General features: G+C 36.3%; 49 protein-coding genes, 1 tRNA gene and 1 pseudogene (1 of these 51 cut by a window edge). 35 read left to right on the top strand and 16 right to left on the bottom strand.

Features of this window, described 5'->3' with window-relative positions; genetic code table 11:
• The 4 genes from RICGR_RS06465 to panC all read left to right on the top strand — a co-directional run.
• Positions 1-665, top strand: partial view of an LbtU family siderophore porin gene (locus RICGR_RS06465; RefSeq protein ID WP_006035924.1) — the 3' portion only. It extends 847 nt beyond the left edge of the window; 665 of the gene's 1,512 nt are visible here — the last part of the coding sequence; the start codon falls outside the window, past its left edge; the stop codon is at positions 663-665.
• 62 nt (positions 666-727) lie between these two features.
• Positions 728-1,939: a bifunctional phosphopantothenoylcysteine decarboxylase/phosphopantothenate--cysteine ligase CoaBC gene (gene coaBC, locus RICGR_RS06460; protein ID WP_040615243.1), complete on the top strand. Its 1,212-nt coding sequence runs from the start codon at positions 728-730 to the stop codon at positions 1,937-1,939.
• A 174-nt stretch (positions 1,940-2,113) separates the two neighbouring features.
• The gene (panB, locus tag RICGR_RS06455; protein WP_006035707.1) at positions 2,114-2,899 is read left to right on the top strand and encodes a 3-methyl-2-oxobutanoate hydroxymethyltransferase; all 786 of its coding nucleotides are present in this window, start codon (positions 2,114-2,116) and stop codon (positions 2,897-2,899) included.
• Positions 2,883-3,641, top strand: a complete 759-nt coding sequence (gene panC / locus RICGR_RS06450; RefSeq protein ID WP_040615242.1) for a pantoate--beta-alanine ligase — start codon at positions 2,883-2,885, stop codon at positions 3,639-3,641. The genes panB and panC overlap by 17 nt, the downstream gene beginning before the upstream one ends.
• A 24-nt stretch (positions 3,642-3,665) precedes the next feature.
• Here panC and RICGR_RS06445 read toward each other — a convergent pair whose 3' ends face one another.
• The 7 genes from RICGR_RS06445 to lpxL form a co-directional block, all read right to left on the bottom strand.
• Positions 3,666-5,783, bottom strand: coding sequence for a RelA/SpoT family protein (locus tag RICGR_RS06445; protein ID WP_040615240.1), 2,118 nt, complete (start codon positions 5,781-5,783; stop codon positions 3,666-3,668).
• Positions 5,784-5,801: 18 nt separating this feature from the next.
• Positions 5,802-6,038 carry a DNA-directed RNA polymerase subunit omega gene (rpoZ, locus tag RICGR_RS06440; RefSeq protein WP_006035668.1) on the bottom strand — a complete coding sequence of 79 codons (237 nt, stop codon included), beginning with the start codon at positions 6,036-6,038 and terminating at the stop codon, positions 5,802-5,804.
• A gap of 132 nt (positions 6,039-6,170) precedes the next feature.
• Entirely contained in the window at positions 6,171-7,187 is a 1,017-nt protein-coding gene (gap, locus tag RICGR_RS06435; RefSeq protein ID WP_006035966.1) for a type I glyceraldehyde-3-phosphate dehydrogenase, read from the bottom strand.
• Between the two features lie 9 nt (positions 7,188-7,196).
• Positions 7,197-9,203 (bottom strand): transketolase, encoded by a 2,007-nt coding sequence (gene tkt, locus RICGR_RS06430; protein ID WP_006035495.1) that lies wholly within the window; start codon positions 9,201-9,203, stop codon positions 7,197-7,199.
• 56 nt (positions 9,204-9,259) lie between these two features.
• Positions 9,260-10,444 (bottom strand): amino acid permease, encoded by a 1,185-nt coding sequence (locus tag RICGR_RS06425; RefSeq protein WP_006035332.1) that lies wholly within the window; start codon positions 10,442-10,444, stop codon positions 9,260-9,262.
• A gap of 7 nt (positions 10,445-10,451) precedes the next feature.
• Positions 10,452-11,654 carry an amino acid permease gene (locus tag RICGR_RS06420; RefSeq protein WP_006035743.1) on the bottom strand — a complete coding sequence of 401 codons (1,203 nt, stop codon included), beginning with the start codon at positions 11,652-11,654 and terminating at the stop codon, positions 10,452-10,454.
• Between the two features lie 7 nt (positions 11,655-11,661).
• On the bottom strand, positions 11,662-12,567 hold the full coding sequence (lpxL, locus tag RICGR_RS06415) for an LpxL/LpxP family Kdo(2)-lipid IV(A) lauroyl/palmitoleoyl acyltransferase (RefSeq protein ID WP_006035368.1): 906 nt from the start codon (positions 12,565-12,567) through the stop codon (positions 11,662-11,664).
• Between the two features lie 191 nt (positions 12,568-12,758).
• Here lpxL and RICGR_RS06410 point away from each other — a divergent pair, with 191 nt between their 5' ends.
• From RICGR_RS06410 to RICGR_RS06400, 3 genes are all read left to right on the top strand, one after another.
• Positions 12,759-13,214, top strand: a complete 456-nt coding sequence (locus tag RICGR_RS06410; protein WP_006035935.1) for an Hsp20/alpha crystallin family protein — start codon at positions 12,759-12,761, stop codon at positions 13,212-13,214.
• Positions 13,215-13,626: 412 nt separating this feature from the next.
• On the top strand, positions 13,627-13,896 hold the full coding sequence (locus tag RICGR_RS06405; RefSeq protein WP_040615238.1) for a prevent-host-death protein: 270 nt from the start codon (positions 13,627-13,629) through the stop codon (positions 13,894-13,896).
• Positions 13,896-14,345, top strand: coding sequence for a PIN domain-containing protein (locus tag RICGR_RS06400; protein ID WP_006035360.1), 450 nt, complete (start codon positions 13,896-13,898; stop codon positions 14,343-14,345). The genes RICGR_RS06405 and RICGR_RS06400 overlap by 1 nt, the downstream gene beginning before the upstream one ends.
• A 177-nt stretch (positions 14,346-14,522) precedes the next feature.
• Here the strand turns inward: RICGR_RS06400 and RICGR_RS06395 are convergent, their stop codons facing one another.
• Positions 14,523-15,110 (bottom strand): uracil-DNA glycosylase family protein, encoded by a 588-nt coding sequence (locus RICGR_RS06395; RefSeq protein WP_006035136.1) that lies wholly within the window; start codon positions 15,108-15,110, stop codon positions 14,523-14,525.
• A gap of 90 nt (positions 15,111-15,200) precedes the next feature.
• On the opposite strand from RICGR_RS06395, the gene RICGR_RS06390 reads away from it, so the two are divergent.
• From RICGR_RS06390 to tilS, 4 genes are read left to right on the top strand one after another with little or no spacing between them, the layout of a single operon-like run.
• Positions 15,201-15,497 carry a PA3496 family putative envelope integrity protein gene (locus tag RICGR_RS06390; protein WP_006035203.1) on the top strand — a complete coding sequence of 99 codons (297 nt, stop codon included), beginning with the start codon at positions 15,201-15,203 and terminating at the stop codon, positions 15,495-15,497.
• 2 nt (positions 15,498-15,499) lie between these two features.
• Complete coding sequence (locus RICGR_RS06385; RefSeq protein ID WP_006035607.1) at positions 15,500-16,453, top strand: acetyl-CoA carboxylase carboxyltransferase subunit alpha; 954 nt, start codon at positions 15,500-15,502, stop codon at positions 16,451-16,453.
• 30 nt (positions 16,454-16,483) lie between these two features.
• Positions 16,484-17,071, top strand: a complete 588-nt coding sequence (gene pnuC / locus RICGR_RS06380) for a nicotinamide riboside transporter PnuC (protein ID WP_006035306.1) — start codon at positions 16,484-16,486, stop codon at positions 17,069-17,071.
• Between the two features lie 15 nt (positions 17,072-17,086).
• A complete protein-coding gene (gene tilS / locus RICGR_RS06375) occupies positions 17,087-18,523 on the top strand; it encodes a tRNA lysidine(34) synthetase TilS (protein ID WP_050764040.1) in 1,437 nt (478 codons plus the stop codon).
• Here the strand turns inward: tilS and RICGR_RS06370 are convergent.
• On the bottom strand, positions 18,485-19,834 hold the full coding sequence (locus tag RICGR_RS06370; protein WP_040615236.1) for a trypsin-like peptidase domain-containing protein: 1,350 nt from the start codon (positions 19,832-19,834) through the stop codon (positions 18,485-18,487). The genes tilS and RICGR_RS06370 overlap by 39 nt on opposite strands.
• A 95-nt stretch (positions 19,835-19,929) precedes the next feature.
• On the opposite strand from RICGR_RS06370, the gene coq7 reads away from it, so the two are divergent.
• From coq7 to RICGR_RS06355, 3 genes are read left to right on the top strand one after another with little or no spacing between them, the layout of a single operon-like run.
• Positions 19,930-20,574, top strand: coding sequence for a 2-polyprenyl-3-methyl-6-methoxy-1,4-benzoquinone monooxygenase (gene coq7 / locus RICGR_RS06365; protein WP_006035220.1), 645 nt, complete (start codon positions 19,930-19,932; stop codon positions 20,572-20,574).
• The gene (locus RICGR_RS06360) at positions 20,531-21,709 is read left to right on the top strand and encodes a mechanosensitive ion channel family protein (protein ID WP_006035442.1); all 1,179 of its coding nucleotides are present in this window, start codon (positions 20,531-20,533) and stop codon (positions 21,707-21,709) included. The genes coq7 and RICGR_RS06360 overlap by 44 nt, the downstream gene beginning before the upstream one ends.
• A gap of 12 nt (positions 21,710-21,721) precedes the next feature.
• On the top strand, positions 21,722-22,576 hold the full coding sequence (locus RICGR_RS06355) for a Rossmann-like and DUF2520 domain-containing protein (RefSeq protein ID WP_006034713.1): 855 nt from the start codon (positions 21,722-21,724) through the stop codon (positions 22,574-22,576).
• 9 nt (positions 22,577-22,585) lie between these two features.
• Here the strand turns inward: RICGR_RS06355 and rpsT are convergent, their stop codons facing one another.
• The gene (gene rpsT / locus RICGR_RS06350; protein WP_040615234.1) at positions 22,586-22,864 is read right to left on the bottom strand and encodes a 30S ribosomal protein S20; all 279 of its coding nucleotides are present in this window, start codon (positions 22,862-22,864) and stop codon (positions 22,586-22,588) included.
• 129 nt (positions 22,865-22,993) lie between these two features.
• Positions 22,994-25,018 (bottom strand): penicillin-binding protein 2, encoded by a 2,025-nt coding sequence (gene mrdA / locus RICGR_RS06345; RefSeq protein ID WP_006034968.1) that lies wholly within the window; start codon positions 25,016-25,018, stop codon positions 22,994-22,996.
• Positions 25,019-25,296: 278 nt separating this feature from the next.
• Here mrdA and hemL point away from each other — a divergent pair, with 278 nt between their 5' ends.
• Positions 25,297-26,598 carry a glutamate-1-semialdehyde 2,1-aminomutase gene (gene hemL / locus RICGR_RS06340; RefSeq protein ID WP_006034978.1) on the top strand — a complete coding sequence of 434 codons (1,302 nt, stop codon included), beginning with the start codon at positions 25,297-25,299 and terminating at the stop codon, positions 26,596-26,598.
• 101 nt (positions 26,599-26,699) lie between these two features.
• The gene (locus tag RICGR_RS06335; RefSeq protein WP_006035452.1) at positions 26,700-30,377 is read left to right on the top strand and encodes a hypothetical protein; all 3,678 of its coding nucleotides are present in this window, start codon (positions 26,700-26,702) and stop codon (positions 30,375-30,377) included.
• 39 nt (positions 30,378-30,416) lie between these two features.
• Here the strand turns inward: RICGR_RS06335 and RICGR_RS06330 are convergent, their stop codons facing one another.
• Both RICGR_RS06330 and RICGR_RS06325 read right to left on the bottom strand, forming a co-directional pair.
• Complete coding sequence (locus RICGR_RS06330) at positions 30,417-31,736, bottom strand: M16 family metallopeptidase (protein ID WP_006034675.1); 1,320 nt, start codon at positions 31,734-31,736, stop codon at positions 30,417-30,419.
• 9 nt (positions 31,737-31,745) lie between these two features.
• The gene (locus RICGR_RS06325) at positions 31,746-33,098 is read right to left on the bottom strand and encodes a M16 family metallopeptidase (RefSeq protein WP_006035654.1); all 1,353 of its coding nucleotides are present in this window, start codon (positions 33,096-33,098) and stop codon (positions 31,746-31,748) included.
• A 149-nt stretch (positions 33,099-33,247) separates the two neighbouring features.
• Here RICGR_RS06325 and RICGR_RS06320 point away from each other — a divergent pair, with 149 nt between their 5' ends.
• From RICGR_RS06320 to RICGR_RS06235, 18 genes are all read left to right on the top strand, one after another.
• Positions 33,248-33,508 (top strand): exodeoxyribonuclease VII small subunit, encoded by a 261-nt coding sequence (locus tag RICGR_RS06320; RefSeq protein WP_006034849.1) that lies wholly within the window; start codon positions 33,248-33,250, stop codon positions 33,506-33,508.
• A gap of 2 nt (positions 33,509-33,510) precedes the next feature.
• On the top strand, positions 33,511-34,395 hold the full coding sequence (locus RICGR_RS06315) for a polyprenyl synthetase family protein (RefSeq protein ID WP_006035111.1): 885 nt from the start codon (positions 33,511-33,513) through the stop codon (positions 34,393-34,395).
• Between the two features lie 148 nt (positions 34,396-34,543).
• Positions 34,544-35,092, top strand: coding sequence for a peroxiredoxin (locus RICGR_RS06310; protein WP_040615656.1), 549 nt, complete (start codon positions 34,544-34,546; stop codon positions 35,090-35,092).
• A 124-nt stretch (positions 35,093-35,216) separates the two neighbouring features.
• Positions 35,217-36,098, top strand: coding sequence for a bifunctional methionine sulfoxide reductase B/A protein (locus RICGR_RS06305; protein ID WP_006035232.1), 882 nt, complete (start codon positions 35,217-35,219; stop codon positions 36,096-36,098).
• 327 nt (positions 36,099-36,425) lie between these two features.
• Positions 36,426-37,166: a hypothetical protein gene (locus RICGR_RS06300; RefSeq protein WP_006035725.1), complete on the top strand. Its 741-nt coding sequence runs from the start codon at positions 36,426-36,428 to the stop codon at positions 37,164-37,166.
• 36 nt (positions 37,167-37,202) lie between these two features.
• Complete coding sequence (locus tag RICGR_RS06295) at positions 37,203-37,799, top strand: response regulator (RefSeq protein WP_006035218.1); 597 nt, start codon at positions 37,203-37,205, stop codon at positions 37,797-37,799.
• Positions 37,800-37,926: 127 nt separating this feature from the next.
• Entirely contained in the window at positions 37,927-38,778 is an 852-nt protein-coding gene (locus RICGR_RS06290) for a hypothetical protein (RefSeq protein WP_006034794.1), read from the top strand.
• A 62-nt stretch (positions 38,779-38,840) separates the two neighbouring features.
• The gene (locus RICGR_RS06285) at positions 38,841-39,950 is read left to right on the top strand and encodes a PAS domain-containing sensor histidine kinase (protein WP_006035404.1); all 1,110 of its coding nucleotides are present in this window, start codon (positions 38,841-38,843) and stop codon (positions 39,948-39,950) included.
• A 188-nt stretch (positions 39,951-40,138) separates the two neighbouring features.
• Positions 40,139-40,663, top strand: a complete 525-nt coding sequence (locus RICGR_RS06280) for a gamma carbonic anhydrase family protein (protein ID WP_006035085.1) — start codon at positions 40,139-40,141, stop codon at positions 40,661-40,663.
• A gap of 28 nt (positions 40,664-40,691) precedes the next feature.
• Entirely contained in the window at positions 40,692-41,375 is a 684-nt protein-coding gene (locus tag RICGR_RS06275) for a response regulator transcription factor (protein ID WP_006034851.1), read from the top strand.
• A gap of 585 nt (positions 41,376-41,960) precedes the next feature.
• Complete coding sequence (locus tag RICGR_RS06270; protein WP_040615232.1) at positions 41,961-42,725, top strand: hypothetical protein; 765 nt, start codon at positions 41,961-41,963, stop codon at positions 42,723-42,725.
• Positions 42,694-43,821, top strand: coding sequence for a sensor histidine kinase (locus RICGR_RS07560; RefSeq protein WP_050764038.1), 1,128 nt, complete (start codon positions 42,694-42,696; stop codon positions 43,819-43,821). Before RICGR_RS06270 ends, RICGR_RS07560 begins: the two co-directional genes overlap by 32 nt.
• 2 nt (positions 43,822-43,823) lie before the next feature.
• Positions 43,824-44,753 (top strand): GNAT family N-acetyltransferase, encoded by a 930-nt coding sequence (locus RICGR_RS06260; RefSeq protein WP_006035554.1) that lies wholly within the window; start codon positions 43,824-43,826, stop codon positions 44,751-44,753.
• Between the two features lie 34 nt (positions 44,754-44,787).
• Complete coding sequence (locus RICGR_RS06255) at positions 44,788-46,578, top strand: amino acid adenylation domain-containing protein (protein ID WP_006035395.1); 1,791 nt, start codon at positions 44,788-44,790, stop codon at positions 46,576-46,578.
• An 84-nt stretch (positions 46,579-46,662) separates the two neighbouring features.
• A complete protein-coding gene (locus RICGR_RS06250) occupies positions 46,663-48,354 on the top strand; it encodes a PAS domain-containing hybrid sensor histidine kinase/response regulator (protein ID WP_006034760.1) in 1,692 nt (563 codons plus the stop codon).
• 168 nt (positions 48,355-48,522) lie between these two features.
• Entirely contained in the window at positions 48,523-48,834 is a 312-nt protein-coding gene (locus RICGR_RS06245) for a hypothetical protein (RefSeq protein ID WP_006035485.1), read from the top strand.
• 212 nt (positions 48,835-49,046) lie between these two features.
• On the top strand, positions 49,047-51,356 hold the full coding sequence (locus tag RICGR_RS06240) for a hypothetical protein (RefSeq protein ID WP_240992242.1): 2,310 nt from the start codon (positions 49,047-49,049) through the stop codon (positions 51,354-51,356).
• Between the two features lie 12 nt (positions 51,357-51,368).
• Complete coding sequence (locus RICGR_RS06235; protein ID WP_240992241.1) at positions 51,369-52,937, top strand: hypothetical protein; 1,569 nt, start codon at positions 51,369-51,371, stop codon at positions 52,935-52,937.
• Positions 52,938-53,062: 125 nt separating this feature from the next.
• Here RICGR_RS06235 and RICGR_RS06230 read toward each other — a convergent pair.
• Together RICGR_RS06230 and RICGR_RS06225 are read right to left on the bottom strand one after the other, a co-directional pair.
• Positions 53,063-54,287, bottom strand: a pseudogene (locus RICGR_RS06230) (IS256 family transposase).
• A 67-nt stretch (positions 54,288-54,354) separates the two neighbouring features.
• On the bottom strand, positions 54,355-56,868 hold the full coding sequence (locus RICGR_RS06225) for a hypothetical protein (protein ID WP_240992240.1): 2,514 nt from the start codon (positions 56,866-56,868) through the stop codon (positions 54,355-54,357).
• A gap of 280 nt (positions 56,869-57,148) precedes the next feature.
• Here RICGR_RS06225 and RICGR_RS07985 point away from each other — a divergent pair, with 280 nt between their 5' ends.
• A complete protein-coding gene (locus RICGR_RS07985; RefSeq protein ID WP_240992239.1) occupies positions 57,149-57,313 on the top strand; it encodes a transposase in 165 nt (54 codons plus the stop codon).
• A gap of 80 nt (positions 57,314-57,393) precedes the next feature.
• On the opposite strand, the gene RICGR_RS06220 is transcribed toward RICGR_RS07985, so the two are convergent.
• A tRNA-OTHER gene (locus tag RICGR_RS06220) sits at positions 57,394-57,464 on the bottom strand.
• Positions 57,465-57,671 lie beyond the last annotated feature (207 nt).

Genomic DNA, 57,671 nt, shown 5'->3' with positions numbered 1-57,671 from the left:
TAAATCTGTCAGCGTTTGTTTTTAGAGGCCCAAGCCGGACCAGTATGGAAAATTATGGCCTACGGAATTATGGTCTGAATGCAGAATATCTATTGACTAAACCGCATTGGAATATTGATATAGCAGGAAGTTTTATTCGTAATATCGCGGATTCGATTGGAATGCAGCATAATGGTAATAGTGGCCCTAATAATTTTGAAGGATTTGCCACCAGTGGTAATACTGAAATGCTTGACCCGGTGTCGGGTTTAGATGCGCGAGGGACATTGAGTATTCAAAATTTCAGTATTACAGGCGAATATGTGACAGCGAGTCGTTCATTTTCTCAAACCGTATTATCCTTTAATGGAGAGGGTGCTAAACCATCCGCTATTTACGCAGAAGCCGAATATAAATTTAATGTGTTAGAAAAACCGAGTGCGGTGATTATTGGATTTGATGAGTCCAAAGATGCGTTAGCTTTGCTTATTCCTAAGAAACGATATACGGCAACAGTCAGCACATCACTTTGGAAAGATACTATCGAAAGTTTAGAGTTTCGACATGATATTGATTATCGTGAAACAGATAGCGCCTATGGTCAGTCAAGTTTAGGCTTTAATCCAATGAATGGAACAGGAAAAAGCGGTAATACAGTGACATTACAAGTCGGTTTATATTTTTAGAAAATAAATTTAAAAAATTGAAACATACATGAATGCTTCCATTATTCTGATATTCTGAATTGATGAAAAAAAAAATTTTATTAGGTATTACAGGGAGTATAGCGGCTTATAAAACACCTGAACTTGTCAGAAAGTTTAAAGAACGTGATTATGACATTAAAGTTGTTCTAACGAGTTGTGGCAAAGCTTTTGTTACTCCTTTGACATTACAAGCGGTGTCACAACATCCAGTGTATGAAGCGCTTGTCGATGTTGAAGCTGAAATGAATATGAATCATATCACGCTTGCGCGTTGGCCTGATTATATTTTAATAGCACCGGCTACAGCGCAGATCATTGCTAAATTAGCGCATGGTTTTGCGGATGATTTATTGAGTACATTATGTTTAGCCACGGATAAACGTTTAATTATTGCACCGGCTATGAATCAAGCGATGTGGTCGAATCAGATAACCCAAGCGAATGTTTGCACGCTGAAAGAAAGAGGTTACTTATTTTTAGGGCCTGCGGAAGGGAGTCAGGCGTGTGGTGAGTTTGGTTTGGGTCGTATGCTGGAACCTTTAGAGATAGTGGATACGGTATCAAAAATGTGGGTGAGGCCCTACTTAAAAGACCAAAAAGTTTTAATTACTGCAGGTCCTACTCAAGAGCCTATTGATCCAGTACGGTATTTATCCAATCGTAGTTCAGGTAAAATGGGCTTTGCGTTAGCCCAAGCGGCGGTTGATGCGGGTGCTGATGTGACACTAATCAGTGGGCCTGTTACTTTATTTCCTCCTGGGAAGTTGAAATTTATAGCCGTGAAAACAGCTGAAGAAATGTTAACGGCTGTTAAAAAAGAAATCAGCGGTCAGGCCATTTTTATAAGCACTGCAGCAGTAGCGGATTATCACATTGTAAATCCGGTATTACAGAAAATAAAAAAAACAAACGAACTGTTAACGTTGAAATTAAAACCGACGATTGATATTTTAGCGTCCGTGAGTCAAATGAACTTACAACCCCGACCTTTATTCGTTGGTTTTTCTGCTGAAACTGAATATACCTTAAAATTTTCAGAAGAAAAACGAAAAAACAAAAATATTGATTTAATGGTTGTGAATGACGTCAGTCAAAAACATATTGGTTTTGATAGTGATAAAAATGAAGTGACTGTTTTATCTAAAGATAAACCTATCCATTTAACGTGCGCCACTAAACAAATCATCGCACAACAATTGTTGAAAATAGTGGCAAGTCGAATGCAAAGTGAATCCATCAATGTGTCGTTTTAGCCTTAAGAAACTTAAAATAAAACAGTCAAGCTTGATCATTTAATCGGCGCGCTTTAAACTGAATCTACTTCTCGCCTTGATGGCGGAGACAACATTTCGAAAAATAGCTGAGGACTTGATCATGCGACAGGTACCTAATGTTTCTACGTTACGACTATTTTTTAGTATTAACGTATGAACGTTTTAGAATTTGTAAAGAAAAAAATAATTCAAGAGAAAATCGTAATTTTAACGTGTTACGATTATAGTTCCGCCAAAATCCTTAATAGTTCTTCCTTAGATGCGTTATTAGTGGGTGATAGTCTCGCTATGACGATGCATGGCTTTAAAAATACGGTGATGGCTACAGTGCCTATGATGGAACTTCATACGGCGGCAGTGGCTCGGGGAGCGCCTTCAAAGTTTATTATTAGTGATCTTCCTTTTTTAAGTTACCGTTTGTCGATGAATCGCAATGTTATAACGGCACAAAAATTAATACGAGCAGGTGCATCGGCAGTTAAGTTAGAAGGTTCGGCAGGAAATCTTTCCCTCATAACGCATTTAGTTGAATCAGGCATTCCAGTGATGGGTCATATCGGCTTAACACCTCAATTTATTCATTGTTTAGGAGGATATAAAGTTCAAGGAAAAACCTTTGCTCAGTCAGAACGGCTTAAACAGGAGGCCATCGCTTTAGAACAAGCGGGTTGTTTTGCTTTAGTGCTTGAATGTGTTCCCTCACAACTTGCAAAAGAGATAACGGCGTCTTTAAAAATTGCAACAATAGGTATCGGTGCAGGTGTTGATACCGATGGGCAAGTTTTAGTTCTGCAAGATTTATTGGGACTCAATTTGGATTTCAAACCAAAATTTGTCCACCCATTTCTTGACGGTAAACAATTGTTTTTAGATGCCGTTAATCAATATAGTGATTCGGTTAAATATAAAGAATTTCCTAAGCATGAACATAGTTACTAAATGGGAAGATTGGCGCACTATAAGAAAAAAGAGTAATAAAAGTATAGGTTTCGTGCATACAATGGGTCATTTACATGCCGGACATTTAAGTCTTTGTGCGCGTTCGCAAGCTGAAAATGAAACGACTGTCGTGGCTATTTTTGTCAATGATACGCAATTTAACCACAGAAAGGATTTTAATTGTTATTCGCGAACCATTGAAGAAGATAAAGTTTTATTACGAAAACAAAAAATAGATTATTTATTATTGTTCGATAGAGAAATTATTTATGATGATGATTATCAAATTCGGATTTCAGATACCAGTCATGTGAGTAAAAAATTAGAAGGAAAATTTCGTCCGGGACATTTCACAGGCATGTTAACTGTCGTATTAAAATATTTAAATATTGTGAAGCCTACACGTTCTTATTACGGGGAAAAAGATTTTCAACAATTATTGCTTATCAAAAAAATGGCTCAAGCTCTTTTTTTAGAAACAGAAATTGTGGGTTGTCCTACGATTCGCGATACAGACGGCTTAGCATTCAGTTCAAGAAACAGACGGTTAAATTCAAAACAACGATTTCAAGCGAGCTTTTTTCCCTCTATTTTGAAAAATGCTTCGAATCCCGAAGAAGCCATAAAACAATTAAAAGCTTTAAACTTTACAGTCGATTATGTTGCTGATTATTGGGGAAAACGTCTAGGAGCGGTTTATGTGGGAGAAGTAAGATTAATCGATGCGCTGTCAATTTTTTAATGACAATAGTTCTTAAAGAATGTTTTATAAAAAAAGATGACGAGTAATTTTTACAGTAGAATGAACTGCACGTAGAAAACGAATGACTTTGGCTAAATGTTTACGATTGATAACGGATAATGTAAATTGAATAATACTATGTTGTCTATCACGGCTTTCAACTTTAATATTTTCAATATTTGCATCGGCCTTGGCAATATTATGCGTTAATAAGGCTAATACACCGTGTTGATTTATCGTTTCAACGTAAATATCTGTTTTAAAAAAACCATGGGTTTGTTTTTCCCATTGACATAAAATGGCCCTTTCAGGATTTTTTTTAATCAGTCGTGCCGCATATTTACAACGTTGTAAATGCACGGTAAGGCCGTGTCCCGCATTAAGTAAGCCTCTCATTTCATCACCAGGAATAGGTCGACAGCATTCAGCAAAGTGGATTAAACTATTGTCTGAATTTTTAAGAAATAAAGGTAAAGCGTTTATTGGATTTTTAGCGCTCAGTTTCAAATTACATAAGGAGTGAGCCACGAGAGCCGGATGAATATAACCGAGTCCAATTGCTTCAAGTAGGTTTTCTAACGAATTATATTGAAATTTTTGTAATGTCTTATTTAGATTTTTAGGATGGATATGTGTAGAGTCTTGTCCTAAGGGAGTTAAATTGTTATCTAATAAACGTTGGCCAAGTTGTACCGCTTCATTATGCTGTTTATTTTTGAAAAATTGTCTTATATGGCTACGCGCACGTCCTGTGGCCACAAATTCTAACCAGTGCGCATCAGGAAACGTTTTCGAATCAGTAATGATTTCGACGGTTTGACCACTTTTTAAATGGGTACTTAATGGCGCTAAATGTTTATCTATTTTGGCCGCAATGCAGTGATTACCGACATCCGAATGGATGGCGTAAGCAAAATCGATAAGCGTGGCTTTATGAGGGAGCTCAATGATGTCACCTTTGGGAGTAAAAATATAAATATCCGTAGGAAAAAGATCAATTTTCACTGTCTCCAAAAATTCAAGCGAACTGGGTGTTGTTTGTTGAATATCCAGTAAACGTTTAAGCCATTCTCGTGCTCTTAAATGCGGACGTAGTTCATGGGCTTTTGTCTTTTCCTCTAACCAATAACTGACAATGCCGTGATCGGCGCCATTATCCATTGTGGTCGTGCGAATTTGTATATGGATGGATGTTGCTTCTGGGCCAAATAACGTTGTATGTAATGCACGATAACCATTCGCTTTAGGCAATGCAATATAATCATGGAAGTGATCAGGTAATGGTTTATAGAGGCTATGTACAGCACCTAACACGCGATAACAATTATCGATAGTATCGACGATGATACTAAAAATAGGAATATCAATAATTTCATTAAAGGCTAAATGATTTTCATGCATTTTTTTGTAAATTTGATAGAGATGCTTTTTTTTATGCCAAATGGCATGAAAACGTAAATGATGTTTGTCTAAACATTCTTTTAAAGCAAATTCTATTTTATGAATGCTTGTTTTATGTTTTCGTCGATTTTTCTGGACTGTTTCTTGTAATATACGGTATCGCCAGGGATAAAGATTTAAAAAACAAAGATCTTCTAATTCTATACGTACCATATGCACTCCTAATCGTTGTGCAATAGGTGCATAGATATCCAATGTTTCTTTAGCAATACGATGCCGTTTTTCTAAAGAGACCGCTGATAAAGTCCGCATATTATGCAATCTATCCGCTAATTTTATGATAATGATGCGGATATCTTTTGACATAGCTAATAGCATTTTTCGAAAATTTTCAGCTTGTGCTTCCGCGCGGCTTTGAAATTGAATTTGTGTCAGTTTACTCATTCCATCAACGAGTTCCGCTATTTCATGGCCGAAAGTTGCTGTTAAAACGGTTTTTTCGATGGCTGTGTCTTCAATAACATCATGTAAAATGGCAACAATTAAGGTTTGTACATCCATGCGCATTTGAGCGAGAATTTTTGCAACGGCTAAAGGATGGCTAATATAAGGGTCCCCACTATGCCGTTTTTGACCCGAGTGAGCCCTTGCTGCAAATTGATAGGCGCTATAAACTTGCTTTATATGCGCCGGTGATAAATAGGTTTGTAATTCTTGTTTGAGGTCACTAAACATATGCATGTAAGCGCCCCCAATTTTTTAAAAGCCCGTAGACTGTGAGCCACCTATGTTGCCTTCTTGAATTTGCTCTTCAGCATCATTGAGCCTTCCGCTGGCGATTTCTCTTAAGGCGATTACGGTAGGTTTATCGTTTTCGGGGTTCACCATGGCCATGCCGCCTTTGGCAATTTGCCTGGCTCGTTTTGAGGCGATAATCACTAGCTGAAAGTGATTTTTAACCTTTTTTAAACAATCTTCAACGGTAACTCGTGCCATAGGACTCATTCTCTCTATTATTGAGCGAAATTAAACCTAACACTATAACATTGTTTAGTGCGTCTATACTATATTCCTAACAAAAGAATAGACGATTTTCTGTTTTTTAAAGGCTAAAATTCATTGAGAGGGTTAGGTAGACACATTCATCAACGCAGTGGTTACATCTAACATTCTATTGGAAAATCCCCATTCATTGTCATACCAGGCAAGTACCTTAACAAAATTGCCGATGACACGCGTTTGTACTGCGTCAACGGTTGCTGAAGCAGGATTGTGGTTATAATCGATAGAAACCAAAGGTAATTCACTATAATTAAGTAGCCCTTTCAACGGATTATGTTCAGAAGCCTTTTTTAAAAGTGCATTAACTTCATCAGACGTTGTTTTTCGTTCGGCTTGAAAACTGAGATCAACTAAAGAAACGTTTAACGTCGGAACCCGAATTGCTAAACCATCCAGTTTCCCGTCTAATTCAGGATAAACTAAACCCAGCGCAGAAGCGGCTCCTGTTTTTGTAGGGATCATCGAATGCGTCGCTGAACGTGAACGATAGAGATCAGAATGATACGTATCAATAAGCACTTGATCATTGGTATAGGCATGAATCGTTGTCATTAAACCATGAACGATTCCTAGATTTTCGTGCAACGCCTTAGCGAGAGGCGCTAAACAATTCGTGGTGCATGACGCATTAGAAATAATCGTATGACTTTTTTTTAAAATGTGGTGATTAACGCCATAAACAATTGTTGCATCGACTTCTTTGCCGGCAGGAGCCGAAATAATAACTTTTTTTGCACCTGCTTTGATATGTTTCCCCGCTTTTTCCGCCGAAGTGAAAAGACCTGTACATTCGTGAACGACATCAATATCCAGTGCTTTCCATGGTAAATTTTTTGGATCGCGTTCGGAAAAGATTTTTATCGGTTGATGATTAATGATGAGGCAGTCCTTATCAATGGTTATGCTTCCAGCAAATTTTCCGTGCGTGGTATCATAGGATGTCAGATAGGCATTAATATCAATATTACCTAAATCATTGATAGCAACAATTTGAATATCGTGAAGTGTGGGATTTTCAAAAAAAGCTCTTAAAATATTACGGCCAATGCGACCATAACCATTAATAGCAACACGTATTGTCATAATGATTCCTTAAGCTTCATCAGCTAATAATTGGTTAAGTGTTTTAATTATGTTTTCTGTCGTAAAGCCAAAATGTTTAAAAACATCTGATCCGGGTGCAGATTCACCAAATTGATGAAGTCCAATGATTTTTCCCTTAAGGCCTACATAACGGTACCAAAAATCTGGATTCCCTGCTTCGATAGCGACGCGTAAAGTGATGGAATTCGGTAAAATTTTCGCTTTATAAGCAGCGTCTTGTTGTTCAAAACGATCAGCACAGGGTATCGATACGACTCTAATATGTCTACCGTTTTGATTTAACGTTTGTGCAGCGTTTATGGCTAAACTTACTTCAGAGCCCGTGGCGATGATAATCGCTTCGGGTAGAGATGGACTGTCAAGAAGAATATAAGCGCCTCGATGAATCGACTGTAACGTTTCAAGATTGTGTGATTGTGCCTGTACCGATTGTCGAGTCAATACTAAACAAGTTGGTCCTTCATGTTGTATTGCCTGTTGCCAGGCGATAGCGGTTTCTAACGCATCACAAGGTCGCCAAACAGAAAGTTGAGGAATAAGACGTAAACTATTCAGGTGTTCGATAGGTTGATGTGTTGGACCATCTTCTCCTAATCCAATCGAATCGTGTGTATAAACAAAAATAACCTTTTGTTTCATTAAAGCAGACAAACGAATAGCATTACGTGCATAATCACTAAAAACGAGAAAAGTTCCGCCATAAGGGATAAATCCCCCATGCAGTGCAATGCCATTCATCATGGCAGACATCCCGAATTCACGTACACCATAATGGATGTAATTACCAGCAGGATTTTCTTTCGATAAAACCTGAGCGCCCTTCCAAAAGGTTGAATTTGATTCGGTGAGATCAGCCGATCCCCCGAGTAATTCAGGTAAAAGAGGAGCAAAAGCATTCAGTGTATTTTGAGAAGCTTTGCGCGTTGCTATTTTTTGGGGCGGATCTTTAAAAATTTTTTCTATCAATTTTTTGGTTTCTAAGTTCCAATTCTTAGGGATTTTTTTATCAACTCTACGTTGATATTCGTTTGCGAGTTCGGGAAATTTTGATTGATAACGATTCCATTTTTCTTCCCACGTTTTTTCTAAAGCCGCCCCTTTGGAACGCGCATCCCAAGCGTGGTAAATTTCTTGGGGTATTTCAAAAGGAGGATAATTCCATTGGAGCGCTATTCGCGTAGCGGCAACTTCTTTTTCTCCTAATGCGGCACCATGTGAACGATGGCTTCCAACGAAATGGGGAGCGCCCCATGCAATTTGTGTTTTACAGCAAAGTAGGCTCGGTTTATCCGTAATATCACGCGCTTTTTCAATGGCTGTTTTAATTTGTTGGGGATCATGACCATCAATATCAGAAATAACGTGCCAATGATAGGCCTTAAAACGTTCCGGTGTATTATCTTTAAACCAACCTGAAACGTGACCATCAATAGAAATAGAATTATTGTCCCAAAAAGCAATTAATTTACCTAAACCTAAACATCCCGCTAAGGAAGCGGCTTCATGGGAAATACCCTCCATTAAACAGCCATCCCCTAGAAATACATACGTAAAATGATCGATAATGAGATGAGAGGGCTGATTAAAATGAGCAGCCAAGTTTTTTTCGGCTAATGCCATGCCGACGGCATTTGCAAATCCTTGGCCGAGCGGACCTGTTGTTGTTTCTATGCCGGGAGTTAAGCCAACTTCAGGATGACCGGGCGTTTTAGAATGAAGTTGGCGAAATCGCTTCATTTCATGCAAAGAAAGATCATACCCTGTTAAATGAAGTAACGCATAATGCAACATCGATCCATGGCCGTTTGATAAGATAAAACGATCGCGATTGCTCCAATTGGGATTATTAGGGTTATGCACTAAAAAATCGTTCCATAAAACGGTTGCGATGTCCGCCATTCCCATTGGCATGCCAGGATGACCTGAATTGGCTTTTTCTACGGCATCTAATGTTAAGAACCGAAGCGCATCCGCATATTTTTTTTGGTAAGCCATTACGTTGTTTTCCCGTTGACGATAAGGATTAAAAGATCCCATTACCTATAATTCACTTAAATGATATTCACAAGGATGGCTTGCAGAATAATAATAAACGCACAGGCAATGACCATGCTTAATAAAAGTTTTCCACCCATGACCTGATAGTTCCCTTTTATGAATTGTCTATAGCGTCCGAACCATGCCATTAATGCAGGCAGCAAAGCGAGTAATATAACGCACCATATTCCTGCATAATTTAAAGCGAGCATAAAGGATGCGGGATAAAATAAGACAATCATGAAAGGGGGTAAAAAAGTCAGTAGAGAGACAATACATTTATTTTTTTCAGTAGGATTTAAATTTAAGCCATCCATTAAAAAATCAGATAAGCTAATGCCAACCCCCAAAAAAGAGGTTGCTAAACAAATGGACGTGAAAAGCCAAACCAATAAAGTAATATTTTTTTTATTTAAGAGGTAGCTTATTGTATTGGCTAAATGACTGGTTGATTGGCTGGATTGAGCCAGTGTAAATAGTTTACTGATAGGAATTATTCCCATAATGGCAGCATTCCAAAAAATATAACAAATAAGAGGAATTAAACTTCCCAAAATAATGACTAAACGTAATTGTTTAACATCACTATGGAAATAACTCCGTAAGCTCGGGATGATGGCTGCAAAACCAAACGAAGTGATAATGATAGGAAGACTACGGGGTAAATAATGGTGGCTTATTCCTAATTGTTTGATAGAGATTGAAGGAAATATAAACACAATTAAAAGAAAAAAAATAAATAATTTTCCACCCATTAAAATTTGATTCATTAAATCAACGGAATGTATTCCTTTATAGACAATAGGTCCTAGAATCAGTATGAATAAACCCGTAGTAACCATTACGGAAAGCTGAATATTAATCTTTTGTAAAATTCCTTGCAAAAAATCAGAGCCTCCTGAAATATAAGCGGCTAATAAAGCATAGAGCAATAATAAATAACAGAACCACGCGATCACTTCACCGAATACGCCTAACGTTGCTCGCGCCATGGACAGTAAATGACTATTCGGAGGAAACCAAAGATTAACTTCTAAAACCAACAAACCACCTGCTAGCATAATACCCCAACAGGCGATTAAAAAAAATGACGCATTTAAAAAACCCGTTTGCGCGGTGACAAGTGGTAACGCTAACATGCCGCCGCCTATGGCGTTGCCCGTAATTAATAAAATACCGCCCCATTGTTTTCGAGTCATAAGTTACTTAAGTATAAATGAAGGGTAAACTAATAATAAATAAAGAAAAGACGATTAAACCAAATAATAAAAGCCTTCCTCCAGCAACGTGATAGTTTGAAACATATTTTTTAACATATCGTCCACTCCAGGTCATGGCAGCAGGGAGGAGAATTAATAAAATAGCGCAGAGTATACCGGCATAAGATAAAGCGGTGATAAAGACATGAGGATAATGATTGGCTATTATTAAAGGGGGTAAAAAAGTGAAAACATAGAGCACTAATTTTTTACCTCCTTTTTTTTCAATGTGTAATCCATCACTGAAAAAATCAAATAAGCTTAAAGCGACACCTAAAAAAGAAGTCGCAAAACAAAGTGATGTAAAGAGTTTGGCTAAAAAATTAATGAGAGGATTATTCAGTAACTGATTGAGCGTTGCCATTAAATTGCCGGTGGGGTGACATGAGTGCGCGAGGGTGATTAAACCCCATCGGCCTTGTGTGGGTATTGAGCCCATAATGGTTAATTCCCATAAAATATAACAAAATAAAGGAACTAAGCTCCCTATTAAAATAGCTTTGCGTAGCATGAATAAATCATTATGAAAATAACTTCGTAAACTGGGAACAATGATCGCAAAACCAAATGACGTGATCATGACTGTTGTACTCGTTAAAATGAGATTCAATGAATAAAAATGTCCTAATTTTAATAAATAATGCGTAGAAATAAATGGGAAAATAAAAATGACTAACAAAATAAAGCCGAATAATTTACTAAACATTAAGCTTCTATTCACATAATCTACCGCGCTTAATCCTCTGTAAACAATCAGACTTAAAACGCCAACCACTAAAAAAGCAGAAGTTTTTACGGATAAATGGACATCATAGCGCGATAAAAGATGCTGCAAGAAATCACTACCGCCTGAAATATAAGCCGCTAATAAAGCATAAAGTAGTAATAAGTAAACGAACCAGGTAATGATTTGACCTGGTCGACCTAACGTGGTTTTAGCCATGCTCATTAAATTACTATTAATACGATGCCAAAGATTAACTTCTAAAATGAGTAATGCAGAGACGGTCATCACGGCCCAACATAGAATTAAAAGGAATAAAGCATAGATAAACCCAAGTTGTGCTGTCGCAAGAGGTAGTGCTAACATGCCGCCACCGATGCTGGTACCCGTAATGAGTAATAGTCCACCGATTAATCGATTATGCATGTTTTATTTAATAGGGATAAGGTTCATGTTGCGGCCTTGTTTTGAAGCGTCGATGTATCCAAAGATATTGTTCCGGATGAGCGCGTACCGCGTCTTCTAATAATCGGTTAAAACACAAGGTATCGTTATAATCATTACAGCCAAAATTTTCTAAAATCGGCCCGATAATAATTTGGTAACCGTTCCCATTGGGAAGGCGATAGTAAAATAAAGTAACCACCGAAGCGCCTGTCCGTCGGGCGTAACGGCTCGGTGTTGAAATGGTGGCGGCAGGAATGTTAAAAAAAGGAGGAAAAAGACTGTGTCGAGGTCCATAATCTTGGTCGGCTGCATACCAAATGGCTTTATTTTGTTTTAATGTTTTTATAATTTGACGGATGGCATGGCGATGTATCGGTTGCATCCATTTAAACTGACGATGTTGTTTTAATAATCGATCAATGATTTGATTTTTTTGCTCACGATAAACGACATGCATTGGAAAAATGTTCGAAAATAGACGGCCGCAGATATCCAATGAGGTAAAATGCCCACTTAAGATAAGCACTCCTTTTTTTCTCGCCATAGCCGTTTGCAAATGTTCTAAGCCTTGTACATGAATGAGCGAATGAAGTCTATGATCAGGCATCCACCATGCCATTGCCGATTCAACAATCCCCATTCCTAACGATTGAAATTGTTTTTTGAGTAAATGGGTTTGTTCTTTATGAGATAAGTGTGGAAAGCACAGTTTCAGATTCGTTTTCCCAATGTGTCTAAACCGTTTCAAACCATAATAGGCGATATGTCCTAAATGTTTACCTAATTTTAATTGGAAGGAATAAGGGAGTTTCGTGAATAGATAGAGCAAACCTAATCCTAGCCAGGTTGACCAATAACGGGGATGTAGGTGACCTAAAAACTTATTTTGCATGCGATAATCAATAGTCTTTTTTATTGTTTCAATCAATGCTGAAATGAAAAGTTAAGTTTTTACTATACCAGAAAAAATAGTGATCTTTATTTGTTTTTCGCGTAAAAAATGGAGTCTCTGAAATAAAAAGACCAGCAAAATGCGTTTTTTTGCGCTAAACTAAATCTATTTCGATCAGGGAGAGAAACGCTATGTCCAATATTATACGATACAGAACCCCCTTATTACAGCAATTACATCGTTTGTCACAAGAATGGGACCAACTCTTTGACTCGGGTCACATTGAAGATAGCTCCACGGTTGAAACAAGTCATTGGGCACCCGCCGTAGACATTAAAGAAGAACCGACTTGCTTTTTATTATTTGCAGATATTCCAGGCGTGGATCCAAAAGATATAGAAATTTCGATGGAAAACGGTATTTTGACCATTAAAGGTGAAAGAGTCGCAACGCATACAGAAGAAAAAAAGGGGTATACGCGCGTTGAACGATCACAAGGATGTTTTTATCGTCGTTTTGCACTTCCAGATACGGCTGATGCCGATAAAATAACGGCCGAAGGAAAGCAAGGTGTACTAAAAATTATTATTCCTAAAAAGGAAAAAGCAGCCGCAAAAAAAATAAAGGTAGACGCTAAAAAGGATTAATTTTAGAACTAAAAAAGAGTCATTGCAGTGTTTAATTATAATAAAAAAGCTTAAATCGACTCAACTCTCTATCACTTGAAACTTGCCTTGCGCCCGCTGAAAGGACACGTATCGACAGCCGGCGCAGCAATATCTCTCAATAACATCTTCTATCCTATTTTTGTGTTTTTCATAATCAATGGCGTTGAAAAAGAAACATCACGTACCGATGAACCAACGTTTAATTGTTTTTTAAGGAGGTTCGAGTAATGCCGTGCATACGTTACGTAAAACAGGAAGGATGATTGTCTGAAACCATGGATTTTTTTTAACCAGCGATTGTTACGAGGCGAGTTAGATTTAAAATTTGACTTATAATTTTAAAGCATGTTATATGTGTACATATGGGTACACAATTGAAAGGCCGTTATTTATGAAGACTTCAAATGTAATGAAAGTAGGAATGAGAGAGTTTCGTTCTCATTTAAATCAATATCTATTAACCTCTAGACCTGTTGCGATCACTCGCCATGGTGAAACGGTCGGTTATTATATTCCAACACGGCACCATGCAGAAAAGTCCGAGTTAGATGAGTTAAAACAGGCTGCTCTTCAACTTGAAAAATTACTCAAATCTCATGGAATAACGGAGAATGAGTTACTAACTGAATTTAGGGCATTACGAAAAAGACACACTAAATAATGTCTTCTCGTATTTTAGTATTAGATGCAAATATTCTTATTCGTGCAATTTTGGGAAACAAAGTCAGGGACTTACTTATAACCCACAGGAAAGCCATTGATTTCTTTACTCCAGATAGTTGTTGGGCTGATGCAGAAAAATATTTACCTCTGTTATTTGAAAAAAGAAAAATTCCCCTGAAACCAGCATTAACCTTACTTTCTAATCTTAGAAGTATAATTCAAATTGCAGATGAAGAAATTTATAAGATGTATAGTAAGGAAGCTCAAAAAAGGATGGAAAATCGCGATATCGAAGACTGGCCTATTGCTGCAACAGCATTAGCTTTAGATTGTGCAATTTGGACTGAGGATAAAGATTTTTTTGGCTCTGGATTTTCGACGTGGACAACAGACAAAGTTCATATTTTTTTTGAAAAGACAAAAGAAACTAAGTCTAACATTACTTAATAACTCTTTTATCGACTCAACTCTCTATCACTTGAACTTGTCTTGGCCGCTGAAAGGAAATATCGATAGCTGCAGCAAGGTCTCTCAATAACATCCTCTATCCCATTTTTGTCGTTTTAATCACAGGAGTTGAAAAAGAAACATCACGTACCGATGAATCAACGTTTAATTATTTTTTTAAGGAGGTTCGAGTAATGCCGTGCATACGTTACGTAAAACAGGAAGGATGATTGTCTGAAACCATGGATTTTTTTTTAACCAGCGATTGTTACGAGGCGATGGGTGAGGTAATGGGAAATAAATGGGTAAATAATCTTCGAAGGAAGCGACCGTTTGGGTTAAATTAGCTTTCACCTGTTTGTCTAAATAATAGCGTTGTGCGTACTGGCCAATCAATAGAGTCAATTGAATATTGGGTAAGCCAGCTAAAAGTTTGTCAAGCCAGAAATGGGCGCATTCTTTTCGTGGCGGTAAATCCCCGAGGGGACCTTTTCCGGGATAACAGAAACCCATGGGAATGATGGCGATTTGACGAATATCATAAAATGTTTTTTTATCGACGTTCATCCAATGTCGTAGACGATCACCACTGGGATCATTCCAAGGAATGCCTGTTTTGTGGACTCGAACACCAGGAGCTTGACCTACGATCAGTAAACGACTGAGATGATGTGCTTGTAATATAGGCTTGGGATTAAAAGGTAAGTCAGTCGCGCAACGTTGGCAGTTACGAATGTTTTTGATGAGCGGTAAAAGTTTATTCATAACAGGATAGAGGTTCTACTTGCCAAAGGTGTATTATACGCACTAAAGTAGTACTGAAATAGGCTGCTTTTAATATAATAGGTAGAATCTATGGAGTATAAAGAAACAGAGGTTTTATTAGAAGAAGAGGATGGTAATGAAAAGTGTGATACCGAATTATCTCCTGATATCTTGGATATTGAAGACGAAGAATTAGACACGTGGCCTGAAGAGTTAACTTTAGATGCATTAAACAAGAAAACAAAGGTCTCACCCGTTCGGTTTTCGCTTGAAAAACGCCGTGCTATTGAAGATTATTTAGAGCAACGTCGCTTGCGAGAAGAATTTGATTATGATTTTGAAAATGAACTTTCATCAGAAGGACCTGATACAATTAAAAGTGAGTAACTATGCACTTTAATTTTTTAGATTTTGAACAACCGATTGCAGAACTTGCAGCCAAAATAGAAGAATTGCGTAAGCTGGGTAACGATGCTGAGCTTAATGTTGATGAAGAAATTAAACGTTTAGAGCAAAAAAAAACCGAATTAACCCATTCCGTTTTTAGCTCATTAAGTGCATGGCAAATTGTTCAATTAGCACGACATCCCCAAAGACCCTATTTTTTAGATTATATCAGTCGAATTTTTTCTGATTTTGACGAGTTACATGGCGATAGAGCGTTTTCAGATGATGCTTCGATTATTGGAGGAGTGGCGCGCTTAGAGGAACAACCTGTTGTTATTATTGGTCAGCAGAAAGGTCGTATGACGAATGAAAAGGTTCAGCGTAATTTTGGAATGCCAAAACCAGAAGGTTATCGTAAGGCAATCCGGTTAATGAAATTAGCGGAGCGATTTAAACTGCCTCTATTAACCTTTATTGATACCCCCGGGGCTTATCCAGGTGTTGATGCAGAAGAACGTAATCAAAGTGGCTCAATTGCACAAAACTTACAGTTAATGTCTCAATTGAAAATTCCTATTATTTCCACAATCATTGGCGAAGGCGGATCAGGAGGTGCTTTAGCGATTGGTGTGGCCGATCGAATTTTGATGTTGCAATATAGCGTGTATTCTGTTATTTCACCCGAGGGATGCGCGTCTATTTTATGGAAAAGTGCCGAAAAAGCAGCGGACGCGGCGGACGCAATGGCAATGAATGCAGAACGTCTGTATCAACTTAAATTGATAGATGCAGTCATTCCAGAACCTTTAGGTGGCGCGCATGCCAATGTTGATGAGATGGCTAATCGGCTTAAAGCCGAACTCATTCAACAATTAGAAATGCTTCACTATTTTTCTATAGAAAAATTACTCGAACTTCGTTTAAGTAAAATTTTAGCGATTGGCACGTCGTTTTAATCATCTATCCTTCTATTTATTCGAAAAAAAATGAAGCTTTTGTATATTGAAATGTTCGCGTTCCTGTCAGGCATACTCAGTGTTTATCTTTTAACACGATGTAGTTTATGGAATTGGTTTTTTGGAATCATTACCGTTTCTTTATATGCTATTATTTTTTTTAATGCCAAATTGTATGCAGATATGAGCCTACAAGGCATTTTTTTATTTTTTCAGTTTTATGGACTTTATCAATGGTGTTATAGTCACCCAGAAAAAAAACCCATAGTCATGCAAATGATTGATTATTCCACGGGTTTCTTTTTATTTTTAATCGCACTCGTTTTGTTTGCAATGATTAGTTTTATTTTAAAACATCATACCGATTCCACCACTGTTTTTGCTGACGCAATGGTCACTACCTTAAGTTTGATCGCACAATGGATGATGAGTAAAAAGTATTTACACCACTGGATTTTATGGATAATTATTGATTTAATTTCTATTGGGCTCTACCTCTACAAAACCTTATATTTAACGGCATTACTTTATTTGCTCTTTATGACGTTATGCATCAAGGGTTATTATCAGTGGAAAGAAGCTTATAATAAATTGGTTTGGGCTTCTTCCCTCGCCTAGTAAGAGGGCATCTTTTTGCGCTTTTATTATTATTGGCCTTTACAGGGTTTAGTTAAATTTTGTATTGTAAGTCCCATGTTTACACACGAAAAGCTTGCGTTTTTATTAAAACAATATCCTGTATCGGCTTGCTTTTGGATTGCTTATAGCGGCGGCTTGGATTCACACGTTTTACTGTATGCGCTAAGCCAGCTATTGCCAACAGAACGTTTACGAGCGATTCATATTAATCATGGTTTACATATTCACTCGGATAAATGGGCAAAGATTTGCCGGCATGCCTGTGAAAAATTAACGATTGATTGTGAAATTGTGACGTTAGACATCCGTCCTAAAACGGGTGAGAGTTTAGAGGCCTCCCTGCGAGAAGCCCGATATCATGCCATTGAAAAAAAAATTCCGGCCGGAAATTTTTTATTGACAGCGCACCATCGAAATGATCAAGCTGAAACTTTTTTATTACAATTATTTCGTGGCGCTGGCCTGAAAGGCCTAATAAGTATGCCATTTTGTCGACCATTGACAAACAATGTCTACCTTATGCGACCTTTGCTCAATTTTACACGTCAAGAACTTTATGCCTATGCCCAAACGCATCACTTAACGTGGATAGAAGATGATAGCAATAAAAATCAACGTTTTAGTCGCAATTTTATTCGTCATCAGGTGTTACCGCGTATTCAACAACGTTGGCCTCAAGCCCATAAAACGATTGCACGATCGGCTGCAAATTTAGCAGAAGCGCACGCATTACTTGATGAAATAGCTGAGCAGGATTGGAATAACATTCAAGGACCTGAATGGCATAGTATCATGATTTCTCGTTGGATGACGCTCAGTGCGAAACGTCAAATCAATGTTTTGCGCTATGGATTAAAGCGGCATGGCTCGTTGCCGAGTCAAAAACAGTTAAAACAAATTGATATTTTGTTAAAACGCCGTGTTAATACCACTTTTCAAGTGAGTTGGGGAAATGTTCAGTTACGTCGATATCGTGATTATTTATATTTTTTTAATTCGCTCGAAAACAAAAACCGTTTTATTTTTAAAAAATTTATTCCCTGGTGCTTAAATCAGACCTTAATATTGCCAACCTTCGATCAATTGGTTACAAAACAAGCGAAAGGTATAGGGCTAAATGCAGCGTTATTAACAGATAAATACGTTGAGGTTACTTTTCGACAAGGAGGAGAGCGGTTTTATCCCAATCATGGCCAAAATTCTCGGTCATTGAAAAAATTATTTCAAGAGTGGGGAGTTCCTCCATGGCAACGAAATCGCATTCCTTTAATTTATTATCAAAAAGAGCTTATCGCTGTTGTGGATTATGCGATAAACCCGCGCTTTTCAGCCCATCAAAATGAATTAGGTATTGTTATCGAATGGGTTCGAAAATCCCCCCTTCACCAGCGATTATTTAATGACAACAAACCGACTTCCGCTGCGAGATAATACATTCACTAATAGTCCTTGTTTGTTCTGCTTCGCAATCGCTTGTAATTGCGGAACCTCGGTTACATTGATTTGATTAGCAGAGAGGATAACATCGCCAGGCCGTATACCCGCATGCCAGGCAGGACTGTTTTCATCCATATCAACGACCTCAACGCCTCGTAAATTCCCTTGACCTGTAATCGTTTGATTAAAATCGCGCAACATTAACCCATATAAAAACGGATTATTTTGTTCGGCCACTTTTTTATATTGTTTAGGATCAGTGAGGTTTAAAACGGTCGTTATCGTTTTCCCTTTTCGCAATAACTTAATATTAATTTTATCATTCACTCTTAACAGACCCACAATATTTTTGACTTGTCCGCTATTATGAATGGGTATGCCATTAATGGACTGAATAATATCGCCGATGTGAATACCTGCAGCCGCGGCAGGTGAATAACGAGGAACTTGAGAGACAAGTGCTCCGTTGAGTGTAGATGGAATATGGAGCGCGGTCGCTAATATGGGGGTTAGATCTTGCACGAGAACTCCCATTAAACCCCGTTTGACAGACCCATATTCAGCTAATTGTTTCATCACGCCATAGGCCATATTAATGGGTATAGCAAAGCCAATTCCAATATTTCCTGCGTTTAAACCAGGCGTTAATATGGCTGTATTAATGCCAATGAGTTGCCCTTGTAAATTGATCAAAGCCCCCCCTGAATTGCCTGGATTGATGGACGCGTCCGTTTGAATGAAATTTTCAAAACCTTCTATTCCTAATCCCGTACGTTGTAAAGCACTCACGATTCCTGAAGTGACTGTTTGGTTCAGTCCAAAAGGATTGCCGATAGCGGCTACAAAATCACCCACTTTTAAATGATCGGAATTACCTAAAGGAATAGCCGTTAAGTGATCAGGCGTGATGGTCAGTAAAGCAATATCAGAAGCAGGATCTGATCCTTTCAGTGTGGCATTTAAAACACGGCCATCACTTAAGGTAACGGTAATGGTTTTAGCTTCGCGAATAACATGAGCGTTGGTTAAAACATACCCTGCTTTTGCATCGACAATGACGCCTGAACCCATACTTTCAAAATGACGAGGATAGGGACGCCCAGGGACAGGCGGAGGTAATTGATTCAAAGGGATATCCCCTTGAACGGAAACATTCACAACGGCAGGGAGTATCGGTTGTAATGCCTGAGAGAAGTTATCCTTATTTTGATGCACTGAATTAAGGGACCAACTGGCGTAACTGGAAGGATAAATATTGATTATAAGTAAAACGCCGAATAATAATTGATATAATAGTCTCTTCATAAATTTGCAATAGCGGACGAATAAGGGCTAAGCTTAGCCTATTTTTTGCATCGGTTGCAATTAAAGATTACTTTATTTTTAAGTGAAGGATTTTGATGCGCTGTTATTCTTTTTGGGATAGATTAATTTTTCATGTTGAGGAGGGCTTAAATACGATTCAGCAACGTTCTAATACAGCGGTTTATCGACCGAGTCCTGCTGAAAAGGTGAGTCAAAACGGTCCCCTCAGTAAAAAAGAAAGCGAACTATCGGGACGCTTGATGCGAATAAATCATGTGGGTGAGGTTTGTGCGCAAGCCCTCTATAGGGGACAAGCGTTCACTGCGCGTTCTCAACAGACGAAACAAAAATTAAAAAAAGCAGCGAAAGAAGAAATGGACCATCTCCATTGGTGCCAACAACGTATTCACGAACTAGATACACAGGTGAGTTATTTAAACCCTTTTTGGTTTATAGGTGCGTTGTTAATAGGATTAACGGCAGGTTTGGGGGGGGATAAATTGAGCTTAGGTTTTTTGGCAGAAACCGAACAGCAAGTCGAAAGACACTTACATCAGCATTTACAGAAATTACCCTTACACGATAAAAAAACACGAGCAATTGTTGAACAAATGCGGCAAGAGGAAAGTGAGCATGCTTTGATAGCGGAGCAGGCAGGTGCTGCTCCACTTCCTATTGTCATTCAATGGAGTATGCATGCATTGGCTCAATTTATGGTTAGGGTGGCCTATCGAATTTGATTTTGATTTCGGTGAAAAGATGAATTTTTTGCAAACACTGTTTAAATTTTTACTCCAATTTTGTTTATTGAAAGCATTAACCATTCTTTTAATAACCGCACTTTTCTGTTTTTTATTACCCATTTTTTATAGAAAACTTAAAAAGCGTATAGAAAAAAATTCACGGACTTTATCTGTTGCATTATTAAAATCTATTCATAAGCCGCTCATGATATTCATTGCCATTATAGGGGTTACTTATGCATTAGAATCATTATGTCTTACTTGGAAGGGGTTTAATGCAAGTCAGTTTCACTTCATTCGAAGTGTAAGTTTTACTTTTTTACTGGCCTGGTTTTTATGGCGTTTTGTTTTTTTCTCAAAAGAAGCGTTTCTTCAAACGGAAAAAAATAAAATGACCAATAAAACAGTGGATAAAACACTCGTTCATGGATTAAGTCAGATCGCTAAATTAGTCATTATTATTTTAACGGCCTTATCGTTATTTCAAACTCTGGGATTTAGTATTGCAGGTATCTTAGCATTTGGTGGAATGGGTGGAATTCTGATAGGTTTTGCAGCGAAGGATCTTTTGGCTAATCTGTTTGGTAGCTGTATGCTTTTTTTAGATAGACCTTTTGTGATAGGCGATCAAATCCGTTTACCTGCACTGAAAGTGGAAGGCGCCGTGGAAGAAATAGGGTGGCGAGTGTGTAGAATTCGAACATCAGACTGTCGTCCTCTGTATATTCCAAACGCCTTATTTTCAAATATAGTGGTAGAGAATTCATCACGAATGAAATTTAGAAGATTTTATTGTCGAATGCGTTTGCGTTACCACGATATAATGAAAATTCCAGCAATTTTAGAAGACATGCAGTTAATACTGAAAGAAAATACGGCCGTTGATAAAAATCGATCGATAACAGTTGCATTGAATGAGCTTGGAGATGCCTCACTTTATTTAACCGTCATAGCCTATACTTCTATTATTAAGGGTGCAGATTTTTTAAAATTTCAACAAGATTTATTTTTTAAATTGTTAATCTGTATTCAGCGCCATGGTGCAGCATGGTCTTTCCCGAGTCAGACTGTTTATCTAAATAAAGAAGAATCAAAATGGGCTCAAACCCAAAATGATAAAGAATTCGAATAAATTTTTATTTCAATGAAGTTAAAACTGAACATCATCGGTTGCGGTCGTTTAGGAAAAGTCTTAGGCGCGTTACTCATCAAAACACAACGGGTTTGCATTCAAGATATTTTTAATTTAACGCGTTCAAGTAGTAAAAAAGCGGTTGATTTTATTGGCCAGGGGCGTGTTTGTGAAACGCTAGGACAACTTCGGGCGGCGGATATTTATTTAATTGCTACACCGGATGATTTTATTGAACCTATCGCGCATCAATTAACATTGCAACGTCAGTTAAAACAAGGCGATGTGATTTTTCATTGTAGTGGGTTATTAACGTCTGACGTTTTAAATTCAGTGACTTGCTTAGGGGGTTACATCGCTAGCTTACATCCATTGTATAGCTTCTCTCATCCGAGAATAGATATAAAAAATTTTAAAGGAACCTATTGTGCTTTTGAAGGAAATAAAGAAGCATTAGACCGATTGTTTCCCTTAATTAAAGCGATAGAAGGACGATTATTAAAGATAGAGAAAAAAGCAAAACCCTTCTATCATATCGCCAGTGTATTTGGCGCGAACTATCTTCTTACCTTAGCGGCGATGGCAAAGGATTGCTATCTAAAATCAGGTTTCGATGAAGAATGGTCGATAAAGCTCACGCAGCAATTGATGTCCCAAACGTTAGCCAAGATACATCCATTAAAATCGAACAACGCATTGACAGGCCCCTTGGAAAGAGCCGATATCAATACGTTAAAAAAACATCTTGCTGTGCTGAATGAGTTTCCTGAATTAAAAAATAGCTATAAAGCCCTAGGGAAAGCGACACTACGCTTAATTGATCATAAAGAAACACTGAAAACAACCTTAACAGCGCTCTTCGATTAAATAGGAAAATTAGTGCGCCGCTGTATTCTCTATTTGAAGAATTCTTGCGGATAAACGACTCTTATGTCGGGCCGCTTTATTTTTGTGAATAAACCCTTTATTCGCCATCCGATCAATAATAGGTAAAGCAGTTTGATACGCGTCTTTGGCTTTTGTTGCTTCTCCTGCTTCAATCGCAACAACAACCCGCTTAATATAGGTTCGCATCATTGAACGATAACTTGAATTATGTTTGCGACGTTTTTCCGCTTGTCGAATGCGTTTTTTTGCTTGTTTTGTATTGGCCAATGGCAACCCCCTTACTCCTAAATCAACAATAACAAACGAACAACGAAGCGCATTCGTTTGATGACATAAAAAACGAGGAGGCCATCATGCCTTTGTAAATGCGATTTGTCAATCGAGAAAAGTGTTTTATTATTCCTCCTGGGTATGTTTTTCATCGATTTCCAAGGTATCTTCGGTATCGCTAGGTTCTTCACCTTCCTCTCTATTGCTTTCAATGGCCGCTGCGTTTGTTTTGGGATGTACTGGAGGTGTATCGTGCGGGCTATCTGATTTTTTTTCAGGAGTAACAGACAGTTGTTGCGAAGTAATCATTGGAATAGGAGAAGGCGGTATTAAGTAATAATCTAAAAGCCTACGCGCGATTTGTGGTGCTGGAGTAACGCTATTTTGAATCACAATAGCCAGTGCAATGGTGGGATTTCCAACGGGAGCAAACGTAATAAAGAGTGAATTGTCCCTCAGCTTCGTCGCAACCGTTTTCGTATCATAGCGCTCATTGTTTTTTAAGCTATAGACTTGCGCGGTCCCTGTTTTTCCGGCCAAGGTATAGGGAACCCCTGGAAAAAATCGTTCGGCTGTTCCTCCTGGCGCGTTGACAACATGTTGCATCGCCATACGGACAAAATTTAAAATTTCCTGAGGTAATTGAATGGGGGCTAAACGCTCTGGTTTGGAAAACGTTACAATGCCATCATTTTTTCGAACGCTTAATACAACATGGGGCTTCCATCGTTCCCCCTGTTCAGCCAATGCGCTGACAGCAAAGGCAAGTTGTAAGGGGGTTACTAAAAGAAAACCCTGACCAATACCGGTGTTTAACGTATCTCCAGCATACCAGGGGGTATTATATGATTTCTTTTTCCACTCAGGATTCGGTAAAACACCGCTGCCTTCATCGGGAAGATCGATGCCTGTAGGGCTTCCAAACCCAAATTGATGTAATGAAGTATAAATTCGATGAATCCCCATCCGTAGACTCAGGTTATAAAAATAAATATCGGAAGAAACCGTTAAAGCTTTCAGTAAATTGACTTCACCATAGGCATGATGACGGAAGTTATGATAAATCCGTCCTCTCCCATTAATTTGGAATTCGCCGGTGTCTTTTATGGTAAAGTTTGGTGTGATTACATTATCTAAAAGTGCTCCTGCACTAATAAAAGGTTTAATCGTCGATCCAGGGTGATATGTTCCACGTAATGCACGATTATAAAGCGGTTTTCCAGCTTCATTTTGTAAACCTTCATAATCCGCTTGTTTGATTCCACTGACGAATAGATTAGGATCGAATGAAGGATTACTGACAAAAGCTAGAACCTCTCCGTTACGAGGGTCTAAAGCGACAATAGCCCCTTTTTGATGGCCTAAAGCACGTTGTGCTAATTTTTGTAAATGACTATCGATTGTTAAAGTAATACTTTTCCCAGCGATAGGTTGGGTTTGCTTTAATATACGGACAATTTGACCATGAACATTGGTTTCTACTTGTTGATAACCTACCGTACCATGAAGTAATCCTTCATATTGTTTTTCTACACCGGTTTTCCCAATGAAATTGCTTGCACTGTAATTAATTGGATCGATGGTTTGTAGTTCTTTTTCATTAATTCTTCCCATATAACCTACGATAGCTGCAAAAGGAGCGCCCTCAGGGTAATAGCGAATCATTTGTGCCTGTATAGCTACACCTGGAAAACGATATTTTTCTAAAGAAAATTTGGCAACTTCTTCTTCATTTAATTTTAAACGTAAGGGAACCGGTTCAAAACGATGATGTAAACGTCTTTGTCGGTTAAAGTGTTTCAAATCGTCAGCATCTATTTTAATAAAAGAACTCAATTGCTGGATCGTTGTCCCCATATTTTTAACTAAATCGGGTGTCATAACGAGATTAAAAATAGGTTTATTTTCTGCTAATAATACGCCATTTCTATCATAAATGAGGCCTCGATTAGGCTCTATCGGAACCAAGCTCAGCTGATTTTGGCGCGCTAAAGTTGTGTAAAGTTTATGTTGAAAAACTTGTAGATAAATCAACCGACCGAGCAATAAAACGCTTAAAATGGATATTCCACAAAGAATAACGATAGCTCTCTGTTTAAACAACTTATGTTCTTGATGTGTGTTTTTAAAGATATTGATTGATTTAAGCATAAATGAACAACGTCTTCGTTAAATTCTAAAAAGTGAATAGTCTCTTTTCTTAATGATTGTTGGATTGTAGATTGATTTACGCTTTTTATGTGGGCATTTTATAATGAAGGGACGTTTTGTGGTGACGCATTTTGCGTTTTGTAAGCCTTATGACGACGTTTTTACTTTAATTTATTGTTTACAATGGCCCTTATCCGGTATAGAAGTTTATTTTATCCAATCTCTAATTTTCTTGAGTATATAAAAAAACGAAGATTTAAAACAGATCAAGGTTCAGTATGATTTCTTCACATGAATTGTTTAATAAAGCGAAGCAACGTATTCCAGGCGGAGTTAATTCTCCAGTGCGTTCGTTTCATGCAGTGGGGGGAGAACCCCTATTTTTCTCACAGGGAAAAGGGGCCTACTTATTTGATGTTCAGGATAAACCCTATATTGATTATGTCGGTTCGTGGGGGGCTTTAATTCTTGGCCATGCACCAGAAAAAATAGTAGCCGCTGTGGATGAGGCGGTTAAATGCGGTTTAAGCTTTGGGACAGCGACACCGGGAGAGATTTATTTTGCAGAAAAAATTTCTAATTTAATGCCTCATTTAGAAAAAATTCGCTTAATGAATTCGGGCACTGAAGCAACGATGACTGCAATACGACTTGCTCGGGGTTTTACAGGGCGCGATAAAATCCTTAAATTTAATGGTTGTTATCATGGTCATGTGGACTCATTATTGGTTAAAGCAGGTTCAGGAGTCGCTCATTTCAGCATACCCGATTGCATCGGTATCCCGAAAGAAGTCGTATCGCAAACGTTAAGCGTAGAGTTTAATAATCTTGAACAAGTGGCCCAAATGTTTATGCATCATGGTAAAGAAATTGCTGCCATTATCATAGAACCTATTGCGGCTAACATGAATTGCATTTTACCACTACCCGGTTTTTTAGAAGGACTACGTGAACTCTGTGATTATTATGGAAGTTTACTTATTTTTGATGAAGTTATATCCGGCTTTCGAGTTGCTTTAGGAGGGGCGCAGGAAATTTATCACGTAAAGCCAGATTTAACCACGCTCGGTAAAATTATTGGCGGCGGGTTACCGGTGGGCGCCTTAGGTGGTCGTGCTGAAATTATGGATTGCTTAGCGCCAGAAGGGAAAGTTTATCAAGCTGGAACGTTATCCGGTAATCCTTTAACAGTGGCAGCAGGTCTCGCAACGTTAGAAGTAGTCAGTCAACCTGGGTTTTATTCTGCGCTGAATGCGATAAACGAAAAACTTGTAGCGGGGCTACGCGCACGAGCGAACGATGCGAATATCTGTTTTCAAGCCCATGCTATTGGAGGATTATTTGGGTTTGTTTTTACTCAGACTGAAATTTATAATTATCAGCACGTAAAATTAGCATATCAACCTCTCTTCAAAGAATTTTTTCATAGAATGCTCGCTGAAGGAATTTATTTTTCACCTTCGCCGTTCGAATCAGGTTTTTTATCCAGCGCGCATGGCGAATATGAAATTGACGCTACTTTAGTCGCGGCAGAAAAGGTATTTTCTAAACTAAAAGAGAAAAATTTAATGCTTTCTTAACAATTACAAATGCTCATTTCCCTTTTCTTAGGATGATTTACAGTGGATAATAGCGCGCATAAAGTAAAAGTTAATTATTACCATTTAATGGAAAATAAAAAATGGACATAACTACTGACGAGGTCAATCCAGAATATACGATAACAAAGGTCGTTAATAATCCCGATTCAGCCCGTTTTTACTCTCTATCAGAAGAATTAACACAGCACTTGACTGAATTAAACACCTTAGAAAAAAAGATTCTTTTAGGCAATGATTTATTAAGTAAGACAGATAGTCAATCTCAAATTTCAAAATTACAAAAAAAAAATGCGGAAAATGAAACGAAAAAAAAAGAATTGACTGTCGTCATCAAAAAATTAGAGTTGATCATTAATTCTATTAAAGATTTTACGCTATTTTTCATCTTCATCAGACGATTTTATACGTTAGCTATTCTAAAAAAAAATTTTAAAAACGAAAATGAAAATGTTTCTATACCATTAATCAATAATTTATTAGCTGAAGAAGAAGATTTATATCGAGAATTTATCGATGGCGATTGTTTTTCTAAAGTATTAGCGGCGTTAAATTTTGAAACGTATCAAGGTTATTTTAAAAGCCATGCTCAAAATTTTTTTGATAACTTTCAAATGTCTGATCCTTATATCCGAATAATGTCCATGTTAGTCACACTTTTCCATGAATATGGTGAAATGAATACGACTTATTTTAATTTAAGTGAATTTGAAATTTTTTTATCTGAAAAAATATCTATTCCGCTACCTAACAGAGGTTATGAATTAGTTGCTCTACGGTATTTTTTTTACTATGAAATTTTAATAGAATATCTTAAATTAAAGCCTGCTAAGACCTGTTTTTTATTTTTAAAAGAAATAATTTGTATAGAGTTGAAAATTAATAATTATAAATCACATTTTAAAAAAATTTTACTTTATGAATTACATAATTTACAAAGTTCTTTACACAAATTAGAAAGAAAATTAAGTAAATATCTTACAGGGAAATTAAAAGATGATAACCGAGAAAAAAACATCTGTAAAGCATTAATATTTTACAATAAACTAGAAATCGAATTTAAGATCATTCATGAAAAAAATATTCATTTAATTCAGGATAAATATAATAATGAAATAAAAATGCGTCATTTATTGGCAATGCTTGATGATGACGCGCATCTTCCAAAATTTTTACAATTATTTTATGAAAAAATAGGTAATAGTGTTAATTTAGATAATGTAAAAACGTTTATTTACATCGAAACAAACCGAGAAGCATTAAATTATTTATTTCACGCTATTTGTAGAGGTGATCATTATACACCGCATAGCGCATTTATGAAAGAAGTGATTAAGGGTTATGGTCGTGATAGCGTTTCTTTACTTGAAAATACAGCATTAGAAGAATTCATTGAGTTTAGTTATTATTATATATTTAGTTTGGTTTACACCCGTTTCCTCTCCGAATTCACTAAATTTAATAACCAAATAAACTATTTAAAATTAGTCATTTATAGCCGATTAGTCATCATTAAGTTAGAACGGTTAGATCAATTAGAGGAAAGAAAAAATGAAGAAATAAATAAATTTTTTAAAAAAATTTTTAAAAACAAAAACGCCTATGATCAACATAAAAAAAATGTTCTTGAAGAAATTAAACTAAATTTAGAAATTATTCACGATATTAGAAAATTTCTATTGGAGGTTCAGTCTTTAGAAGTAACGACCTTACCTCAGGCTGCCAATATGCCAATGCCAGAAAAAAATTTTTCGACGAATGAACTTAAAACCATAGAAGAAAGAATTAAATGCTGTAAATTAGATTATGAAAAAATAGAAAAACATGAATTTATTAATAAAGAAAATAATAAAGAAAAAATTAAAAAGAAAACCAAAATAACTACGAATAAAATAAGCTCGAATTCTGAAGAGGTACATCACTTCATTGAAAATTTATGGCAATCGTTAAGTTGTTTATCTGAAAATTTAGCATTTAGTGTAAGCTGCTTAAAAAAAGGATCAAAAAATATCAGTTTATTTCGTCAAAAAATTTTTTCTGCTATAGGTCAAATTTCGGCATCAATAGTAAAGCTATTATCGAGTCTCAGTGATCGAAAGGATTTGAATACGTCGTTACCATTGTCCGATTTAAGTTTACCCCAATTATTAGAAATAATTAATGAATACTTATTTAAAACGTGTTTAATTGAAAAAAAGATCGATAAAGAAAAAATAAAGAACTGTCATGAATTGATTAGTAGTATTTATTTAACGATCGATTTAATCATGAAACAAATTCAAGTGATCATTGATAAGTATGAAAATTTTAATGCGGAGATGAAAGAGACGTTAACGTCTCTTTCTGATTCTTTTAGAGACGAATCAATGAACGCTTCTTTTTTTTATAAGACAACGACTCACAAAGATGAGTTTCAAATGGATAAAAAATTATCAGGAAATTATTCCTTTCTAAAAGAGCAATCGCATTGTTTAGAAAAATTAATTGAATCCATAAAGTGTGATTCCGAAGATCGCTTAGCAAAGCTGTATGCGATTATTCTCGAATCCGAAAACTATGATAAAGTATTACATCACGTTTTAAAAGAAAAAATGTCTTTTTTTAAAAAAACAAGTCTGACATTGAATTGTGCTAAAAATAAAAGTAGTGGTCACAAACATAAAACAGAAAATCGTCCTGCAACACACTTAACCTCCGTTTTTGAAAATACAATTTCTGAAAATCCATGCATTGAATTTACTGGAAATGAAATACATCAGGCAAGAACTGAAAATGAAACAGATAAGCCGTTAACGTCCAATGAGAAGCCAAATAAAAATCAAAAAAAGAAAAAACGACCTAAAAGTAATTCAAATCCAGTTTTACAGAGGAGGGAATGTGAGGATAATTTTCATTTAAATGATAATTTACTGAAAGTGTATGAAATCTGGAGCCTTGAGTTTGAAAAATGGAAAAATGAAAAGCAAATCCACATAAATAAACTTTTTTATATTATTGAAACGTGTTCGAGCATCATCTTGAAAACAAGTCATCATGCATTTTTAAAATACCTATCATTATACCAAAATGAACTTTTAACTAAAAATAACGAACTAAAATATTATGAAGGCCAATTGTTTTTTTATTTTCAGAATTCAACGAACTCTAATTTAATGCAAAATTATTTGAATCAACATCAACAATGGTTTGATGAATGTTTTCAACGTATTGATTTTTCCAGAGGATTGTTATTACACAGTAAGAATGATTTTCATCATGAAGCTTGTCAATTGTCGGGTTCTTTTGCAGATAATAGAGCTGAATTTAATAATTTATTAATTTTTTATCTAAAAGTGACCGATGAATATAATAAATGTCGTAATCATTTAATTGATGAAGAGAATAGATTAAATGATTTAAACCGACAGTTTATGAAACAAGTACTGCAATTGGTTTCACTAAACGAATTAGAGTGTAAAAATAGTGTTTTATCTGATTTCAGCATGCAATTAGATAAAGTCGGTCAATTGAAACTTTCAATAACACAAGCACTGGAAACGAGGCAGCAAATAAAAAAGAAATTATGTTCACTGGCACATCCATCCATCGCTAATTTTTATTTAAGTCGTATTGATCCCTTTGATGATCCCTCCATAGAAGCCTCAATAAATCATGGATCAACGATCCCTCATGGCCTTTCAGTTTTGTTGCAAGAGGAGAGTCATGTGACTGCCGATAATTATTATCAGCCATTTCCTGTCGCTGTTTATACAAGAACGTAGTGAATCGGGTCTTCAATTTTTTAGTTTGTACGTCAACGATTATTGACCTAACAGAACAGTAATCATTTTTTTAGCTTGAAATCGTTGGTAAGCTTTTTTAATTTGTTCTAAATTGACCGCATTCATTTTTTGTGTGTAGGTTTCCCAATAATCCAATGGAAGCTGATAAAAGCCAATTTTTTCTATAGCCGATAAAATGGCTTCGTTATTTGAAATAGACAGTGGAAAACTGCCGATAAGGGCTTGTTTGGCATTGTAAAGTTCTGTGGAAGTTGGACCTTGAGTCAGAAATTTTTTTAGCGTTTGTTGTGTCAAAGAGAGTGCTTTGATGGCTTGATCCTGACGCGTTTGAAGTACAATGAAGAAAGGACCAGCAACTTTTAACGGCTTGAAGCCGCTATTTATGCCGTAACATAAGCCGCGTTTGTTTCTAATTTCATTAAAAAGTTTTGAAGTCAGTATCCCACCGCCTAAAATTTGATTACCAACAATAAGTGGAAAATAATCAGGATCTTCGACAGCGATACCAATTTGACCTAAAAAAATGGTGGTTTGTTTGGAGGGATAAGAAATTTTTATTACCTGATTTTTCGATGGAGGTGGTAAAGGTGCAGCAAGAGGCGCCAAGGCTTTCCCGAATGCCAATCGGCCAGAAAGTTGTTCAGCAATCGTTATTGCTTTTGCACGGCTTAGATTTCCTACAATAGCGATGAGCGCATTTTGGGCAACATAGTTACGGCGATAAAATTTTAATAATTCTTTTTGATCTATTTGCTGAATACTTGTTTTATTTCCAGAGATAGGTGAAGCATAAGGATGAAGCTGGTAGAGTGTTTTATAAAGCGCTTTGGCAGCAACTGCACGGGGTGTTTGTGCTTCTTGTTGTAATGCGATTAAAAGTTGTGTTCTAATTCTATTTATGGCGTTTTCTGGGAAAGTGGCTTTATTGAGTAAAGCCGTCAACGTGTTTAGAGCGGAATGGAGATAGGGTTGAGCGCTGAGTGACCGTAAATTTAAGACAGTCATATCTTGATTGACTTGAGCAGTATAACGTGCTCCGACAGCTTCAAACCGGTGTGCAATTTGATTGGCATTTAAATTTTGGGTGCCTTGATCTAACATTTCTGCTGTAAATAGAGCAATTCCTGGGAAATTTTTATCCTGAGCAGAGCCCCCGTGAAATAATAGTCCGATATCGACAATCGGTATTTCTTTTTTAGCCACGAAATAAACAGGAACTCCATTTTTTGTAGACCAATGTTCAATTTTTAAAGAAAATTGTGGAGGTTCTGCGTGTAGAGTACGGGTAATAAATACTAAAAAAAAAGTCAAAAAATATAAATAAAATTTATGCGGCATACAACGATCCTATCCTGATAATGAATGGGTATGAATTGAATAAAGCGGTAAAGGAAGTAAGTAAGCAATCGTTAAATGGGTGTTGAGAAAATATTTATTAGCCACTTTTTGTACTTGACGTGGGGTTATAGGATTAATATGTTTTAAATAATCTCGGCTTATTTGCCAAGGTAAATTAATGGCAGCTAAGCTTCCAATGTCGTAAGCTTGTGCAGCGAGAGAGTCATTTTGATATATTTTATCGGCGGTCATTTGAATTTTTGCACGTTTCAATTCTTCACTGGTGACACGAAAGGTTTGTAATTGTTTGATTTGTTGTAATAAACTGGATTCAAGTTCTGACAACGAATGACCGGCAGTCGGCGTCGCTTGTAATAAAAATAAATTATTGAGACGACTGATGGGGTTATAAGATGCATTCGCTTCGGCTGCAATTTGTTGGCCTCTAATAAGATTTTTGGCAAAGCGCGCACTATTTCCACCGGATAATAGCGTTGCAATAAGATCTAAAACATAAGGATCTTGATTATTGGAGTCTTTCTTAATAACCGGTACGGGGTAAGCCATCGCGAGCCAGGGTAATTGGGCAGGTGTCCTAATCGTGAGACGTTTTTCGCCGAGGGGAGGAATAGATTTTTCTCGCTTTAGACGAGGAAGCGGCAAAAAGCTTACTGTTGAAAAGTACGTTTTTGCTAATTGGAAAACACGTTTAGGTTTTACATCGCCAACAACGACGAGTATTGCATTATTAGGAACATACCAGGTTTTATACCATTTCCGTAGATCGTCAATGGTCATCGTTTGTAGATCGTTATTCCAACCAATGACAGGGTGATGATAGGGGTTTGCAACAAAAGCAGCCGCATTGAGACGCTCGAGAAGGATTTCTTGAGGGTTGTCATCAATGCGCATACGTCGCTCTTCCATGATCACTTGAATTTCTTTAGCAAAATCCTCTGAACGCAGTAATAAATTTTTCATTCTATCCGCTTCAAGTTCAAAACTAAGCGCTAATTTATCGGCAGAAAATTTTTGGTAATAAGCCGTAAAATCTAAATCAGTGAAGGCATTTTGTTCTCCGCCGTTTTCTGCGACCATTTTTTCTAATTTTCCGGGTCCAAATTGATGCGTTCCACGAAACATCATATGTTCTAAAGCATGCGAGATGCCCGTTATTCCATGAGGTTCATAACTACTACCTACTTTGTACCAAATTTCTGAAAGAACAATAGGTGACCGATGATCTTCTTTAACCAATAAAGTGATTCCATTTTTTAAATGGTATTCATGTACGTTCTGAGCCCACGCGAAGGGAGCGAATGAGAGTAAACTTAAATAAACGAGAATGTGTTTAAAAAGCATGTTTATTTCCTGAAGGGCGGCTTGAAATTGAATGAAATATGGTAGCAAGTATTATCTCTATTTGACATCATTTTGTGAGACTCCCATAATTGTTCAAATTACGGTGTACTTATTCAGATTAAATCAAGAGTAACGATGAGGTTATTTTCATGCCAAAAGCTAAAAAAAATACCGATTTTCAGTTCGAAAAAGGCTTAGAAGCGCTCGAAAAAATTGTTGAGGAAATGGAGCATGGCCATTCAACCTTAGAAGCGTCTCTAGAGCAATTTAGTCGAGCAATCAGTTTATTAAAAGACTGTCAATTAACCTTAAAAAAAGCAGAACAACGGATACAAATTTTGGTAAATACAGATGACGGTAAGAAAAAAGAATTGATGCCTTTTCAAATGAATGAAGAATTAGCTGTGTGAATATGGAACTGAACGTTGTCAGTTATCAGAATCGAATTAATGGCTTATTAAAACAGTGCCTATCGAATCCCCCCCCGTTGTCAAAACCTTTATATGATGCAATGATTTACGCAGTTTTAAATGGAGGGAAACGTTTAAGACCCTTATATGTGTATACCCTAGGAAACGTTTTAGGTTTATCTTTGCAAGATTTAGATCATATTGCGTGTGCGATTGAGTTTATTCATGCTTATTCGCTCATTCATGATGATTTACCCTGTATGGATAATGACGATTGGCGGCGTGGGAAACCGAGTTGTCATAAACAATTTGGTGAAGCAATGGCTTTATTGGCAGGCGATGCATTGCAAGCATTGGCTTTTGATACGCTGCTTAAAGCCCCCTTTCAATCGCTTAAAGTGATTAAAATGCTGAGTGTATTGACAGAGGCCGTCGGTGCTCAGGGGATGGTCGCAGGACAAGCGATGGATTTTAAGGATTTTAATGCGTTAGGTCGTTCAGATAGATCCAATGCAGAAAATATTCACGCTTTAAAAACCGGATCATTATTTGGGGCCGCTTTTCAGTTGCCTGCGATAGCGGCTGATTTGCCTCAAGACCATTCTTTAACCTTAAAAAATGTCGGTCATCAGGTCGGGTTAGTGTTCCAAATACAAGACGACATCTGTGATGATGAAAACGTCCATTTTTGGCAGCATTCTTCACGGAAAGAAAGCTATCTAAAGCGGCTTGAAGAGCAAATTTTAGCTAATTTAAACGTTATTTTGTCTTTCAATGAAGAAAAACAAGCGTTTCAATCGCCTTTTATTCAGCTTATAAAACAATTATTTAGAGAGAGAACCATTGAAGATAACTATCACGTTGATAGAGAAAAATCATTTCTTTAATAGAGAGGAGCCTGTTATAATGGGCTCGTGGTTTTAAGCGTCGGTATACCGGTAAATAAAGATTTATGGTTACTGCCTTTAACAAAGTGCCTATCAATGAGGCATGCATTATTTAAATGAAAATGAAGAGGAAAATAAAGCGATGTCAATGCTAAAAGTAGGGGATAAATTACCTGAATTTAAACTCACAGCAACGGTTGATACCGATATCAGCAAGGCCTTTACTGAGATTACTCATGCTTCTTATCCCGGAAACTGGCTCGTATTGTTTTTTTGGCCTAAAGATTTCACGTTTGTATGTCCTACAGAAATAGTGGCATTTAATGAACTCAATGATAAGTTTAAAGAGAGTAATGCCGTATTATTAGGGGGAAGTACAGATAGTGAATTTGTACACCGTGCTTGGCGGCAATATAATGATGAGTTACGCGCGCTTTCCTTCCCCATGTTAAGTGATATTAAACGTGAGTTATGCAGTCATTTAGGCATATTAGATAACGATGCCGGTGTTGCACAACGTGCCACGTTTATTATCGATCCAGAAGGGATTATTCGCTTTAATATGGTGACCGATTTGAGTGTTGGACGTAATCCACAGGAGGTATTACGGATACTTCATGCGTTGCAAAACGGAGGCCTCTGTCCCTGTAATTGGCAGAAAGGCCAACAAACCATTGATATTACCGAAGCGGCTTAAAAATGCCTGAGTCCAACAGAAACCCGCGCTGAGCGGGTTTTTTTTTAAGGTTAAAAAATGGCTTGTTAAGCTAAATACCCTAAAATTAAACTATAATTTATCAATTTATAATGAGTTCTAAATCATGAAAAAACTGACGCCTTTAGAAGCGCATGTTATTTTATCAAAAGGCACAGAACCTCCTTATTCAGGAAAATATGTCCGATTTAATAAGCAAGGAGACTATGCGTGTAAACAATGTGGGTCATTATTGTATCACTCATCAGCCAAGTTTGATTCTGGCTCTGGCTGGCCTAGTTTTGATGATGAAATAACAGGTGCAATTAAACGAGTTCCCGATCCAGATGGGCATCGTACTGAAATTGTTTGTCAGAGGTGTGGAGCACATCTGGGTCATGTTTTTCAGGGTGAGAGGCTGACGCCTAAAAATATTCGACATTGTGTTAATTCGATATCGTTAGAATTTATTCCTAAAGAATTCAATAAAAAAACGCTAGAAAAAAAAGAAAAGGAGAAAGCGTATAAAAAAGAAACAGCGATCTTTGCGGGCGGGTGTTTTTGGGGCGTGGAACATTTAATGAAGCAACTTCCAGGAATTATTTCAATCACATCTGGATACATAGGAGGGCACACATCGAACCCTAGCTATGAAGAAGTATGTACTCGAAATACAGGTCATGCAGAAGCCGTAGAAATTATTTTCGATCCTCAGAAAGTAAGTTATGAAACACTCGCGAAACATTTTTTTGAAATTCATGATCCTGAACAATTAAACCAGCAAGGCCCGGATAGCGGTGAACAATACCGCTCTGAAATTTTTTATACGAATCCCGAACAAAAAGAAATAGCATTAAAGCTGATTAAGCAATTAAAAAACAAAGGTTTTCAGGTTGTTACCACGCTGACACCCGCAACTAAATTTTGGAAGGCCGAAGATTACCACCAAAATTATTATGAAAAAACAAAAAAGCAACCTTATTGTCATTTCTATACTAAAAAATTTTAAATGATTTAATTTTAGCGTTGTTATAAAAAGTAGCCTTTTTTTTAATGCACACATTTTTTCCTTAAAGTGTAAATTTTCTTCAGAAACGTTTTATGAAATGGACATTTGAATGATGTCGCCAAACGAAGAAACACTAAATAATTTATTACAGCGCATTGTATTATTCAATTAATAGATTATATATTATCTTTTTAGACAAATTCAGGTAAACTATATTTACCTAATTCGTTACACACTAAAAAAATGAACGGATACTCATCGGTATAAAAAGTTTTTCGTCGTTGAACTATTTTCATGAGACACGTCCATAATGGACAGGAAAATAATATGCTAATTGATATTGACAATAATAAGAAAAATGCGGCCATAAAAGAATTTTTAGCGACTCTTTTAGAAAAATTGGAAGAAGAAAAAAAAAGTATACATGACAAAAAGAACATATTTGAAAAACAAAATAGATATTATCGCGTCAGTCAGGCCTATTTTTATCTCGAATTGATCGACCTGGGAATGAAGCACCTTAAAAATATTCAATTTGAATCGATCGATAATATTGATTCGGTTAGAAAATTAAAAGAAGCAGAGGCGTTTTTTTCAAAGCATTCAAATTATTTTACTTGTCTAAAAAATATTGAGTTTTCAGAGTGCACATCCAAAATCAATGCTCAATTTTTAATCTATGCGGACATTGAAATTCAATTAGATGCCTTATTCGATAAAGCTAACGATTTATTTCGCCAACAATTTAATGCTGAGGGTGATGCTATACATGAACTTGTTTTTGATTTTAAAAGAATAAATCGTGCTTATTTTAAAACAAATGAAATAAACTATGAAGAATATAAACTGAGAGCACTTTTTATTATGGATAAAGCGAAACTGATAGTAATAGAGCAGGATTATCATTATAAAATGCTATTCGCTAATATTTTATTGTTGATATTAACGTTAGGAACAGCGTTTATTTTGAATAAAGCAATCAATGGTCATTTTCTTTTTTTTCAAAAAATAAATAATGCAGAGCCGCTCGAAAAGTTACATCAAACGTTATCTCAATTGTCGCTATAAACCGATTCATTTTCATTTTTTAAACAAGGAGCTTGTATGGAACCGTCCCAAAAAGAAGAAAGTCAAGATAAATCTAAGGCGCTATTAATAGAAGACAATGTAGCATGCCAAAAAATCATGACCTATTATTTACACCAATTGAACTATCACGTTGACTTAAGTGATGATTACGACAAGGCCGTTCATTGCGTAAAGCGTAAAACCTACGATCTTATTATCGGGGATATCAATTTGCATGGAACGTTATTAGGTCAAGGTATTGCTGAAATTGTCCGTAAAAGTGAATTCAATGCAACAACCCCCCTTATTATATGGAGTGCTTATATTAATAAAAATGATGAAGAAAAATATTTAGCGCAAGGTGCGGATGCAGCGTTAGTGAAAACATGTCGTATCGAAGGCTTAAAAGAAGCGATTCAGAAATCGTTAATACTCCGTTATGAAAAAGAATTTCGTCATCAATTAAAACTGCTTAAGCAAAAGTGGAAACGACATGGCGGGCCCATAGAATTGCTACAAACATTATTTGATTTACGTCATTTACCTCTTTCAATTCTCGTTGATGCGTTGAATAGTATTATTCAATATCAGCAATGGAGTATTGTGCATACAAAAGAGAAGTGCTTATCATGAAAATAAAAAAAATTTAAACTTTTTAAAAATAAGCAAAAACAGATCATTCATTGATTGACAAATTTACGAAAATTTAAAATAATCAAAGACGTATTCACTCAATAAAAATATTTAAAGGTTATCATCAATGCTAAAAAATAATAATAATTCTATAAAAGCACCCAGCTATCGAATTGCCCATTGTGGAAACTTTCCAAATTACTATTTAAATGGGGTCTCTTTTCATGAAAAAAATCTTATTTATCTGGTGAGTGTAGGTAAAGAAAAGTTTGAAAATAAATGGGTTGAACGTTTTGTCAACTTCGTAAAAGAAGTGAAACCTCAAAAAGTACTTATCGTTGTGGCCGATAGTTTACAACGATTTAATATTGAAGTAGATGATAATATTGATCCTAAGGAAGCGTTTACTAAATCTATCAAACAAGGAGAGAAATGGGTTATGAACTATAAGCCACTCTTTTCCAGTTTAACTATTAATTATGAATTTGTTCATTGGGAGGCTTTAAAAGAAGACAAAGATTTCGAACATTATTTTCATGAAATTAAAAAGTTAGATGAAGAAGATAACAATTTTAAAGAAGCGCTAGAAATTTCTTCAAAAGAATATACGCATCGTCCTTCTAGAGTAATAGGGGTGGCCTATCAAAAAGCAGAAGAGAATTCTCGTCAATTCCTTATTGAAGAATGCGCTGTTTTTCACGTGCTTGCAAAAGATAAAGAAAATTTAGCAATAGTTTATCCTGGCGCAGTAACCAACATACTTCATTATGCTATTAAACATATTAATGAAAATAATAGAACTAAAGAACATGCTTTTCATTGGCTTGATTTGCGACCCACTAAAACGAATAAGAAGTGTAAAAATATAGAATCTACAGTACAAGCGCCTTTTAATTCACTCTTTTTTAGAAGTCTTTCTTTAAATGAAACTCAATCTAGTCAGCAAACTTATCAAAATGTAGATAAAAATTCTTTTTAAGACGTTTTTTATTAAAATCTTAAAAACGAACTAAAATTTCTAAATTTAAAAGAAAGTTGAATATGACCACAATAACAACGTATGAAAGTTTATTAAATATCCTAGCAAAAGCCCCAGGACATATTTATTGGAAAGATAACAAAGGTATTTATCAAGGATCGAATGATGCCCAAGCTATTTTTTTAGGTTATAAAACAGGCAAGGATTTGATTGGAAAAACTGATTTTGATTTACCTTGGAAAAAGCAAGCAATTTATTTGAAAAAAATAGATGAACATGTTTTGGAAACGCAAAAGGAATATTCTATTGAAGAAGAAGTGACCGGTTATGAAGGAAAAAAAGCTTTTTTCTTATCTCGAAAAATTCCACTTTACGAACCGAATACCCAAAAAGTTATTGGCATAATTGGAATCTCGTTAGATATCACCGCAAGTAAACAGGCCGAACTCGCAAAACAACAGTTCATGATGAATATGGCGCACGATCTGAGAACCCCGTTAGCAGGGATTATTGGGATTGCAAGTATCCAAGCAAACGAGAAAAAATGTCTCGATGATCAACAACAATATGGCCGTTGGATCATGGAGGCCGGCAATCAGCTTTTAGAACTATTGAATGCGGTTATGGATGTGATGGCACTCGAGGAGAGAGAAGATGCACTGAACCACGATCGAATAGAGTTATCCCATTTAATGAAAGAGCTCACTGATCTCATGCAACCTTCGATCGTTGCGAAAGGTTTACACAGTGAATGGCAGTTCGATCCAAAATTACCGGTCATTACGAGCGATTACATGAAGCTCAAGCGAATTTTACTGAATCTTATATCGAACGCGATAAAGTTTACCGAAAAAGGAACAGTGGGTGTAGCAATCCATCTTTTAGGAATGAACGATAACCATGCACGAATAGAAATACAGATTAAAGACACAGGCATTGGAATCCCAAGTGATCAACATGAAAAAATATTTGATCAATTTTATCGTGCACATCCTTCGTATCGGGGCGTGTATTCAGGCTATGGCGTGGGGTTATATTTAGTGAAAAAAGCCGTAGATCTTTTAGGTGGAAAAATAACGGTCTCGAGCGAAGAAGGAAAAGGCAGTTGCTTTACTTTAGTATTTAATTTCCCTTTAGCAGAAGAAGTGAAAATTACGTTTCCTGGAGACTGATTATTTTTTTTGGAATAGTTGAAAATTATTAGAAAATACAAGGCGGTCTAGAGACGCATTGATAAAAATGTTTAATGAGGGACTGAATTTGAAATTATTAAATCCTCATGGTGATTGATATAATAATTAGCCGAATTTATTTTCTGTAAAAATTTGTAGTATCACCTATACATAGGAGGATTCTTAAAATGCTTTATTCCTTCGAAGATAAAATACCAAAACTATTAGGTAATCATTATTTTATTGCTGAAAGTGCTATTGTTATTGGGGCAGTGATTATTCACAACAATGTTATTATTCTTCCTAATACTGTTATCCGCGCTGATAATGCGGTTATTGAGATTGGTGAGAATACGAATATTCAGGATGGAGCTGTTTTGCATACTGATCCGGATTGTCCAATGAAGATTGGTAAAGGGGTTACGATTGGACACAATGCTGTATTTCATGGAAAAAGCATTGGCGACAATTCTGTCATTGCGATAGGCGCTACCGTGCTATCCAATGCAGTGGTCGGTAGAAATTGTATAGTAGGGGCAAATGCATTGGTCCTTGAAAATCAAAAAATTCCTGATGGATCCCTTATAATTGGTACCGGTAGAATTAAGTCAAAATTGACCGAAAACCAAATAGAGAATTTAAAGAACTATTCACAGCATTATCTTGATAAAATATCTCGATATCAGAAAGGACTTAAGTTATTTCAAAAGTAACTAAAGTTTAAAATAGGGTAATTAAGGAATGAATTCTATTAATAAAATTTTAAATAAATTTTTTAAAAACAATAATTACTATGTTCTTAAAGATTTGAATTCAAATTATATTAAATGTAGTGAATCAGTAGCAGAAGAAGCAGGATTGGATTCGCCTAAAAGCATTAAAGGGAAGAACGATCATGAAATGATATGGAGGGCTCTAGCAGAATCTTTCATTAAGGCAGATAATGAACTTATTTTGAAGAGGAAAATAAAAATTAATACCGTAGAAATGATACAAGGCACATCGGGGATGCATAGAGTGCTCGTGAGTAAAACTGGACTGCGCAAAGATAACGGCGATTTGGTAGCTATTATATCAACCAATATTATTATTGATGATATTGATATAGATATTCGAAAAAAAGCAGGTAAATTGAGCAGCGATGAGCAAAGATTTTATTTAGGCTTTGTTTGGGGTGAAAAATATATTACAAAACGTGAAGTACAAGTATTGAAATGTATACTTCACGGGTTTTCATCCACAAAAATGGCATCCCTACTAAATCTTTCTAAAAAAAGAATAGAATCGATAATAAAACAACTAAAACAAAAATTACAATGTAAATCACAGCTTGAAATTGTAAGTCGCGCGATTATCGAAGGTTGGATTTATTTACTGGAAGAAGATCTAGAAATAGACGTTTTAACGAATAGCACTAAAAAATAATGAGACGATGAACAAAAACAGCATTGTAAATGAAAAATCTTAAAAAAATATTTATAAATATAATTACATTCAATATTTTTTAATTTAATTAAAATGTAACCCGCTTTTTTGTAAATACAAGTAATAATCTTTTGATATTTGATTTGGCGCATTATGATTAGTCCGGCTAATAATTTTATTTATAACAAATAAATATATTTGTAGACTGTAAGAGAAATACCTATAGGGAAATTTCTCTATTTTAAATTTTTGTTTTTTCATACATAATATTTTTTTGATTAAAATCAAATTTTTTTAAATATATTTTAAATAGAGATTTATTGACTAAAATCTTATTGAGTTCATTTTCAAGCACGCTATTTTCTGAAATTTTCAATCCATCCGTGGTGCGGACATCGGGCAGAGAAGGAAAATAATTAATAGTTATTATTTATTTCATCTAATGTTAAATGTTTAGATAATTAATATTAAAATCTGTATTTTCAATAAATTTATTTCATTATTTATTGAGTTAAATTTTAAAAAAGGTTAGCATCAGATTTTTTAAAATATAAAAATAAGAGGTTTGTTTTGCGATATAAAAAAATGAAAAAAGCAAAATTTCAAGGTAATGTTGATATCATTAAAAATGCTCAGTGTCTTCTTATGGGAATTAGTATGAATCAAACCCATCAATCGGGTGAAGAACTTTATGCGTTTATTAATGAAATAAAGAAATATACGAATATTAAAAAGGTTATTTTTGTTATCACAGATTATTTACATCGTCATTATGTGCAATTAGAGACTGGATTACCATTAGAAGAAGCTGGAAAAGAAGCAGAAAAAATGGGTGAAAGTTGGCTACAATTAAATGAGGCTAGTTTAAATAGTTTATCTCCGGTTGAATTACAGTTAGTTCAGTGGAAAAGCTTAGTTGAAGGTTCTAATCAAATTGAAGATACATCGTATAGCGATTGTTTATCGAAAACTGAAAATTGTTATAGAGACGATCCCTTTTTTCAACAAATGGTTGATACCTATTCAAATGAATTTGGTCAAAAACACTGTAATCGATTAAAAAATAGAATAGAAATTACATTAGAAGCATGTCAACAAGCGGCTAAGAATTACTTTCTTGAAGAAAGTACAATTATTCTAAAATTTATATCACTTAATTTTGATGTAATAACTTATCCTGGGAAATGTAACCAAGGAATAAATTATATCTATAATAAATATATAGGAAAGCCATTGAATTTCATCTCTTATCGCTTTAGAAGTGAACATGTAAAGAATAGCTTATTTTCTTTTAGTAAAAAAACAGAAGAGAGTATAAATGATGCCCACCAATTTCGAAGAAATATTTAAAGCTTCACAAGAAACTTTAAATCAATTTTTAATTACAGAATTACCTATTAATATTTTTTTAGTCAGCACAGAAGGTTATATTTGTTGGGCTAATACCAATTTATTGAATTTAGTCAATGTAAATTCCTTACAAGAAGTGATAGGGATTCATATAAGTCATTGGGATGAATGTCGATGGGACGCTATTCAGGAAGTTATTAGGACGAAGCAGGAAACTATTGTAGAAGAATTTTATAATGAAACTTTTTTTTCAACGGTACGCAAACCGGTTATTCAAAATAATAAGCTTATTGGCGTATTAGGTTTATCTATTAATATTACTGGTAAAAAACAAGCCGAACGCGCAAAACAACAGTTCATGATGAATATGGCGCACGATCTGAGAACGCCATTAGCGGGGATTATTGGGATTGCAAGTATCCAAGCAAACCAGAATAAATGTCTCGATGATCAACAACAATATGGCCGATGGATCATGGAAGCAGGCAACCAACTTTTAGAACTCTTGAACGCGGTTATGGATGTGATGGCACTCGAGGAGAGAGAAGATGCACTGAACCACGATCGAATAGAGTTATCCCATTTAATGAAAGAGCTCACTGATCTCATGCAACCTTCGATCGTTGCGAAAGGTTTACACAGTGAATGGCAGTTCGATCCAAAATTACCGGCCATTACGAGCGATGTCATGAAGCTCAAGCGAATTTTACTGAATCTTATATCGAACGCGATAAAGTTTACCGAAAAAGGAACAGTGCGTGTAGCAATCCATCTTTTAGGGATTAACGATAAACACGCACGAATAGAAATACAGATTAAAGACACAGGCATTGGAATCCCGAGCGATCAACATGAAAAAATATTTGATCAATTTTATCGTGCGCATCCTTCGTATCGGGGCGTGTATTCAGGGTATGGCGTGGGGTTATATTTAGTGAAAAAAGCCGTAGATCTTTTAGGTGGAAAAATAGCGGTCTCGAGCGAAGAAGGAAAAGGCAGTTGTTTTACTTTAGCTTTTAATTTCCCTTTAGCAGAAGAAGATGCCAAAGAAATCGGTAAACCAATGGATTTTTTTGGAGGAACTAAGGTCTATTAATCATGTCTTTTTTATTTAAAACGAGTTTCCCAAGCAACGGAAATAATTTTTTTGTACGAACGTTAACCTTCTGGGAATTTAAAAAGGTAACGAAAGAATGGACAGGGAGAGAAGGATGGAATTCTGGCGCCCATGAATATGTGCCATTTTATAGTATCTGTCCGAATGGACATAAAGGATTATTTACCAACAACAATCAATTAATTGCATCGTTATCAGCCGTACGTTATGCCAAAGATTTTTCTTTTTTAGGCATTTTTATCGTTGACCCCACGTATAGACAATTAGGGATAGGAGAAATTTTAGCGAAGACTGTCTTAACTGAATTGAACGATTGTGCTTTATTGGGGGTTAATGGTGTAAAACAGCAAGTAGGAAATTATCAAAGAAAATATGGCTTTATGCCTTATCATAATAATTTTCGCTTTTCTGGCATAGTAAAGTCACAGACCTTTAAAAATGATTTTTGTAAACCTGAAAAAGAACTAAAAATAAGGGGTCAAGAAAATGTAGATATCAATCAATTAATTGATTATGACGCCAATGTATTTTTATATCATCGTGAAGATTTTTTGAAAAAATGGATAAAAATGCCAGAATCTTATTTATTAGTTGCCGTGGAAAAAGAAAAAATCTGCGGGTATGGTGTTGTTAGCCAATGTCTTAATGGGAATAAAATAGCGCCGTTGTTTGCTAAAAATGAACGCATAGCAAAAAAGTTGTATGAATCATTCGCTTATAAATTTAACGGTAAATTAATGCAAATGGATATCCCTGAAACAAATTCATCTGCCGTAAAATTAGCGACACAATATGGTTTGTATAAAACATTTGAAACAACAAGAATGTATAAAGGCACAGCGCATTTAGTGAAGGAACAAAATAAAGAAGCGCATCAAGTTTACGCATTAACCTCTTTAGAAATAGGTTAATTTTTTTTACAAAAAAATATTAAAATAAAAAACAATGTTAAATCTATTTAAGAATCAATGTTTATTGTATTCAGAACGCCCCGCATTAAGTTATAGAAATCAACGATATTCCTATAAAGAATTAAATAAACAATCGAATCAATTAGCCCATTATTTAAAAAGTAAAGCGGTAAGAAATGGAACGAGTGTTGCACTTATTTCTGAAAATTTTTTAGAAAGAGTGATTAGTATCCTTGCATTATGGAAATTAGGCGCAGCGTACGTCCCTATTGATCCCAATTATCCGAGTACACGGATAAATTTTATTATGAATGATTCCAAAGTAAATTTTATCATTACCGATGAAGAAATTTATAAAAAATATTTTTTAAATAGTTCGCTGACCATTATTTTACTGGATAGTAAAAATAATCCAAAAAATAACTTTTCAAAGGATGATTTAAATGACACGATGGGCGCTGACACGATAGCTTATATTGCTTATACCTCCGGTTCAACCGGAAAACCGAAAGGTGTTCCCATAACGCATGCGAATATCTCGAGTATATATGAGGCCTGGAAACAGGTTTATCATTTAACGTATCTCGATCGTCATTTACAAATAGCCAATTTTGGTTTTGATGTCTGTTCTGGCGATATAATAAGGGCTCTTGCTTCAGGGGCGCAATTAGTAATATGCCCCACTGAAATAATACTCAATCCAGAAAGACTTTATAAAACGCTTAAAAAAAATGCCATCACCATCGCTGAATTTACACCGATCGTATTAAGAAAATTAATCTATTATCTTAAAAAAGAAAAATTAGATTTGCATTTTATGCGTTTACTTATTTGTGGATCGGATATATGGACTTTAAAAGAATATAAAGAAGCGAAGACTTATTTAAGTGCGGATGCGCGTTTAATTAATTCTTATGGGACCACTGAAACCACTATAGACAGCACCTATTTCGAATGTGATGAGACGATGTCACCATTCAATGAGCTTTCTTTAGTACCCCTGGGAAAACCTTTTCCTAACACAAAAATAAAAATTCTTAATGAGCAACTTAAAGAATGTCCACCGGAAATACAGGGGGAAATTTATATTGGGGGGAGTGGTGTCTCTCAAGGTTATCTCAATCAGCCGACGTTAACGAAAGAAAAGTTTATTTCGTTTTCATCAACGAACGGTAAAAATGAAATTTTTTATAAGTCCGGGGATGTCGGATGTTATTTAATGGATGGGAATATTGCTTTTCGAGGAAGGGCAGACACTCAAATTAAAATAATGGGAATTAGCGTTGATCTTCTTGAAGTAGAAAATATTTTGAACAGTTATCCCAAAATTGAAAAAGCAATTGTTTTACATCATTCTTCGTTAGATTCAACAGAACAATTCTTAGTTGCTTATATTCAATGTGATAAAATTTTCAATATTAAGGATTACATCACTTTTTTAAAAAAACGCTTACCGTTTTATGCGATTCCTGTTGTTTATTTTCCACGGAATACTTTCCCAGTGTCACCCCATGGAAAAGTGGATCGCTTAACATTAAATCATAACTTAATTTACGGAGAACAAAGGAGTAATGAAAAAAATAATTTTAACGAAAATAAAATAAATATTAAGTTTGAAGGAAAGTTATTATTCATTTTAAACCGATTATTAAATATTCCTCATTTAACTGAAAATAATTTTTTTTATATAAATAGGCAGGGATTAATAGTCCAATTTTTGAAAGAACTTAAACGGGATGTATCACAGGTCGATGCAACAAAGTTGCTTTCTATTTACACGGTTTATGATCTGCATACATTTTTAGAAAAAAATAAAGTTCTATAAAAAATTTAAAAGAGAGAATGAGATAAGATTAAAAATAATGTTTGATAGTTTATAATTATAATTAAATAAATCGGAGATTTTATTGTGAGCGAAAAAAAAGTTATTGAGTATTTAAAAAAAATGATTTTTAAAATAACAGGACATTCTGTTTCAGAAGAAATGTCGATTGAGAATTATGTCGATTATATTGTCGATTATTTTATGACTATTCTGCATTCTATGCCCAATAATGTTTACTGGTTAGATAGAAATGGCCTATTACGAGGAGGTAATCATGAATTAGCCCGTAAACTTCATTTAAAATCAGGATTTGATTTAGAAGGGTTAACGTATGAACAAATGGCAAATGCAGCTCAGTTACCGACAAAAGAATTTGAACCTTATCGAGTGACTGAATTAGAAGTCATGCAATCTGGAATTCCAAGTATTGCGAAAGAGGAACCGCCCATCAAAGTAGAAGGAAAAACGTTTTATTATTTATCAAACAAAACGCCATTAAGAAATAAAAAAGGTGAAATGATAGGCGTTGTAGGAATTTCAACGGATATTACGAAACTGAAAGAAATTCAATTTGATTTAAAGGTTGCCTTAAAAAAAGCAGAAGCGGCGAATGATGCAAAAACTAAATTCATGATGAATATGGCGCATGATCTCAGAACCCCATTAGCGGGGATTATTGGGATTGCAAATATTCAAGCAAAAGAAGGCACCCACGAACAAGACAAGCAACATGGCCGTTGGATCATGGAAGCAGGCAACCAACTTTTAGAACTCTTGAACGCGGTTATGGATGTGATGGCACTCGAGGAGAGAGAAGATGCACTGAACCACGATCGAGTAGAGTTATCCCATTTAATGAAAGAACTCACTGATCTCATGCAACCTTCGATCGTTGCGAAAGGTTTACACAGTGAATGGCAGTTCGATCCAAAATTACCGGCCATTACGAGCGATGTCATGAAGCTCAAGCGAATTTTACTGAATCTTATATCGAACGCGATAAAGTTTACCGAAAAAGGAACAGTGGGTGTAGCAATCCATCTTTTAGGGATTAACGATAAACACGCACGACTAAACATACAGATTAAAGACACAGGCATTGGAATCCCGAGTGATCAACATGAAAAAATATTTGATCAATTTTATCGTGCGCATCCTTCGTATCGGGGCGTGTATACAGGGTATGGCGTGGGGTTATATTTAGTGAAAAAAGCCGTGGATCTTTTAGGTGGAAAAATAACCGTCTCGAGTGAAGAAGGGAAAGGAAGTTGCTTTACTTTAGCTTTCAATTTCCCTTTAGCAGAAGAAGATGCCAAAGAAATCGGTAAACCAATGGATTGTATATCTGAAAATGCGACGACAAAAATAAAAGAAGTGGTGCTGGTTGTTGAAGATAATGATTTGGTACGTCATGCGATAAAGATACGGCTTATTCATTTAGGGTATGACGTTATGACGGTCGCTGAAGGAAAGGCCGCCTTAAAGGCGTTAAAAACACAACCGTTTTCGTGGGTATTACTTGATATTGGTTTACCTGACCTATCAGGAACAGAAGTGGCCCAACAGTATCGTCAATGGGAGAGGAAAAATAATAAAGCTTATCTTCCCTTTTTTGCGTTAACCGCCCATGCGGGAGAAAAAGTAGAAGAAAAATGTTATGAAGCGGGTATCGATTATTTCCTTAAAAAACCCTTGGCTGAAAAAGATATAAAAATCATTAAACAAGTCATTAAAAAAATAAAAAACGACACGGAGTCACTGATTAACCGTAAATAAGTGAGGTGTGTCAGCGATTAAGCTTTCTAATCAATTCATTTTATTATAAAACTAATGTTTAATTTTTTAGTTTTTTTAAAAAATTAATAAAATAATCTGGAAAATAATTTTTTAATTCTTTATACTGAAAAGACACGTAAAAATAAGCCGAATAATAAGGAGAGAGGGATGATTATTGAAACGTTAACTGCGTTTACTGCAGTCCAAGTCATATGGGAATCACTTGAAATTCTGCATTTAGCGCATGTCGGCCATATGGCAGGTAAGGTCAGTTATAAAGGCGGTCATTCTATTATACAAGCCATTCAACAACAGCGACAGAACCGGCACGATCAAAAAAATCCAGCACAACAACTCGAGCGAGAAGCAAAAACACTGTACGATTTTGACGCGACAGGCGATGTGCGCCACGCTATTTTATCGATTAATGATCAAGCGGAAGCTTATTTGGCTCAATTGAATGCGAGTGTTCGAATTTAGAGAGCGCAAAAAATTATTTTTTAGCGATCGATACCAACGTAACGACACTGAGGCGCCTGCTAACTGCCGATGATGTACCTCAGTTTTCATCGCAATTATTACAGTTTAAGAGCAATTTTGAATCGTTTAAAGGAAACTTTAAAAAATTTTTATCCATTGAACCCCCGTCTCGTCAAGTTTTATATATTGCCAATGTATTTTATAAATCAGGAATGATTAGGCGATATGACAATTTAAAACTAATCGAGGACTATATAAATTTATTGGGTGAAACACGAAAACAAATTGCGGGTCAGTTTCGTAAAGCTTTCGAAAAGATCGCTGGATTCTTAAACGTAAACGCCAGGTTCTCTTTGGAGCAGTTGCAACACGAGATTAAGCAGTGTATGCAGGATGTCGATCACGGACGTGAGAAACTGTATGCGATCGTGTCAAACGAAAAACTGGCAGATGCGTGTATAGAGATTATGCAGATAGCCGCTGCATTTCAACCAATACAGAAAGAGGAAGCCGAATTACTCGATTTTTTTAAAAAAGATTCACATTGGTTTCCCCTATTGACGGAAGAAGAACAGATAGAAGTGGGGCAGCGGATTATTCTTCATGCGATGAACGAGTCCGCCCATTCCGAAGAAGAAAAATTACTGCTTGCCAAAATTTTCTTACGGAAGCCTGTTTCAAAACAGTTGACAAAACAAATTGAAGTGAATCTTTTAACCTATGAAATTGGTTGTCTTTTACGAAATTGGCAAATCAAAAAGTGCGAACAACTGATTCAGCTTCTCAATACACTGACACAAGGGGTCGTGCTACCGAACGCGGATCCGGATCAATTATTCGAATGGCTTAAAATAAAAAAAAGAACGCAAAGTCCGGGTCTATTGTTGACTGAAATCTTAGTGTCTCCCTGTTCTCTGAATCAGTGTAATACACGATCAGCATGGACCCAGATCAAAAATTTAACGGCGGATGAGAGTCTCGATACACTGATTCAAAAACATCCAGATAGTCATTGGGGTGCTGTTTGGGAAAAAAGTGATCCATTAATTCAGTTACCAAAAACATTTCGTACAGCCATCTTACTCAGAGATCGCGCAGAAAGAGACGGTCAAGCGCAAACGCTTCCTGTTGTTTCTTCCGTCATGGAGCGATTAGCGAAAGCGCTGAGTGACGATCTTCAACGATTAAAAATAGAGCTCGAAAAAAGTCATTTTATTTATTTAGATAAACTGGCTTCGTTTCATCAAAAATATAAAGAAATTCCTGAAACACAGAAAGAAAAAGAACATGAAGCAGGGGTGAAACGTATTAAGCAAGCTCAAAGACGTTTGCATGCGATTAGTTCTTCAAGCAATAGTTTATTTCCCTATCTCTATCGAGGTGATGTGATCAATGAAGTCGAAAAAAAGCAACAAGTCGCAACAGAAGATGATTTAGCACATCTGATTTATCGAGGGGTCGATCCGAGTAGCGCCTGTTCCTGGAAATCCTCTTCTTCCCAACCCTATTCTCCATCCAATCAACTGATATCTTATTTTTATCCCGATAAACCCAATGATTCTCGAAGTAAAGCCTACTTTTATGCATTTAATGACTGTGAAGTGAATGCACTCCCCTTGTTTTCGCGTTTATTTCCGTCTTCGAATCAACCCCTCGCGTTAAAAAACACATCTGAATCACCGGTAGATATTAAAAATAGTCTTTCAATACAAACCATTTTAAAAAATCCCGAAAAAGTGTCGTCGATGTTTACGCAGAGCACCGCATTGAATAGTGTGGGAGAAAAAACAGTACAAGAAACAGAGACTGTTTTTCAACAATTGCACGATTATTATGTACTCGCGTTAACACGAGTAGAACCAGAGTATATTCATTCATTATCATTCATGAAACAACTGCTCTGTTTAATTAGAAATTTCTTTAAATTTGGTCAAGAAATTGGAGAAGAACGGTTCCAGAGTGTGCGAATATTTATCGGCGATTTATGTGCGGTACTGTCGGCGAAAGACGTCGACGCCATTAACCAGGCGTTAGATGAATTGAAAAACAATTATAAGGATCGCTATCAAAACGCCGAACGAGTTGATAAAAGCGCTTTATATACGACCATGAAAAAAGCCTTCGAAGGTCCTTTTTTGCGCATCATCAATCAGTTTACGGATATTGATCAAGAAGAGTTTAAATTAAATTTAGAAAAAGAATTACAAGAAAGTAAGTTAAAAAATAAAGTCAGGAGTTTGCAAAAAACCATCGTTGAATTAAAGCAAGAGAATGCACTGACCAATGCGAGATTAAAGGAATCCTATATAAAAAGTGCAGAAGACCGAGCAGAGTTTAAACAAAAAACTGCAGAGTTTAAACAAAAAACTGCAGAGTTTGAACAAAAAAATGCAGTCATGAAAGCCGATATCGCAACGATCATGCGCTCACTGCGCTCACTGGGATTACCGCAGCAGCACACCGACACCGAGGTGGAGGCATCGGCATCCTCAAACCATGCCCACTTCTTTGGTTCTCGTTGATGGAGGGCAGTTGTGAACAAAAGGATCGGCTATCAGGTGTTGAACCAAATGGGAGGATACCTTTCGAAAAAGCCGTTTCTTCGTGCGCATTGGTGGTCAAGCCGCTGGATAGCTTATATGACGATCCATCCTCCACTCACAGAAACAGATCCCTTATGGAAGCGGAGTAAAAATGAGCTGAGGTTGTTGCGTTTATTTAATGTGAGGCCTGAAGAACTGGGTCGAAAAATAGAACGCTATTGGAAAAAGCCGCGCTGGCGACGTTGGTTGGCCTCTTTTGGGATGAAGAAAAAGATTGATGTATGGAATTACTACCAGCGATGTTTGGCGTACCAAGCGGTGTGTCTAAGCAGAGGGGAACAGGAAAGGAGAGTGATGGGGGAAAGCAACACTTTATTTAACGAATTAGGGTTCGTTTTATCGCAATTCAATGCGCAATTTGAAAACGATTTAGAAAAACGGTGTCGCAATCCACAGTGGGTCGAAAAACATTTTTTGAAAGCAATGAACGTGTATAAGCAACGATTAAAGGAAACGTTTCTGAGAAAGCTCACTGAATTGTTAACCCCCATCCAGAAAGAAGCGGATCGAGCGGCTTTAAAACAAGTTGCTGAAGAAGAATATCAGCACGTCGAGGCGTTTATGTTAAATTATTATCTTCACTGGTTAAGCGAGCGTTTATATCGCGCTGCGTTTCATTTAGTTTCTGAGAAAGGAATCGATGTGACCGAGGAGGTTGTATTGAGTCCAGAGGCTCGCGTGAGAAATGATCCACAACCCCTGTGTTCGTCCTCTTTGTCAACTCGACCGAGAAAACTCTATTATGCTGGAATTACTTCATTACACAATGTTAAGGAATGGATTCAACACCAGCGACAACGTTTAACGGCTTTAATGGAAGAAAATGCAATTGAAGAAGTCGAGCGATTATTACAAAGCAGCCTCCATGAGATTAAAACAGTCGCACAATTTTATTTAGACGACTGTGAGCGGTTGTTTGCAACGATTCAAGGCAAGTTTGAGGTGTATGATGTTTTTTTAGAGTATTTGAATAACTTACAAAATCGATTAAAGCCTTTACTGCAAGGCGGGATGCGCTTATTTCATCCGGATCACGTGCTCAATGTAGCGCATTCGCAAGCGATGCGTGAGCTGATAACACGCTACAGTCAATTTTATTTGGAAGAAAGCCGCGCTTATGTGGAGCGGTTTAAAAAATACCATGAACGTATGAAAGGGTTTTATGAATATTCACAGCAAGCCTTTCAAGATGAGTTCAGTCAAAGTTGGTCTTATCTTTCAGCATGGGTCGACGAATTAGAAGTGGCCGTTAAAGAATTAGAACAATCCTACAAAGAGTTTGCGGTGAAATTAAAAGAATTCGATGCAAAATGCACACAAGACCGAGCAGAGTTTAAACAAAAAACTGCAGAGTTTGAACAAAAAAATGCAGTCATGAAAGCCGATATCGCAACGATCATGCGCTCACTGCGCTCACTGGGATTACCGCAGCAGCACACCGACACCGAGGTGGAGGCATCGGCATCCTCAAACCATGCCCACTTCTTTGGTTCTCGTTGATGGAGGGCAGTTGTGAACAAAAGGATCGGCCATCAGGTAACGGGGTAAGTTATGTTCCCTAAATGGGTATACATGCCTGTTGCTACAAAGCCAGAGAGTGTTCACCAAACTGTGTCATTAATAATTTATCGTAACTGTAAATTTAGCCTGCCATCAAAAAATATCTGCAGTTGAGAAGCAATTAAAGCCCAATTATGCAGGGGCTGGCACCACTTTTCTAGTATTTTTTGACAGGCACAGTAAATTAATTGAAGTAAGGCATTCTCACTGGTAAAAGCGCCTTTATTTTTGGTATATTTACGCACCTGGCGATGAAACCCCTCCACTATATTAGTGGTGTAAACAATACGTCGTAGCTCTTCTGGGTACTTAAAATACTGAGACAAACGCTCCCATTGAGTTTGCCAAGACTTAATCACAGCAGGATACTTTTTACCCCATTTTTCATCAAGCTCCAATAGGCGATGCTCGGCTAAATCCTTGGAGCTCGCACGATAAACCAACTTTAAATCGGCCATAAACGATTTCTGATCTTTGCTTATAACGTACTTTAATGAGTTACGGATTTGATGAATCACACACAGTTAAATTTCTGTCTGGGGAAAAACCTCAGCAATGGCTTCAGGAAAACCCTTTAATCCATCGATACTGGCAATGCGAATATCCTCAACTCCGCGAGCGCGCAAATCATTTAAAACGTGTAGCCAGAAACGAGAACCTTCATTTTCAGAAAGATACAGCCCTAAAATTTCTTTACGTCCCTGGTTGTTAACGCCTAAAACCGAATAAAAAGCACGGCTACTGACTTTACCTTCAATACGTACCTTTAAAATGCATGGCATCGAGAAATACGATGGGATACACAGATTCTAGCGGTCTATTTCGCCATTCCGTTATAACCGGCATTAACTTATCGCTTATCAGGCTTATTTTAGCCGCTGAAACTTCTAGCCCATACATCTCCGCCAGATGGTCTTGGATCGCCTCATAACTCATCCCAAGTGCATACAGCGATAGTATTTTGTTATCCAAGGATTCGTTTAAAACCGTTTGACGTTTTTTTACCATTTGCGGTTCAAACGTTCCTAGACGGTCTCGGGGTGTTTCCAGCTCAAAACTTTCTGTCCCCATTTTTAATACTTTACTTGTTTTTCCATTGCGTCGGTTCGATAACTCAGGCGTTTTCGATTCTGATAATAAATGGGATTCTAATTCACCTTCTAACGACGCTTCGATAATTTGTTTTATTAACGGCGTTAATATTCCGTCTTTTCCTGTTAACGATTCTCCTGATTTTAGTCGGGCTATCGCTTCAGCTTCAAATTCTTTGCTTAGTATCGCTTGTTTCATGTCAACTCCTAAAATTCTTAATTTAGTTTAGCGTTGACACAGTTCCTTGAATACTCCCCAAAGCCCGTTAAAGGGCTTGGTTTGGAGAAGTCAATTCTATTTTGTCTATGATATTGCTCAACGTATCAATATGTTTTGCTGAATCTGTCTTAAAAAATAGAAAATTACCCGTGCATCCTTTATTAATTAACTGACCCATTCCCAAGGTAGTAATGAGTATCAATAAATTACCTAAAATTTGTTTATAACCCCGATGTTTATCTAATACAAGTCGTTCTTGGCTAATGATATCGAATGCTTTTTCTTTATAAGTTTTAGAGTCAATTTTTTTTTCTGTAAAACAGCGATGATTTAAGTCGCGCAGTAAACGAACTATATTGGTTGCTTTGCAATAGGCTAAAATAGCGCCACGATCATATAAATTTTTAGCTTTATTTTCAAGTTTATCGAGTTGTATGGCAATTTTTTGAAATGTGCTTAAGTCGTTTAATTCCACATCTTTGTCATCTTTAACTAGAAATGTTTCTTCTTGATTTATAATATCCTCTTTCTGCATTTCTAAAGTAGAACTATGATTACTAAGGCAGTTGCCGTTTTGTACTTGCTCTTGAAATGTAGTTAAGTCACCTAATTCCACTTCTTTGCCCGCTTCAACTAGATTTGAAAAGTGAGAATCAGCTCTATTTTTATATAGGCTACTAAACTCGTCGAACATAAGTTTAGCGACATTGTTTTTAATGTGATCCCAAATCACTCCCACGCCATCTTCTTTTATTTGTTCTATTAAGCGAGCGAGTGCGTCAGCCGTATTAGCATTGGCGAAGGTTGTTAAATAGCGTACGGCTTCTTCACGAACAACGATAGGTAATTTAAGTGAAGCCGTTGCGTTTGTCATATAGAGCAATTGACAATCAGGGTGAATACCGTGTAATTTTTCAATAAATTTATTAAATGTTCCCGCAGAACAAACATATCGGTCTGGGCCGCCCTGATCGATACCTAATTCTGATAAATTATACCCTCGTTGTACTTCATATAACGCTTCGACGAATTGCATTTGTGCATCTTCAAGACTACCGACTCTTTTTTCATCATCATGTAGGGCTAAAAACGCTAATGCTAATAATTGTCTTGTTGAGACTTTGGAGATAGGGTCAGTAAAAGTATGGTTTGGCGCTACGATCCTTAAAAAACCTCGTTGAGCCACTTTATTTTTTTCAGAGTCGTCTGTTAGACTATTGATATAGGCTTGTGTCTTTCTAATAGTCCTTTCTAAGCCAACCCCGTCAATCTTTGATTTATAACGATTAGCTAATCGAATCGCGGATTCAGAAACAGATTGATGAACGCTAGCGGTATGAGTACTTTGTGTGCCGTTAATATGGGGTATCGCAACAACATCATTATTGTCATCAAGATGAGGATGGATGCCTAGAATATTTTCAACCGTAATCTGGCCATTTATTATTCTTTGCCGCGTATCCTGATCTCTTAGTGCAATCATTGCATTTTGACGTTCATACCGCGGAATTTGTAGATATTGCTCGAGAGTAATAATGCCTTCGGCCATCGCTTGCCGGCCATCAGGTGAAAAAAGATATTTCATACTGAAGCGATCATGCCACGGAATTTGTAGATATTGCTCGAGAGTAATAATGCCTTCAATCACCGCTTGCCGGCCATCGGATGAAAAAAGATATTTCATGGTCCCGCGATTATATGTTGAGGGTTGCGGATATCGCTTGAGAGTAATAATAGCTTTAGCCACTATTTGCCAGCAAAGTAAAAAAAGATCTTTCATGGTCTCGTTCATGGTCTCGCGATTATATGTTGGAATTTGCAGATATTGCTCGAGAGTAATAATGCCTTCAGCAATCGCTTGTCGCCCATCAGGTGAAAAAAGACATTCCATACTGAAGCGTTCATGTGGTGGAATTCGTAGATATTGCTCAAGTGTAATAATACGTTCGGCCATCGCTTGCCGGCCATCAGGTGAAAAAAGATATTTCATGCTGTAGCATTCATGTAAAGGGATTTTAAAATATTGTTCGCGGGTAATAATTCCTTCGGCCATCGCTTGTTTTTCATCGGGTGTTAAAAGAGATTCTACCCTATGGCGTCCGTCCCATATATTGATATTGCGTTCGTGTAATGGAATTTGCAGATATTGCTCGAGTGTAATAGTACCGTTAGCAATCGCTTGTCGCCCGTCGGATGAAAAAAGATATTGCAGGCTATAGCATTCATTCGATGAGATTTGTAGATATTGCTCGAGTGTAATAATACCGTCAGCGATCGCTTGTCGCCCGTCGGGCGAAAAAATGTATTGCATGTAATCCTGTCCAGTCCATATCTCAGGAATTCCATTGCATTTGTAATATAAATTGTTACGTTTATCCCATGGGATTTGTAAATACCGCTCGAAAGTAATAATACCGTCAGCGATAGCTCGTCGCCCGTCGGGCGAAAAAAGAGCTTCCATGCTATCGCGTTCATTCCACGGGATTCGTAGATATTGTTCGGGTGTAATAACTCCGTCAGTCACTGCTTGATCTATTAATTTTTGATATTTTATGGCCATAATGAATATATAGTAAAATACTAAATTAATTTAATATATCATAATAATTTAAAACGAAAGAGTAAATTATAAGTAAAGTAATGTAGATAAAAAAGATAAAAAAATAAGGGATAAAGAGATGATAAAATCTAAATTCATTAAATTGAGGTAGTATTTATTATTCATTATCTTCCCTCATGAGAAATTTTTTTAAAATTTATTTATGCAGTCGCACGAACTGTAAAAGCGTTGGATGCTTCTTCAGCAAATTTAAAAGAGTTTCTAAAAATATATTGAAGATATGATGAGTATTGCACATAAAATTGAACAGCAAGGTCTGCGGAAAGGTTGGTACGAAGAAGATTTAAAGATTGCGAGGAGAATGCTGGCGAGAGGAGCTGATTGTGGATATATGAAAGACGTTATAGGGCTTTCTGATCAAGATTTATTGAACTTAGAGGATTAATATTTAAGACATTACATTCACGTATCGGTTAGAATTCCTTCAGAATGACACGAAATAATAGTATAAGTGTTTGATTTTACTGGTGGGCCGTGATGGGATCGAACCATCGACCAATAGATTACTACTGCTCTACCTGCTGAGCTAACGGCCCTGAAATGGATAAACAATCGATCGGGGACAACTGGAGTTTCACAAATAATTATTCTTCGAAAATCTCAGCTAAACTGTTGGCTTCTAAAATAGCCTCCCCTCATCGGAGTAATGTTTTGGAATCCGCTTTACGTAACTAACCTGTCTAGATATTGGCGTGGTATGACGGAATTTCCGTTGTTAAGAGACCTGCACTATCGCATATTCT

Origin of the sequence: Rickettsiella grylli (genome assembly GCF_000168295.1) — a bacterium.
Taxonomy (GTDB): Bacteria; Pseudomonadota; Gammaproteobacteria; order Diplorickettsiales; family Diplorickettsiaceae; genus Aquirickettsiella; species Aquirickettsiella grylli.
This window is presented reverse-complemented; position numbering and strand designations above follow the sequence as displayed.

What these genes read in the sequence shown, in the direction of transcription:
- pnuC (WP_006035306.1), top strand. Translation starts at nt 16,484, where the DNA reads ATGAAGCTTTTGTATATTGAAATGTTCGCGTTCCTGTCAGGCATACTC.
- RICGR_RS06325 (WP_006035654.1), bottom strand. Translation starts at nt 33,098, where the DNA reads ATGCTTTTTAAACACATTCTCGTTTATTTAAGTTTACTCTCATTCGCT.
- lpxL (WP_006035368.1), bottom strand. Translation starts at nt 12,567, where the DNA reads ATGCAAAATAAGTTTTTAGGTCACCTACATCCCCGTTATTGGTCAACC.
- RICGR_RS06310 (WP_040615656.1), top strand. Translation starts at nt 34,544, where the DNA reads ATGCTAAAAGTAGGGGATAAATTACCTGAATTTAAACTCACAGCAACG.
- RICGR_RS06290 (WP_006034794.1), top strand. Translation starts at nt 37,927, where the DNA reads ATGCTAAAAAATAATAATAATTCTATAAAAGCACCCAGCTATCGAATT.
- RICGR_RS06370 (WP_040615236.1), bottom strand. Translation starts at nt 19,834, where the DNA reads ATGAAGAGACTATTATATCAATTATTATTCGGCGTTTTACTTATAATC.
- RICGR_RS06385 (WP_006035607.1), top strand. Translation starts at nt 15,500, where the DNA reads ATGCACTTTAATTTTTTAGATTTTGAACAACCGATTGCAGAACTTGCA.
- gap (WP_006035966.1), bottom strand. Translation starts at nt 7,187, where the DNA reads ATGACAATACGTGTTGCTATTAATGGTTATGGTCGCATTGGCCGTAAT.
- RICGR_RS06410 (WP_006035935.1), top strand. Translation starts at nt 12,759, where the DNA reads ATGTCCAATATTATACGATACAGAACCCCCTTATTACAGCAATTACAT.
- RICGR_RS06355 (WP_006034713.1), top strand. Translation starts at nt 21,722, where the DNA reads ATGAAGTTAAAACTGAACATCATCGGTTGCGGTCGTTTAGGAAAAGTC.
- coq7 (WP_006035220.1), top strand. Translation starts at nt 19,930, where the DNA reads ATGCGCTGTTATTCTTTTTGGGATAGATTAATTTTTCATGTTGAGGAG.
- RICGR_RS06400 (WP_006035360.1), top strand. Translation starts at nt 13,896, where the DNA reads ATGTCTTCTCGTATTTTAGTATTAGATGCAAATATTCTTATTCGTGCA.
- RICGR_RS07985 (WP_240992239.1), top strand. Translation starts at nt 57,149, where the DNA reads ATGATGAGTATTGCACATAAAATTGAACAGCAAGGTCTGCGGAAAGGT.
- RICGR_RS06320 (WP_006034849.1), top strand. Translation starts at nt 33,248, where the DNA reads ATGCCAAAAGCTAAAAAAAATACCGATTTTCAGTTCGAAAAAGGCTTA.
- RICGR_RS06295 (WP_006035218.1), top strand. Translation starts at nt 37,203, where the DNA reads ATGGAACCGTCCCAAAAAGAAGAAAGTCAAGATAAATCTAAGGCGCTA.
- RICGR_RS06445 (WP_040615240.1), bottom strand. Translation starts at nt 5,783, where the DNA reads ATGCATATGTTTAGTGACCTCAAACAAGAATTACAAACCTATTTATCA.
- tkt (WP_006035495.1), bottom strand. Translation starts at nt 9,203, where the DNA reads ATGGCTTACCAAAAAAAATATGCGGATGCGCTTCGGTTCTTAACATTA.
- RICGR_RS06300 (WP_006035725.1), top strand. Translation starts at nt 36,426, where the DNA reads ATGCTAATTGATATTGACAATAATAAGAAAAATGCGGCCATAAAAGAA.
- hemL (WP_006034978.1), top strand. Translation starts at nt 25,297, where the DNA reads ATGATTTCTTCACATGAATTGTTTAATAAAGCGAAGCAACGTATTCCA.
- RICGR_RS06395 (WP_006035136.1), bottom strand. Translation starts at nt 15,110, where the DNA reads ATGAATAAACTTTTACCGCTCATCAAAAACATTCGTAACTGCCAACGT.
- RICGR_RS06245 (WP_006035485.1), top strand. Translation starts at nt 48,523, where the DNA reads ATGATTATTGAAACGTTAACTGCGTTTACTGCAGTCCAAGTCATATGG.
- RICGR_RS06285 (WP_006035404.1), top strand. Translation starts at nt 38,841, where the DNA reads ATGACCACAATAACAACGTATGAAAGTTTATTAAATATCCTAGCAAAA.
- RICGR_RS06275 (WP_006034851.1), top strand. Translation starts at nt 40,692, where the DNA reads ATGAATTCTATTAATAAAATTTTAAATAAATTTTTTAAAAACAATAAT.
- mrdA (WP_006034968.1), bottom strand. Translation starts at nt 25,018, where the DNA reads ATGCTTAAATCAATCAATATCTTTAAAAACACACATCAAGAACATAAG.
- RICGR_RS06390 (WP_006035203.1), top strand. Translation starts at nt 15,201, where the DNA reads ATGGAGTATAAAGAAACAGAGGTTTTATTAGAAGAAGAGGATGGTAAT.
- RICGR_RS06255 (WP_006035395.1), top strand. Translation starts at nt 44,788, where the DNA reads ATGTTAAATCTATTTAAGAATCAATGTTTATTGTATTCAGAACGCCCC.
- RICGR_RS06330 (WP_006034675.1), bottom strand. Translation starts at nt 31,736, where the DNA reads ATGCCGCATAAATTTTATTTATATTTTTTGACTTTTTTTTTAGTATTT.
- RICGR_RS06260 (WP_006035554.1), top strand. Translation starts at nt 43,824, where the DNA reads ATGTCTTTTTTATTTAAAACGAGTTTCCCAAGCAACGGAAATAATTTT.
- RICGR_RS06225 (WP_240992240.1), bottom strand. Translation starts at nt 56,868, where the DNA reads ATGGCCATAAAATATCAAAAATTAATAGATCAAGCAGTGACTGACGGA.
- RICGR_RS06240 (WP_240992242.1), top strand. Translation starts at nt 49,047, where the DNA reads ATGATTAGGCGATATGACAATTTAAAACTAATCGAGGACTATATAAAT.
- RICGR_RS06360 (WP_006035442.1), top strand. Translation starts at nt 20,531, where the DNA reads ATGCATTGGCTCAATTTATGGTTAGGGTGGCCTATCGAATTTGATTTT.
- RICGR_RS06335 (WP_006035452.1), top strand. Translation starts at nt 26,700, where the DNA reads ATGGACATAACTACTGACGAGGTCAATCCAGAATATACGATAACAAAG.
- RICGR_RS06305 (WP_006035232.1), top strand. Translation starts at nt 35,217, where the DNA reads ATGAAAAAACTGACGCCTTTAGAAGCGCATGTTATTTTATCAAAAGGC.
- RICGR_RS07560 (WP_050764038.1), top strand. Translation starts at nt 42,694, where the DNA reads ATGATGCCCACCAATTTCGAAGAAATATTTAAAGCTTCACAAGAAACT.
- panB (WP_006035707.1), top strand. Translation starts at nt 2,114, where the DNA reads ATGAACGTTTTAGAATTTGTAAAGAAAAAAATAATTCAAGAGAAAATC.
- RICGR_RS06270 (WP_040615232.1), top strand. Translation starts at nt 41,961, where the DNA reads ATGAAAAAAGCAAAATTTCAAGGTAATGTTGATATCATTAAAAATGCT.
- RICGR_RS06405 (WP_040615238.1), top strand. Translation starts at nt 13,627, where the DNA reads ATGAAGACTTCAAATGTAATGAAAGTAGGAATGAGAGAGTTTCGTTCT.
- coaBC (WP_040615243.1), top strand. Translation starts at nt 728, where the DNA reads ATGAAAAAAAAAATTTTATTAGGTATTACAGGGAGTATAGCGGCTTAT.
- panC (WP_040615242.1), top strand. Translation starts at nt 2,883, where the DNA reads ATGAACATAGTTACTAAATGGGAAGATTGGCGCACTATAAGAAAAAAG.
- RICGR_RS06425 (WP_006035332.1), bottom strand. Translation starts at nt 10,444, where the DNA reads ATGACTCGAAAACAATGGGGCGGTATTTTATTAATTACGGGCAACGCC.
- RICGR_RS06280 (WP_006035085.1), top strand. Translation starts at nt 40,139, where the DNA reads ATGCTTTATTCCTTCGAAGATAAAATACCAAAACTATTAGGTAATCAT.
- rpoZ (WP_006035668.1), bottom strand. Translation starts at nt 6,038, where the DNA reads ATGGCACGAGTTACCGTTGAAGATTGTTTAAAAAAGGTTAAAAATCAC.
- RICGR_RS06420 (WP_006035743.1), bottom strand. Translation starts at nt 11,654, where the DNA reads ATGCATAATCGATTAATCGGTGGACTATTACTCATTACGGGTACCAGC.
- RICGR_RS06315 (WP_006035111.1), top strand. Translation starts at nt 33,511, where the DNA reads ATGGAACTGAACGTTGTCAGTTATCAGAATCGAATTAATGGCTTATTA.